Origin of the sequence: Brevundimonas sp. SPF441, from assembly GCF_009661015.1 — a bacterium.
GTDB lineage: Bacteria > Pseudomonadota > Alphaproteobacteria > Caulobacterales > Caulobacteraceae > Brevundimonas > Brevundimonas vesicularis.
The window spans coordinates 1-56,235 of the sequence record NZ_WJWX01000020.1; the positions used below are offsets into that span (position 1 = coordinate 1).

Below are 56,235 nucleotides of genomic sequence, written 5' to 3' on the forward strand. Positions count from 1 at the left end.
CGGGTTCGGCGGCGGAGGCGGCAGTTTCGGTGGCGGCGGCGCCTCGGGGGGATGGTGATGCAGATCACGGACAACGACCGCACCCGCATCGCCGAAGCCATAGCGGCGGCCGAGCGTCAGACATCGGGTGAAATCTTCTGCGTCGTCGCACGTCGGGTCTCGACCTATGTGGACGTCAGCCTAGCCTGGGCGGCGGCGATGGCGCTTTTGGCCCCGATCGTCTTCGTGCCGTTTGTGCTGGATCTTCGCTGGCCCAGCGATGGCTGGGAGGCGGCGCACCAGGCCGCGCAGGACGCCACGACGGCGCAGGCTCTGGGCCTTTACGCGCTATCGCAGGCCGTCGTCTTCGTCGGCGCCTTTCTGATGACCCGTATCCCCGCCGTGCGCCGTTTCGTTACGCCCGCCGGCGTCAGGCGCGGCCGCGTCAGGGAGGCGGCCTTGCAGCAGTTCCTGGCCCAAGGCGTCCACGTCACGCAGGAGCGCACGGGCGTCCTGATCTTCGCAGCCCTGGACGAACATCAGGTCGAACTGATCGCCGATGAGGGCATCTACGAAAAGGTCGATGAGGACGCTTGGGCTCAGGCCGTCGCCGTCCTGACCCGCGAACTGCGCGCCGACCGCCCCGTCGATGGCTTCGCCGCCGCCGTCGGTCTGTGCGGCGAGGTTCTGGCCCGCCACTTTCCGCCGCGCGCCGACAATCGCAACGAGTTGCCCGATCATCTGATCCTGCTCTGATCGTCGCATCGGGGTCGCATTCGCGCGCCAGAAGGCCTAGCCCACGGTCAACGTTCAACCAGTCGCCAGTTCATGCCTCGCCTTCTCACCTACAACGTCCACCGCTGCGTCGGCACGGATCGTCGCCTGGATGTCGGCCGGATCGTCGCCGTCATCGCCGAGTTCGAGCCGGACATCGTCTGCCTGCAGGAACTGGACGTGGGCCGCGCCCGCACGGGCGGGGTCGATCAGGCCGAGGCGATCGCCGACGGTCTGGCCATGACCTCGCGTTTCCATCCAGCGATGCGGGTCGAGGCGGAACAGTACGGCGACGCCATCCTGACCCCGCATCCCGAACGGCTGATCCGCGCCGGCGCCCTGCCGACGGTAAGCGGCATCCCGGGCCTGGAACCGCGCGGGGCGATCTGGTCGGAAATCGAGATCGACGGCACGGGCGTGAACGTCATGAACACCCACCTGGGCCTGGTCCCACGCGAACAGCGGCTTCAGGCCGCCGCTCTGGCCGGGTCCGGCTGGGTCGGCGCATGCGAGGGACCGATCCTGCTGGCGGGCGATTTCAACGCCACTTCGATCACCCGCCCCTATCAGACCCTGTGCCGCAGCCTACAGGACTGCCAGCGTCAATTGGGCCAGAAGCCGAGCGTAAAGACCTTCCCATCGGCCTTCCCCGCCATTCGCATCGACCACTGTTTCGTCAGCCCGCATATCCGCATCCGCGCGGTGCGGTCCGCCTTCTCGCCCCTGGCCCGCGTCGCTTCGGATCACCTGCCGCTGATCGTCGATTTCGAGGTCGTTCAACCCGGCGCGTGACCGCCCTCGGACGCCGGTCGCGTGCGTTGCGAACGGTTCAGACGCTTCCAAGGCCGCCAGGCGTCGCTGGACGACGTCGGATCGCCCAACTGCCATTCCGCAAACATCCGCTGGATACGCGTCGGGGGCTCTGAACCCAGCGGCTTCAGTCGATCGGTTTCGAAGTTGCAGATCGCCTGCCCCACCGAGCCGAAGACGCCCTCGACCGCCGCATAGTCTTCCGTCGCAACGCCCAGCCAGTGAGCGATCGTCCGGTGACGGTGCGCCGTGATGAAGGCCCGACCGGCCGCATCGACAGGCTCGGCGGCGATGTCGCATTCTGTATCCAGGCCCATCGACCGGTTGTTGAGATTTGTGGACCCGATCCTCAGCAGCCGATCATCGATAATCGTCACCTTGGCGTGGACGATGATCCGGTCGCCGTCGGCGGTCAGCGGGGCGAAGGCGAAGAAGCGGTTGTATTTGTCCGCCTGCTCCAGCCGGTGCAGCACCTCGGCCCGGGCCGTGTCCATAGTCATGCTGTCGAACCAGCTCGGGCTCTTGGCGGTCGAGATGACGATGACTTGCGGTCCATCCACTTCGGCCAGTCGTTCGGCCAATGCGGCGGCGATGACCGGCGAGGTGAAATACTGGTTCTCGATATAGATCAGCCGTTTGGCGCGCCGAATTGATTCCAGGTGCAAGGCTTCGCTCTCGCGCACCTCCTGCCGCCCCGACCATTTCGGCTCTGTACGGGCGATGCCGACGGGCACGTCGGTCATCTGCACCGGCACGCCGTCGGGCCAGGGATCGTCCTCGACCTCGTCCGCGATGGTGCGCTCCCACGTCGCCTTGAACCAACGCTCGCGCGCCAGATCGCCCAGCGCACGCGCCGCAGGTCCGTCCATCACGCTCATCACCTCGTGACGCGCCTTGCAGATCAGACCGCTGGGCAGGGCGCGGCGCGGGTCGCCGTCCAGATGTTCGTCGGAATCCCAGCGATCAGTCGAGATGTCGCCGCCGCCGCAGAAGGCGACCTTGTCGTCGATGACAACCACCTTCTGGTGATGACAGGCGCCCATAGGACCGGGAGAATCAAGCCGGAACTCCACCATCCGCTTACGGAACCAGCGCTGCGCCTTGTGCGGATAGAAGCCCTGCGACGCGGCGATCAGTAGCGGCGACTTCCAGATGAGCAGTCGCACATCCAGGTCCGGCTTTTTCTTGACCAGCATCCGCAGCTGGCGACCGATTTCCGCCGATTTGTCGCCGGGCCGCGTCTCTGGATCCAGATGGGTGCGCGGATCGAATTGCCATCCCAGCAGCACGATGGAGCGTTGCGCCTTGTGGATCGCAGACGACAGGGCGTCGAAATAGGCTTCGTTTTCCATCAGCACGGAAAAGCGGTGCGCGACGGCGGACGTCCACAGGGCGGGCCCCGGCTCCAGCAGACTGCCTTCGTAACTGTCGCCGGCTAAAGTCATGCGACCTATCTGTCTGATTCGCGTGACATGGTGTCGAAGCGCCTGCATCCTCCGTTCCACGCGCGTGTCCTTCGGTCAATCTTTCAGGGCGGGATTGTGACGTTCGCCGATTTGGCGCATAAGGAGCGTAGCCATACAGGCTGCGAGGGAGGGTAGAATGCAGGCGCTTGTCGAACTGATCGCTGGCTTCATCGCCCTGCTGGCCGCCGCCGTCCTGACGCAGTTCGGCGTCGACACCCACAACCCCAACCACGGCGACCGCGAAGTGCGTCGTGTGGTGGAGTGTCATGACACCGGCTCCAACGCCACGCTGCTTTCCGAATCCAAGCGCGACTGCTGAACGCTGCGGCGCTTTGCGCTGCATGACGCGCTTCATCGACAGGTTGCGGGCTTGAGTCGGTTTCGTCCGCATCGATCATGCTCTAGGGTTTCCTCGGCGCTGTCGGACGCCCGCGTAGAGATCGAGTTTTTGAGCTTATGAAGTCTCCCAAACGGCCGCCCCTGAAGCTGACCGACGACGAGGCCGTCGCGCCGGTTGAGCTTTCGACCTCAGATGAAATGCCGGTCCAAGAGGCGACACCGCCGCTCGACCCGATCCCCGAGCCCGATTTCGAAATCGTGCAGCCGACGTTCGAGCCGCCAATGTCGGAACGGCGTCGCCGTCGCCTGCTGGAAGAGCAGCGGCAGGCCGAAGAACGCGCCCTTGCCGCCGAACGCGGCGCCGCCCCCGTCAATGCGAAACCGACGCCAGAGACTCCTGTCGACATGGCCGTCGCCGCCGGTCAGCCGCCCGCGCCGTTCGAGCTGTCCAAACCGCCCGCTGTGAAAACCGTTCAAGCCAAGGCCCAGGCCGAGACGTCCGGGCGCCACGCCTATGTGATCGCAGGCGTCGCCTCCGCCCTGTGGATCGGCGGCGTCGCCTCTTGGGCCGCTTACGAGTTCGGCGCCGTCGGGGCGGAACTGGATCCGCTGCGGATCGCCATCTACGCGCTGATCGCCCTTGCCCCTGCGGGCCTGGCCATCATACTGGCCCACGCCGTCCGACAGGGCGCCGGTCTGGCCGCAGAGACGCGTCGCGCCCGCCAACTGGCCGAGGCCCTGGTCGCCCCGACCGCCCTGGCCGCCCAGCAGACCGGCGAGGTGCTTCAGTCGCTGCGTTCCGACATCGATCACGCCACCCTGGCGGCGGAACGTGCGCGCAACGACATGGCCCTGCTTCGAGAGGCGCTGGCCCAGGAGACAACGCGGCTGAACGAGGCGGCCGAGAACGCCGGCCGCACTGCGCGTCGTCTCACGGAAAACCTAGGCCGCGAGCGCGACCAGATGCAGACCCTGGGCATCCATCTGGATACGCAGGCGTCGGGCGTCATCGACGCCGTCGAGCGTCAGTCGCGCATGGTCGCCGACGCCTCGGACCTGGCTCAGGCGCAGCTTCGGGAAGCGGAGGCCGCCCTCGCCGCCCGCGCCGCCGACCTCGCCGCCGCCGCAGGCGAAGCCCAGGACGCCGCCCGCGTGGCGTCCGACGATCTGGCGCGCCAGACCATTCGACTTGAGAACGCCGGTTCGGGCGTCGCCGAGCAGATTCAGTCCGTCGAGGAAGGCCTCAGCCAGCAGCGCGCCGCCCTGGTCACCGCCGCCTACGCCCTGCGCACCGATCAGGAGGACTTCTCCGCCCAGGTCGAAAGCCAGCGCGCTCAACTGATCGAACATCTTTCCGCCACGCGCAGCGCCGCGGGCGATCTGGATCGCACCACCCAGACCTCGGTCGAGTCCATGCGCGATCTGGTCGAGGCGGCCACCGACCAGTTCCGTGCCTTGGTGGATATGTCGCAACGCGAGGCCGACGGCTTCGATTCCGCCACCAAGCTCGCCCTGGATCGTTTCGAAGCCTTGGCGGCCGAGGCGCGCGACGCCCTGATGGAAGAGACGCGCCGCGCCCTGGAGCAGATGCGCGCCACGGCCGAGGATTCACGCGCCGCCGCCGCCGACGCCGCCGAACAGGCGCGTCTGCGCACTGACCGCCTGGGCGAATCCTTGTTCGACGCGGCCCAAAAGGCCGACACAGCCGCCGACGCCCGCATCGCCGACGCCCGCCGCATCGTCACCGAAACGTCCGGCCTGGTCGAAGAGACCGGCGAGCGGATGGTCAGCCGCCTGGAAACCCTGGTGGCACGTCTCAACAGCGCCTTGTCGGAAATCGACACCGCCGTCGCCGACATCGACGAGCGCGCCGCGCGCCTGCCTCAGGAAGCTCGCGCCCGCGCCGACGCCGTGCGCGCCACTGTCGAGGAAGGCCTGGCCTCCCTTTCCGCCGCCTCGCGAAAAGCGGCCGAGGACACCGAGGCGCTGGATGTCGGCTTCCAGGATCGTGTGCGCCGAAACTACGACATGCTGACCGAGGCCGTGCGTCTGATGGGCGTGGTGTCGGGCGATACGACGCCGGCGCGTCGTCGCGAGCCGGCCGCAGAGATCGAGGCCCGGCCCGAACCTCGTCCCGAGCGCCGGACCGATCGCCCAACGCCTCCCGCCTCGCCGCCCGCCGAGGAGCGCCGGTTTGGTCTGCGCAGTCGCCTGCGGCTCGAGCCCGCAGAGACGCCCCCGCCGGCGACGGACAAGGGCCTGGATTGGAGCGATCTGATCGACGGCGACGACGACAACGAGGCGCCGCTGGAGTTGGACACGCCCTCCCCTTCGCCTGCCGAGGCTGAAGCCCTGTCCGACCGTGTCGCCGCCGCCATTCGGCGCATGGGGGTCGATCCCAACGCCCTTCTGCCTCGTTCTCGAGTCGAAGAGGCCGCCCGCGCCTTCAGCAATGGCGACCCCGACGCCGCGCGTCAGATCGTGCGTCGCGTCGCGCCCGCCGCTGTCCGCAGCGTGTCTCGCCGTGTCCTCAGCGACGCCGAACTGCGCGCCGACGCCGAACGCTATGTCCGCAACTTCGCAGTGATGCTGAACGCTTCCGCCCGCGCTGGAGACAGCGCAGCGGTTCAGTCCAGCCTGGCGTCGGACAGCGGTCGCGCCTTCATGTTGCTGGATGCGGCGGTCGGCGACCTGGGCTAAGACTCTTGCGGACTTGACGGCGTCGGGAAGTTACAGCCTCTTGCACGTCACCGAACTGTCATGGATGGGGCTATGGCTGGCACGATGAACCAAATCGACAGTCGTGCCAGTGGTGATCGCCGCCCTGGCATCATCATCTGCGCCTATGACGGCGACGATGACGGGTGGGATCTGGTCGAGGATCTGTCGGGCGAAATCTGGAGCCCCAGCGGGGCCCGCGCCGTGCCCATCGCCGCAGCCGATCCCGACGAGCTCGCCTCGACCCTGGCCGCCCGTCTCGGCAGCGGGGAATGCCGGGCCGTCCTACTCGTCGGACGCACGCAAAAGGGCGCAGGCTTCCGGGTCCAGATGCGCGCGGAAAACCGCACCCTCGACTACAAACACCGCCTGTCCAGCACCGGGCCGGGCGTGGCCCGCACCACGGCGCCCGTCGCCGACATGGTTCGCGCCCTGACCGCTGCCGGGCTGCAGGCCGACGCGTCGTCCGACATCGAAGAGGACGCCGGCTCCTACCTTCTTTACCGCGTGCTCTCGGACCTGCCGGATGGGCCGCTGACGCCATCGATCGGCCTGCTGCGCGCGCCCGCCCCCGCCAATGAGGCGGCGGTGCGCAAGGGCGTCAAGGCCGCCGCCTCGGCCATGGCCAGCCACCTGACGCCGCTGCCGCGTGTCGGTTAACCCTCCTGGGTCGCAGACATCGACGAACTGGCGGTCTAGGGTTTTCGAATGACAGTGAGTCGCAACCTGATCGTCTTCGCCGCCCTGAACGGCGCCTTGGCCGTGGCGCTTGGCGCCTTCGCCGCGCATGGCGCCGGGCCGCAGATCAAGACCCTGCTGACCACAGGCGCCCAGTACCAGATCGTCCACGCCGTCTTCGCCTTCGCCTGCGCCCAATGGACAGGGGGCGGCGGGCTGGCGCGGCTTGCGGGCTGGCTCGGATCAATCGGCGGCCTCATCTTCTGCCTCGCCCTGGCGGCGATCGCCTTTCTCGGCGTGCCGGCGTTCGGCGCCGTAGCCCCGATCGGCGGCCTTCTGATGATCGCCGGTTGGCTCTGCCTGGCCTTCTCGGCCTTGCGTTCTCGCCCCTGATTCCCTCGTAGAAAGACCAAGCATCCATGGCCTTCCCCACGCCCGCCGAGCCGCGTCGTGTGCTCCACCCTGAGATCGAGGCCTATGCCTCGGGTTGGATGCCGACCGAAGGCGTGCATGAAATCTATTACGAGGAGTCCGGCAATCCGCACGGCCTGCCGGTTCTGGTCCTTCACGGCGGACCAGGCGGTGCAGTCAATCCGGGCATGCGCCGCTTCTTCGACCCCGCCGTTTATCGCATCATCATGTTCGACCAGCGCGGCTGTGGTCAGTCGCGGCCGCATGCCTCGCTGGAAGACAACACGACCTGGACCTTGATCAACGACATCGAGCGCCTGCGCGCCCTGTGCGGCGTCGACAGATGGGTGGTGTTCGGCGGGTCCTGGGGTTCGACCCTGTCGATGGCCTACGCCATCACCCATCCCGAGCGGGTCATCGCGCTGCTGCTGCGCGGCATCTTCCTGCTGACGAAGAAGGAGTTGCACTGGTTCTATCAGGACGGCGCCTCGATGATCTTCCCCGACGCCTGGGAGCGCTTCATCGCACCCATCCCCGAGGCCGAGCGCGGCGACCTGATGGCCGCCTATTACAAGCGGCTGATCGGCGATGACGTCGCCGAGCGCGAACGCTGCGCCGTCGCCTGGTCCAGTTGGGAGGGCGAAACTGTTAGCGTCGAGGGCCCCAACGCCCGCCCGGACAAGTTCGCCGAGCCCGACTTCGCCGTCGCCTTCGCTCGGATCGAGAACTGGTTCTTCACCAACGCCGGCTTCTTCGAGGAGGACGGCTGGCTGCTGAAGAATGTGGACCGGATGCGGCATATCCCGTGCTGGATCGCGCAGGGCCGGTTCGACGTGGTGACGCCGATCTCAGGCGCCTGGGCGCTGCACCGCGCCTGGCCCGAGGCGCATCTGGACATCGTCGGCGACGCCGGCCACGCCTCGTCGGAACCCGGGATCGTCGACAGCCTGGTGCGCGCCGCTGACTGGGCCGCGAGCCTCAAGGCATGAAAAAGCCGCCGCGCAGGACAGCGCGGCGGCTATTCTCATTCTGAAAAATCAGAACCGCTTTGCGGTTCGATTGTCGATGCTCCACGCGCCCGGACCGGCGGTGAAGATATACAGGAAGATGAAGCAGTACAGGATGGCCGCGTCGCCGCCATTCACCGCCGGATAGGGGCTGCTGGGGAAGTGGAACATCCAGTAGGCCACGGCCATCTGGCCCGAGGCGATGAAGGCGGCCGGACGCGTGAACAGGCCCAGGATCAGCAGTAGGCCCGTGATCAGCTCGATCACCCCGCCGATGCCGAACAGCGACAGCAGCTCCTGCTGACCGGGCTCGGCCCCGGCCGGAAAGCCGAAGACCTTGATGACGCCATGCGCCAGGAACAACAGACCGGCGACGATCCTGAGCGCCGCCAGGGCGCGGGAAGACCAGCCATTCACTTGATTGAACATTCTCTTTCCTCGCCTTTTTGATGCGGTTGTTCACGGTCGGATCGCGTCCGACCGTGAAGCTTGATCCGAAAATCAGGCGGCGTCCACCAGCACGATCTCGGCGTCGGACAGCGCCTTGACCGTCACGACATCCTCCTGAGCGATGGCCGCGCCGTCACGGGCGTTCAGCCGGACGCCATTGACCTCGACCTCGCCCTTTGCCGGCACCAGATAGGCCCGCCGCGCAACGCCCAGCGGATAGTCGGCGCTGTCGCCCGCCTTCAGCGTCGCCGCCACAATCCGCGCATCGGTGCGGATCGGCAGGGCGTCCCCACCGCTTTCAAGAGTATCGCCCTCAAAGCCCGACGCCAGGACCACGAACTGGCCTGACCGCTCGCCCTTGGGGAAGGGCTTGGTGCCCCAACTCGGCGCGTCGCCGCGGCGGGTCGGCTCGATCCATATCTGGAAGATCCGGGTCAGGTCCGGCTCGGCGTTGTATTCGGCGTGCCGTATGCCGGTTCCGGCGCTCATCACCTGGACATCGCCCGCGACGGTGCGGCCCTTATTGCCCAGACTGTCCTCATGGGTGATGGCCCCGTCGCGGACATAGGTGATGATTTCCATGTCGGCGTGGGGATGCGGCGGGAAGCCGGTGCCGGCGGCGATCTCGTCGTCGTTCCACACCCGCAGATTGCCCCAGCTCATCCGCTTGGGATCATAGTAGTTGGCGAAGGAGAAATGGTGTTTGGCGTTCAGCCAGCCATGGTTGGCGCCGCCGAGGGATTCAAATGGTCTGCGCTCGATCATCGCACTCGTCCTTTCGCGTCGGAACCGTCCGACGCCTTTGCTTGACGCCAAGATAGAGATCGGCGACCGATCAGAAATAGAAACACCCGAAACTCATCGTTTCAGGACGCAAAGCCGCCCATGTCCCGCCTGCCCGATCTGGAAGCCCTGGCCATCTTCGCCAAGGTCGCCGACAGCCAGTCCTTCTCAGGCGCTGCCGAGACGCTGGGCCTATCCAAAGCCACGGTGTCCAAGGCGGTGACGCGCCTGGAACAGCAGCTGAAGACCACCCTGCTTCACCGCACCTCGCGCCGCTTCGCCCTCACCGATGCAGGTCGAACCCTGGCCGCCCGCGCCGCCCACATGCTGGCCGAGGCCGAGGGCGCGGTGTCGGAGGCGTTGGACATGTCCGTCACCCCGCGCGGCCTGGTGCGACTGGCGGCGCCGATGTCGTTCGGCATGGCCTATGTGGCCCCGGCCCTGCCCGAGTTCCTCGCCACTCACCCGGACGTGTCGGTCGATCTGCACCTGTCGGACGAGGTCATCGATCTGGTCGGCGGCGGCTTCGATTGCGCGCTGAGGATCGCCGCCCTGGCCGATTCCTCGCTGACGGCGCGCAAACTGCGGCCTGTGGCCCGCGCCCTGGTGGCCTCGCCGTCCTATCTCGATCAGCGGGGTCGCCCCACTCATCCCGACGATCTGGCCCGTCACGCCTGCCTCGGCTACGCCTACATGCCCAGCCCGGACACCTGGCGGTTCAGCAATGAGGCGGGTGAAGAAGTGGTCGTGCATCCGCGCGGCCCGCTGCGCGCCAACAACTCCGACGCCCTGACGGCGTCGTTGTGCGCGGGTCTGGGGCTCTTTCCCCAGCCGGACTTCATCTATTGGAAGGACGTCGCCAACGGCCATCTTGAGACGGTGATGACCGACTGGCGCCTGCCGCCCATCGCCCTGCATCTTGTGGCGCCCAGCGGCGGACCGCGCCCGGCCAGGGTCACGGCCTTCATGGACTATCTGGCGGCGAAGTTCAGCGGACCGCTGTGGCCGGGCGATACGGTGGGGCGCTAACGCTCAGCCGCACTTCACTTCGCGCACGATGTTCGTCGCCTCGTCATAAACGAAGTTCACCCGGTTCTCGCGATAGTCCATGGTCGCGGCGCAGGTGGTGCAAAGCACACGGAAGGTCTGGCCGGCGGGCGCGGTCGGGATGGCCGAACGGTTGCGGCCAACGTAGCTCTGATAATCCGAAACCTTGCACGCCTTGAAGGCGGTGTCCGATCCGGGCGCAGGCTCGGCGGTCTTGACCGGCGCGCAGGCCGACACGGCCAAGGCGCCGGCGGCCATCAGGGTGCTCACGATGATCTTCATGGTCGTCTCCTTGCGTCGGGCTCAGCCGCAGCGGACCTGTTCGATGATGCCGGTCTGTTCGTTGTAGAAGATGTTCAGACGATAGGCGGAGAAGTCCTGCGTCACCGGACAGGTGGTGCAGGTCACGCGCCGATTGACGACGTCCACCGGCACCGGGATTTCGGTCCGGGACTTGCCGACCAGATACTGCATCTCGCCGGCCTTGCAGACGTCCTCGGTCTGGGCGGTCGGCATTCGGCTGCCGACGGGCGGGTTGAGCTGAGCCTGCTCGACCGCACGCGGCGCAGGCGCCTCGGAAACCGGCGTCGAACAACCGGCCAGCAGAACCAGTCCGATCAGGCCGCCTTTTCCCAGCGCCCTTCGTCCGTTTGACGCCAATAGGCCAGGTTCGCGCCCTGCCCCTTCAGCGCCTTCCAACGTCCCCGCGCGTGTTGCAAAGCCGGCTCGTCGCGACCGTCGAAAATAATGAAGCATCGTTCGAACCCTTCCGTCCCGCCCAGTTCTGCGTCGTCGACTATGAACAGCGCCTGAGCGCCGTTCAGGTTCTCGCCCGTCTCGCTCAACAGCACAGGCTGGCGCTCGGCGTGGGGCTGGTCGGCCCGGCCGTGCGGCAGGAAGCTGTCATCGCGAAACGTCCACAGCGTCTCGTCGACCTCATCCAGTCGATGCGAATGCGATGACTTGATCATGGCCCGCCAGCCCCGCTCGATCGTCTTTTCGAGCAGGGTTGGCAGCACCTGATCCAGCGATGAACGCTCCAGGTGATAGAACCAGATTTCGGGCTTGTCGCTCACCCGGCTCTACCTCCCGCCCGATCAGCCTTCGTAGGAATCGGCGACCATGCGATCCAAGGTCCGCACGGCGAAGCCCACGCCGCCTTCCGGCACGGTGGGGCTGGGGCTCTTGTTGGCCCAGGCCGTCGGGGCGATGTCCAGGTGCGCCCACGGCACGCCGTTGGTGAAGCGTTGCAGGAACAGGGCGGCGGTGATCGAGCCACCGGCGCGACCGTTGCCGGTGTTCTTCACATCGGCGATCTTGGAATCGATGTGCTGCTCGTAGATGGCCGGGATCGGCATGCGCCAGAAGTTCTCGCCGACCTTCCTGGCCGCTGCCAGGATCGGATCGGCGACATCGTCGGAGTTCGAGAAGACGCCGGCGTAATCCAGACCCAGGGCCACGATCATGGCGCCCGTCAAGGTGGCCAGATCGATCATGAACTTCGGCTTGAAGCGCTCCTGCGTATACCAAAGGGCGTCGGCCAGAACGAGGCGACCTTCGGCGTCGGTGTTGATGACCTCCACCGTCTGACCCGACATGGACACGACCACATCGCCCGGACGCTGGGCGTTGCCGTCCGGCATGTTCTCGACCAGGCCCAGGACGCCGATGACATTGGCCTTGGCCTTGCGGCTGGCCAGGGCGATCATGGCGCCGGTCACGGCGGCCGCGCCGCCCATGTCCCACTTCATGTCTTCCATGCCGTCCGCCGGCTTGATCGAGATGCCGCCGGTGTCGAAGCAGACGCCCTTGCCGACGAAGGCCAGGGGCTGAGCGCCGGCTTCGCCGCCGTTCCACTTCATGATCGCCAGCTGGCTTTCGCGACGGCTGCCCTGGCCCACGCCCAACAGGGTGCGCATGCCCAGCTTCTCCATCTCGGCCTCGCCGAGGATTTCGACTTCAAGGCCCAGGCTCTCCAGCGCCTTCACCCGCTTGGCGAACTCGGCCGGATACAGGACGTTGGCGGGCTCGGACACCAGATCGCGCGCGAAGATCACGCCGTCGGCCACCGCCGACAGCGGCTCCAGCGCGGCTTCGGCGCCCCGCAGGTCGGTCGTGACCACGCGGATGGTGATGATCGACGGAATCTTGTCGGCCTTTTGCGTCGTGCGATACTTGTCGAAGCGATAGGCGGCCAGACGCGCGGCGAAACCGACGCGGGCGGCCTGCTCAGGCGACAGATCCGAGGCGTCGATCGTCAGCACCTCGGCGCCCGACAGCTTGACCGACGCATAGGCGTTGCCGCCGAAGGCCTCGACCGCCAGGTCATCCAGCTTGTCCTTGGCGCCTGCGCCGACCAGCAGCACGGCGTCCGCCTCGATGCCCGCTGGCGCGGCGATGCTCAGGCTCTGGCCGGCCTTGCCGGTGAAACGGCCCTTGCCCGCCGCCTTGGTCAGGGCGCCGTTGGCCTTGCCGTCCAGCGCGGTCCCGGCGGCGGTGAAGCTGCGATCTTCAAAAACCGGAACGGCCAGAATCTCGGCGGCGTCCACGGCGGCGACGAATTCGATCTTCATTCAATCAACTCCAGCCAGGCCCCACCCGGCGTCTGCAAACAGCAAAATGACAACGGCGCGTCTGCTTGTCGCGGACGCGCCCTGATGTGCTACTAGATGCGCCTCAATGTCGGCGCCTGCAACCGGGCGAAGTCCATCCGCCCATGACCCTGATTCAAAGATACCTTTTTCGCCAGATCTTGTTCCCTGTGATCGCCGCGTGCGCAGCGCTGGCGGGAATCGGGATTCTGAGCCAGAGCCTCGACCAACTCCAGGTCATTGTGGAGCGGGGTCAGAGCGTGTGGATCATGGTCAAGCTGACCCTGCTCGCCCTGCCGCAACTGCTGTCGGTGATTCTGCCCATCGGTCTTTTCGTCGGCGCACTGATCGCCCTGACCCGTCTGCAGCGCGAGCAGGAACTGACGGCGGCCTTCGCGGGCGGCATGACCCGATGGCAGGTCATATCCCCCGCCGCCCGTATCGCCGTGCTGGTCGCCTTGGTCACGCTGCTGGTCAATGTTTTCATTCTGCCCTGGGCGCAGCAGGAGGCGCGGCGTCAGGCGTTCGACATCCGCACCGACCTCGCCGCCCTGCTGGTCGAGGAAGGCCAGTTCGTTCAGGGGCCTGACGGCCTGACCGTCTATGTGCAGCAGATTGAACAGAATGGTCTGTTGAAGAACCTGTTTGTCTATCTGGACGACAAGGACAAGGTCACGACCTGGAACGCATCGGAGGCGCGCTTCAGTCGGGACGCCGGCGGCATTCCGATCCTGACCATGATCGACGGCTCGGCTCAGCGCTACTCGTCGGGCGGCGTGCTGGAGACGCTGTCGTTCGGGCGATACGATTTTTCTCTCGCGCCCTTCGTGGGGGTGACCGACACCATTCGCTACAAGCCGACCGACCTCTATCTGCGCCAATTGCTGAACCCGACGGCCAAGGTGCTCGAGGTCGCCGGATCGCGTGGCGAACTGCTGGCCGAGGCCCATTCGCGGCTGGCCTCGCCGCTCTACGCCATGGTCGCCATGGCCCTGGCGCTTTCGGCCATTCTGGGCGGCGCCTTCAGCCGCACCGGCTATACCTTGCGCATCGCCAAGGCGGCGGGTCTGTTCCTGGTCCTGCGCGTCATCGGCTACGGCCTTGTCGCCGCCAGCGCCTGGAACGGCTGGATGAATGTGTTGCAGTACGTCGTGCCGATCGTGGCCATCGTCGTCGCCCTGCGGGCTCTGTTCCGCGCGCTGAAGCCGCGTCGCAGCCGGACAACCGCCGCCCTGCGCGATTTGAAGGCCAAGTTCGCATGACCGCCGTCGTGGCCTCCGCCCGTCGTTCGCCGCATATCCCCCGTCTGGGTGGGATCGAACGCTATGTGCTGGTCCAGCAGTTGAAGTCGCTGGGCGTGGCCCTGGCCGTAATCTCGGCCCTCGTCATGCTAATCGACTTTGTCGAGGTCTCGCGCGGCGTCGGCTCGGCGCAGGATTTGTCGGCCGTCCGCATTTTCGGCCTGGTGCTGCTGAAGTCGCCCTCGGTCATCGTGCAGTTGATGCCGTTCGTCTTCCTGTTCGGCACCCTGTCAGCCTTCATCAGCCTGAACCGACGCAGCGAACTGATCGCCATGCGTGCGGCGGGCGTCTCCGCCTGGCGGTTCGTCCTGCCGGCGGCCGGCATGGCCTTCGTTCTGGGAGTGCTGACCGTCACGGTATTGGGTCCGATGGCCTCGGCCGGCGACGGCCTGTGGCAACGCGAGCGCGCGCGGATTTCCGGTACGGCGCCCGGCGGCGACCCCAAGGAAGCGATCTGGCTGCGCGAGGGCGACGATCAGCGCCAGATGATCATTCGCGCCGGCCAGCAGGACCGTGCCAACGCGCGACTGCTGAACGTCAGCTTCTTCATCTACACGACCGCGCCCGGCGGCGGTCGCACCTTCTCCGAACGGATCGACGCCAAGTCGGCCTCGCTGAACGCCGGCAGCTGGCGCCTGACCGACGCCGTGGGCGCCCAGATCGGCCAGCGCGCCGTCACCTATTCCAGCCTGACCCTGGTTTCCAGCCTGGCGGACGACGAGGCCTTTGATCGTTTCGCTCGACCGCAGGCCACGCCCTTCTGGTCGCTGCCCAACCAGATCAGCCGAATCGAGAACGCCGGCTTCACTTCGACCGCCTATCGCCTGCGCTTCCAGCAACTTCTGGCCACGCCGCTCGTGTTCGCCGCCATGTCGATCTTGGCCGCCGCCTTCTCGCTGCGGCTGATGCGATTGGGCGACTTGGCGCGCATGAGCGTGGCGGCTGTCGTACTGGGCTTCGCCTTCTTCTTCCTGAACCAGTTCTCGTCGGCGATGGGATCGGCCGAGGTCGTAGCGCCGTTCGTCGCCGCCTGGCTACCGCCTGTTCTTACCGCGCTCGCAGCCTTGACCTTGCTGTTCTATACCGAAGACGGCTAATCGGGCGCTCGCTTCTCAGACTACGGATGGCCTATGCAGGGTGATCGGCGCTTCGACGCTTTCAAAGCAAGGCTTCTCGCCGGTGCGGCTCTGGTCGCCTGCGCGCCCTTGGCGAATCCCGCATGGGCGCAAACCAACCCACCAGCCGCGGCCGTACCTTCCGACGGCCTGCCGCCCGAAGCGGTCTATGTCGATGCCGACAATGCGCGTCGCGAAGGCGACAACATCATCGTCAGCGGCACGCCCGAGAACCGCGCCTATGTCCGCACGCGCGGCCATGTGCTGCGCGGCGAGAACCTGTCCTATGATCTGAACGCCGGTTCGGCGACAGCCGAAGGCCGCGTCGAAGCCATCGCGCCCGATGGCACCGTGGTCTACGCGAGCCGTCTCGAGCTGGATGAAAATCTGGAGACCGGCGTCGCCGTGGATTTCGCCACGCGTCTGGCCAACGGCGCCAGTCTGATGGCCGCAACGGCTGTGCGTCGCAGCGAGACCGTCAGCGAACTGAACTACGCCCGCTTCACCCCCTGCCCGATCTGCGACGATGGCGGTCCCAAGACGCCGACCATCTCGATCCAGGCGGAAAAGGTGACGCAGGACGAGCAACTTCGCGCGATCCTGTATCGCAACGCCGTCTTCTACATCGGGCCGGTGCCCGTCTTCTACACGCCCTTCTTCGCCCACCCCGATCCCTCGGTGGAGCGGGCCTCGGGCTTCCTGGTGCCCATCGTCAACTATGACGAGGGTCGCGGCGTCTCCGTCGAGGTTCCCTATCTGCACGTCGTATCGCCGTCCGAGGACTGGCTGATCAGCCCGCAGATCAACACCAGGGTCGCGCCGCTGCTGAACCTGCAATGGCGGCGACGGTTCGCCAACGGCATGGTCGTGGCGCGCGGCGGCTATACCTACGAGCGCGAGTTCGGCGACTTTGATCGGGACGGCGACGGCAACTTCGAAAGCAACGTCAAGTTCGGCGATCGCGAACACCGCAGCTATCTGTTGTCGCACGGCGAGTTCGATCCGGATGGCCCATGGCGGTTCGGCTTCACGGCCGAGCGCACCTCGGACAAGACGCTGTTTGACCGCTATGACGTGCGCTCTCCCTATCAGGACAACGGCCTCTATTACGGCGACCGCCGTCGTCTGATCAGCCAGATCTACGCCGAACATCAGACCGATCGGTCCTATGTTTCGGTCGCGGCCTTCTCGATCCAGAGCCTGCGCCTGAACCCGGCCTTCGCCGCGACGGATTTCCGCGACGCCAACGGCTTCAAGGTGTTCGAGGACGACGACACCCTGCCCTTGGTCGCCCCGTTGATTGATGCCCGCTGGGAACCGCGCGAGCTCGTCTTCGGCGGCCGGCTGCGCTTGAAGGGTTCGGCCGTTTCGCTCTACCGCGACGCCTTCGTCGGCGCGCCGATCCTGAATCCGGAGATCGTTCCGCCCGTCACGACAGGTCTGGCTGGCGTGGACAGCCGCCGCATCACGGGCCAGGTGGAATGGCGACGGGCGATCATCCTTCCTGTCGGCATGCGGGTGGAGCCGTTCGTCGATACGCGCGTCGATCTCTATTCCATGTCCGACCTGCCGCCGATGATGGGCGTCGACAGCGACGAGACGGTCAGTCGATCCAGGTTCAGCGCGGGCGTGGACGTCACCTATCCCCTGATCAAACGCATCGCCGACGCCGACATCATCCTGGAGCCGGTGGGTCAGTTCTCTGTCTCCAACAAGGTCAGCCTGGACCGCCGTATTCCCATCGAGGACTCCCAGGTTCTGGAACTAGACGAGTCGTCCTTGTTCCGCATGGATCGCTTCTCCGGCTACGATCTGCTGGAAGGCGGCGCGCGCGTGACGGCGGGCGGTCGCGCCACCATCCGCTGGGCCGAAGGTCGCAAGGCCAGCCTGTTTGTGGGACGCAGCTATCGCTTCGACCAGCAGGACGACTTCCGTACGTCAATTCCCGACGATCCCGCGCGTCTCTATGACCCGACGGGTCTGGCCTCCGAGACCTCGGATTGGGTGGTCCAGGGCGACTTCTCGCCGTCGGATCGCATCCGCAGCTGGTTCCACGCCACGGTCGACGGTTCGGGCGAGTTGCGCCGCGCCGAAGCGGCGCTGGACGGTCGTTGGGGCCGCCGCAACCTGGCGACCGTCAGCTACATTCTGGATCAGTCGAACCCCGTCGACGGGCCGCTGAACCGCAACTACGAATTTGTCCAGCTGGCTGGGCAGCAGTTCGTCTTCCAGAACTGGGGCTTCACCGTCGCCGGCATCGCCGATCTGGACCAGAACGAGATCACGCGATCCGAAGTCGGCGTGCTGTTCGACGACGACTGCCTGCGGTTCGAACTGGGCTATCGGCGCGACAACACCCGCGCACGACCCGGCGGCCCGTCGGAAGGCATCTATGTGCGCCTAAACCTCGCCACTTTCGGAGGTTCAGGTTATGGACAGGGCGATATGCGTTGAGCATGACGCTTTACGGGGCGCGACCGCCTGCCGGCCTGGCTGGCGGACCGCTGTGAGGAATCAGGACGACCAATGGGTTTGATGCGTTATTCGACGGGGGCTGCGCTCGCGGCAGTCCTCCTCGCCGGTTCGGCCTATGCCCAGACGGCGCCCGCTCCGGCACAGACCCCCACGCCTGCGCAAGGCCCTGCGGCCGGCGCGCCGAATCCTGCGGCTGAAGAGGCGCCGACGACGGCGCGCGCCGAGCCTCAGTTTGAAATGGCCGACGGCATCGTCGCCACGGTCAATGACAAGATCATCACCGGCTTTGATCTGCGTCAGCGCATGTTGATGCTGATCGCCTCGTCTCAGGTTCAGCCGACCGAGCAGAACCTGCCCGCCATTCAGCAGGCCGCCCTGAACGCCCTGATCGAGGATCGCCTCAAGGATCAGGAGATGGCCAAGTTCGAGAGCCTGAAGGTCACGGACGAGGAAATCGACGGCGAGATCGCCGAAATGGCCCGCGCCGCAGGCACGACGCCGCAGGCCTATCTGCAGTTCCTGCAACAGGGCGGCATCCAGCCCGCCGCCTTCCGTGACAACCTGAGCACCCAGATCGGCTGGAGCCAGCTGATTCCGGGCCGCTTCAACAGCCGCGCCCGCGCCAGCACCCTTCAGGTCGATCAGGAAGTCCGTCGTCTGAACGAGGCGGCCTCCAAGCCCCAGTTCCTGCTCGGCGAAATCTATATCGACGCCGCGCGCGTCGGCGGCGCGCAGGCAGCCTTGAACGGCGCCCGCCAGCTGGTGCAGCAGATCATCCAGGGCGCGCCTTTCCAGGCCGTCGCCCAGCAGTTTTCCGCCGCCCCCTCGGCCAGCGCCCGCGTCCCAGGCGATGCAGGCTGGGTGGTCAAGGATTCGCTCCAGCCGGCTGTGCAGTCAGTGCTGGAACAGCTCCAGCCGGGCCAGCTGTCGAACCCCATCGTCGTCGATGGCGGCGTCTATATCCTCTACCTGCGCGACAAGCGTGACGGCGCCTCGACGAGCCTGGTTTCGCTGAAACAGGTCATGGTCGAACTGCCTGAAACCGCGTCGGAGGCCGATGTCGCGGCCGCGACCGCCAAGCTGGAAGGTCTGCGCAACGGTCTGACCTGCGACAACATCATCTCCCAGGCCCGTGCGACGCAGGGCGTCTTGGGCGCAGACCTCGGCGAATCGGATGTCGCCAACCTGGCGCCCCAGTTCCAGCAGTTCGCCCGCACGGGCGAAATCGGTTCGGTCTCGACGCCGATCCGCACCCCGCTGGGCCTGCATTTGGTCGCCGTCTGCGGTCGTCGCGTCGGCGGTCCGGAAGCGCCGAACCGTCAGCAGGTCGAAAACCGTCTGCGCGCCCAGAACCTGGCCGTGCTGGAGCGCCGCTATCTGCGCGACCTGCGCAGCGACGCCCTGATCGAGTTCAAATGAACCCAGCGGTCGCGCCTCTGGTTCTGACGCTGGGCGAACCCGCCGGCGTCGGGCCGGAGATCGTGGCCGCCGCCTGGAAAGCGTTGCGCGCCGACCAGACGGCCTTTGCTGTGATCGGCGACGCGGCGCTGATGCGGACGCAGGGTGTTCCCGTGGCCGAGATCGGGGTTCCCGGCGACGCCGGCGGCCTGTTCGGATCCGCCCTTCCCGTCATCCATCGCCCCCTGCCCGCCCCGGTCGTGGTCGGGTCGCCCGATCCGGCCAATGCCTCGGCCGTCGCGGACGGCATCGAGGAGGCGGTCAGCTTCGCCCTATCCGGCGAGGCGTCCGGCGTCGTCACCGCCCCGATCGCCAAGGCGCCGATGTACGCCTCGGGCTTTCGCTTTCCCGGCCATACCGAGTTCATTGCCGAACTGACGGCCGATGCGCCATACGCCGGTACGCGCGGCCCGGTGATGATGCTGACGGCTCAGAACCTGCGCGCCTGTCTCGTCACCATTCACGTCGCCTTGGACCAGGTGCCGGAACTGGTCACAGCCGAGCGTGTCGCCCGCATCGCCCGCGTTGTCCACGAAAGCCTGAAACGCGACTTCGCCATCGCCCGCCCGCGCCTGGCCATGGCGGCGCTGAATCCCCACGCGGGCGAAGGCGGCGCCTTGGGCCTGCAGGAACGCGACATCCTGACCCCCGTCGCCGAACAGCTTCGCGCCGAGGGGATCGACATCACCGACCCGCGACCAGCCGACACCCTGTTCCATGACGAGGCGCGCGCGACCTATGACGCCGCCATCTGCATGTATCACGATCAGGCCCTGATTCCGGTCAAGACGCTGGACTTCTGGGGCGGGGTCAACGTCTCCCTCGGCCTGCCGATCATCCGCACCTCGCCCGATCACGGGACGGGCTTCGACATCGCCGGCAAGGGCGTCGCACGTCCCGACAGCCTGATCGCCGCCATTCGCCTGGCATCGGAGATGGCGGCGGCCCGCGCCGCGCGCTAACAGGGCGTGTGACCGACCTTCCCTCCCTCCGCGAAACCCTCGACGCCCACGGCCTTTCGGCCAAGAAGAGCTTCGGCCAGCATTTCCTGCTGGACCTCAATGTGACGCGCAAGATCGTCCGCATGGCCGGCCCGTTCGACGGCCGGGCCGTGATCGAGGTCGGCCCCGGCCCCGGCGGCCTGACCCGCGCCCTGCTGGAATCCGACGCCGGCCCCGTGGTCCTGGTGGAAAAGGATCCGCGCTTCATTCCCTTGCTGACCGAATTGGACGACGGCTCCGGCCGCCTGACCATCGTGGAAGCCGATGCGCTGAAGGTGAAGGAAGCTGATCTGGTCTCCGGCCCCACCCATCTGGTGTCCAACCTGCCCTACAACGTCGGCACCCCCCTGCTGATCAAATGGCTGACCGGCTCGTGGCTGCCGCACAGCCTGACCCTGATGTTCCAGAAGGAGGTCGCCGAACGCGTCGCCGCCGGGCCGGGCGAGGACGCCTACGGCCGCCTGGCGGTCATCTCCCAGGCCGTCTGCACCGCCCGCATCGTCATGCACCTGCCCGCCGCCGCCTTCACCCCGCCGCCCAAGGTGGCCTCGGCCGTGGTCCATCTGGTCCCGCTGGACGAGCGCCCGTCGCCCGAACGCCTGAAGAAGCTGGAACGCGTTACCGCCACCGCCTTCGGCCAGCGCCGCAAGATGCTGCGCTCCAGCCTGAAGCAACTGGGCGGCGCCGCCCTGTGCGAGGCCGCCGGAATCGAGCCGGACGCGCGCGCCGAGACCATCGACGTGGCGGGCTTCCTGCGTCTGGCGGATGCCCTTCAATGACTGTCGAACCGTTCCGCGCCATCTCCGTCAGCCGCCTGGCTCATCAGCTCAAGAGCGAAGGCCGCTCGATCATCCATATGGAGTTTGGCCAGCCCTCGACCGGGGCGCCCGCCGCCGCCATCGCAAGGGCGCATCAGGTGCTGGACGTCGACGCGATGGGCTATTGGGAAAGTCCCGATCTGCGCGCCCGCATCGCGCGCCTGTACGACGAGCGGTACGGCGTCGCCGTCGATCCCAACCGCATTCTGCTGACCTGCGGCGCCTCCCCGGCCCTGGTTCTGGCGCTCAGCACCCTGTTCAAGCGCGGCGACCGGATCGCCCTGGCCCGGCCGGGCTATGTCGCCTATCGCAACACCCTGCGCGCCCTGCATCTCGAGCCGGTCGAAATCGCCTGTGGTCCCGACACCCGCTTCCAGCTCACCGCCGCCCAGCTCCAGGCGCTGGATCCCGCCCCCGCCGGCGTCATCATCGCCAGCCCCGCCAATCCGACCGGAACCATCATCCCGGACGCCGAGCTGGCCGCCATCGCCGAGGTCTGCCGCGCGCGAAACATCGCCATCGTGTCGGACGAGATCTACCACGGTCTCAGCTACGTCGGCCCGACGCCTTCGATGCTGCAGTTTGCGCCAGACGCCGTAGTCATCAACAGCTTCTCCAAATACTGGAGCATGGCGGGCTGGCGCCTTGGCTGGCTCTTAGTCCCGGAGGATCGGATCGATGCCGCCCGCGCCTATATCGGCAACATGTTCCTGACGCCGCCCAGCCTCAGCCAGCATGCCGGTCTGGTCGCCATGGACGCGATCGATGAGTTGGAGGGCCATATCCAGACCTACACCCGCAACCGCCAGCTGATGCTGGACGCTCTGCCCGCGCTGGGTCTGCGCAAGATCGCGCCCCCCGACGGCGCCTTCTACATCTGGGCAGACATCGGCCATCTGACGAACGACAGCGTGGCCTTCTGCGAGCAATTGCTGCGCGACACCGGCGTCGCCACCGCGCCCGGCGTCGACTTCGACCCTGTCGAAGGCCACCATTTCATCCGTTTCAGCTTCGCCGTCTCGACCCCCGAGATCGAGGACGCCTTGACCCGCCTGCGGCCCTGGTTTGCAGCCTTGGCTTAGGCCGCCTTGGGCTGAACTGCAGCCGATGTCGCCCGGTGCAAGGCGTCGTAGAGCTTCTTCGGCTCCAGCGGCTTGGCCAACCAGTCCGTCATACCGGCCGCATAGCAGGCCTGCACCTGTTCGGCCTCCGTGCCCGCGCTGAATCCGATCACCGGGGCGTCCGCATTGGGGCCGTCAGACGCGCGCAAGCGCCGTGTCGTTTCGTTGCCGTCAATGCCCGGCATATTCACATCCATCAGCACGACGTCGAACGCCTTCTCCGACAACAGCGCCAGCGCCAGATGGCCGTCCGAGGCCGTGGTCAGATCGACATCCAGAGGTTGAAGCACGAGCGAGATCGTGCGGCGGTTGATCTCGTGATCGTCCACGGCCAAGACGCGAAGCCGCCGGGCCAGAACGGGCGCCGCCGTCTCTTGCCCATCTAAAGCCTGCGTCGGCTGACCCGCTGGCAGATCGACACATAGGGTGAAGGCCGCGCCCTGCCCCGGCGTGCTCTCGACCGTCAGGTCGCCGCCCATCAACCGCGCCAGTTCTCGACTGACGGTCAGGCCCAGGCCCGTCCCGCCATAGGTGCGCGCCACCTCGGCGGATCCCTGCGCGAAGGGTGTGAAAAGCCGGCTCATCGCCTCGGGCGCGATACCGGCGCCCTGGTCGATCACGGTCAGGGTCAGACAATGCTTGCCGTCCCCGCCAGGCGCCGACGCCTCGAGACGGATCGCGCCCGACGGTGTGAACTTGATCGCGTTGGACACCAGGTTGTTGATGATCTGGCGCAGACGATAGGGATCCCCGCGCAGCCACACCGCCTCGCCGTCCACCCCCGACATCTCCAGCGTCAGCCCCTTGTCCGCCGCCGGCGCCGCCCAGAATCGCACCGTATCGCGCATCAAATCGCCCAGTTCGAAGTCGCGGCTTTCCATCGCCATGGCGCCGGCCTCCATCTTGGAGTGGTCCAGAAGGTCGTTGAGCATGCCGGTCATCAATCGTCCGGCGTCGATGATCAGATCTGCCGTCTCTACGCGGTGTTCCTTCAACTTGCCGTCGCGAATAACATGGGCGCCGGCCAGGATCGCGCTGACGGGCGTGCGCAGTTCGTGGCTGACGATCGCCGCCATCGCCGCGCGATCGGCCATGGCCGCCTGCGCCTGCTCCAGCCGCGTTTCCGCCTCCGCCCGAGATTTCACCTCGGCTTCACGTGATGCGTGCACCCGCCAATAGATGTTCAGCACCATGCCGACGAACAGGATGGCGGACAGGGTCATGACCACGACCCCGCGTGTATCGCCCTGCATCACCTTGATCACAGGCATCAAGGCCAGCGCCGCCAGATAGGGACTGCCGCCGATGAAGAAAATTCGACGCGAGGCGATGCCGGACGCAACATTGGTCAACAGTCCGCCTGCCATCGTCAAGGCGGCGAGCGTGACCAGCGCCGGATGGTTGGTGGACCAGATGATCAAACCCATCGCGGCATAGGTGGTCGCCATCACTGTGGTGGACGCCAGGGCGACAAACACGGCAAGCGGGCTCTGTGACGCCTCGGCGCGTCTGAACGGCGCCATGGCCCAGAGTTCGAATGCTTGCGCCAGGACCGCGACGGCCAGCCACAGCGGGACCCATCGCAGCATTCCGGCTTCATTCATGGCCCAACCGACCAAGGCGGCGAGCAGAAGCCTGACCGGAACCTGCTTGACCCTCTCCTTGGCGCTGGTGGCCAAAAGTGGCGCGATCGAATGAAGAAAACCCATGACACCCCCGTTCACCACCTGACGTTAGGTCAAGAGGAAGAACAGGACGTAAACCTGAGCAGTGGATAGCTAGGGAATAGTCCCTATCGCTGTGTTTACCGTCCGAAATCTCCTTCCCGGCAAAACAGCATCAGTAGCGTAGCGTTGAGTACCCACAGCGCCGCAGGTCCCCATGGCCTGTGGCGCTGTTTCTATTCAGACGGCTTCGTACAGCAGGGCGGCCTTGTAGTCGCCGACCCACAGGTTCCTGAACCGGCGCGAACGCTCGGCGTGATAGATGTGGGCCAGTTCAGCGTAGGACCGGTCGAAGTCCTCGTTTACCAGCACATAGTCGAAGGCGTCGCAGTGTTCGATCTCGCCCTTGGCGTTGGCCACACGGCGCTCGATCACGTCGTCGGCATCCTGTGAGCGGGTGACGAGACGGCGACGCAGCTCTTCCAGGCTGGGCGGCAGGATGAAAACGCGCACGGCGTCTTCCGGGCATTTCTCGGCGACGTCGCGCGCGCCCTGCCAGTCGATGTCGAACAGCACGTCCCGTCCCTCGGCCAGCGCCTTGTCCACCGGCGCGCGCGGGCTGCCGTAGCGATTGCCGTGAACGTCCGCCCATTCCAGGAAGGCGTCCTCGTCGATCAGGCGCTGAAACTCGTCATGGCCGACGAAGTTGTAGTCGCGCCCATCCACCTCGCCCGGCCGGATGCCGCGCGTGGTCATGGAGACGGACAGCTCCAGACCGCCATGATCGGCCATCAACCGCCGGCAAAGCGAGGTCTTGCCGGCGCCCGAAGGACTGGCGACGATCAGGAGGACGCCCCGGCGGGGGCTGCGTTCATTCGACATTCTGGACCTGCTCACGCAACTGTTCGATGACGGCCTTGAGCTCCAGGCCGATTCCGGTGAGCGCGGTCGTAGCGGATTTCGAGCACAGCGTGTTGGCCTCACGCATGAATTCTTGCATCAGAAAGTCGAGTTTCCGCCCGGCGGGCGCCGAGGCCACAAGCTGACGCGCCGAGGCGACATGGGCGGTCAGCCGATCCAGCTCCTCGCGCACGTCGGCCTTGGTCGCCAAAGCGGCTGCTTCCAGGAAGATCCGGTCCTCAAGCCCCGGCGCATCGGGCGCCAGTTCGGAAATTCGGCGGGTGAAGCGATCGCGAATAGCCTCGACCTGCGCGGTCGCCTCGCCTTCCGCCTGGGCGACCAGTGCCTGGATCCGAGCGATGAATTCGCCCAGCACCGGCGTAAGTTGCGCGCCCTCGTTCTGGCGTGACGCCTTCAGCGCATCCAGCGCCTCTTCGACCGTGCGGGTCATGGCCGCCTCGACCGCCGCGCGCGCCTCCGGATCGTCCGCCTCTTCGGGCACCTCGATCACACCGCGCAGGGCCAGCAGGCCGTCGGCGGACGGCGGCGTTGCTCCGTCCTCGGCCAGTTCGTTCGCCAGCGTCAAATAGCGCGCCAGCACGGCGGCGTTGATCGTGACCGCCGCCTCGCCGGCTTCGGTTCGCTTGGCCTGAACGCCGATGGTGACCTGACCCCGCGCGAACCGCGCCTGGCCGGCCGCCTTGGCTGCGCGCTCCAGCCCGTCGAAACCGTTCGGTCCCCGGAAGCGGACCTCCAGATTGCGCCCGTTGACGGAGCGCGCCTCGACCGACCAGGTCCAGCCTTCGCCGGCCCCGTCGGCCCGGCCGAGGCCGGTCATGCCAGAAAGCGTGCTCATCGGGGCCCCTGCGTCGCGCCGGCCGGAAGGGTGATCGTCGCCTGACCATTCTCGATCGACGCGGCGGCCGGCTCGGTCGTCATCGGCGCCGCACTGGTTCCCGGCGTTGCGGGCGGCGTGGCCTCCGGCGGCAAGCCCGCCTTTTGGCGCTCGATCTGACGCCACCGCGCGACGTTCTGCAGGTGCTCGTCATAGGTCAGGGCGAAGGCGTGTCCGCCGGAGCCATCCGCCACGAAGAACAGTGCCGGATCGGCCGGCGGGTTCAAGACGGCCTTGACGGCTTCCTTACCCGGATTGGCGATCGGCGTCGGCGGCAGCCCGTTGATCTGGTAGGTGTTCCATGGCGTCTGAGCCAGCAACTCCGAACGCCGGATGCCACGCCCCAAAGGCCTGCCCTTGGTCACGCCATAGACGATGGTCGGATCGCTCTCCAACCGCATCCCCGCCCGCAGACGGTTCGTGAACACCGCCGCGACACGCGGCCGTTCCGCCGCCAGCGCGGTTTCCTTCTCCACGATGGAGGCCAGAATCACAGCCTCCTCCGGCGTGCGCGCCACGGTCGCGGGCGACCTCTGGCTCCACAGCAGACGCAGGTTCTCGGTCGCCGCGCGCTGCATCCGGTCGATCACCGACTGGCGGGTGTCGCCGCGCGAAACTTCATAGGTGTCGGGCCACAGGCTGCCTTCCTCGGGCGTCTCGGCGACCGTCCCGGTCAGCACCGCCTCCTTGTTCAGGATGTCCACCGCCTGCAACGACGACCAGCCCTCAGGCAGGGTCACGAAATGGCGCACCACCCGCCCCTCGACCAACAGGTTCAGCACCCCGGCCAGCGACGTGCCGGACGGCACCTCGTATTCGCCGGCCCTCAGCCGACGATCCGCGCCGGTCAGGGTCGCCGCCGCACGGAACAGGTCTGTCGAACGGATCACACCCGCGGCCTTCATCCGCGCGGCGATGGCGGAGACGCCGGACCCGCTGGGCAGGGTGACCACCGTCGTCTGCCCCTGCCGCGCGGACGGTCCCGGAGCATAATAGACCGCCCAGACGGCGATCAGCGCCACCAGCAGGAACAGGCCGAAGGTCGCGGACGCGGTCAGCAGCGAGACCGTAAAACCCGACCGCCCGCTGGATTTCTCGACCCGCCCGCGCCCGAACATCTCAGTCGACCTTCTTGAAGATCACCGAGGCGTTTGTGCCTCCGAAGCCGAAACTGTTCGACATGGCCACATCGATCTTCATCGGCTTGGCCTTGTTTGGGACCAGGTCGATGGGCGTCTCCATCTCGGGGTCGTCCAGATTGATCGTCGGCGGCGCGATTTGATCGCGGATCGCCAGCACGCAGAAGGCCGCCTCGATGGCGCCCGCCGCGCCCAGCAGGTGGCCGGTCATGGACTTGGTCGAAGAGACGGTCAGATTCTGCGCATGATCGCCGACCAACCCCTCGATCCCCTTCAGCTCGATCCAGTCGGCCATGGTTGAGGTGCCGTGGGCGTTGACGTAGTCCAGGTCTGACGGTTGAAGACCGGCCCGCTTCAGCGCCGCCTTCATGGCCCGCACCCCGCCTTCGCCGTCCTCGGACGGGGCGGTGATGTGATAGGCGTCGCCGCTCATGCCGTAGCCTACGACCTCGGCATAGATTTTGGCCCCGCGCGCCTTGGCGTGTTCGTATTCTTCCAGCACCAGGATGCCGGCGCCTTCGCCCATGACGAAGCCCGCATGGCCCCGGTCATAGGGACGCGACGCCTTCTCCGGCGTATCGTTATAGGCGGTGCACAGCGCCTTGCAGGCCAAAAAGCCCGCGATGCCGATCGGCACGACCGAGCTTTCGGCTCCGCCCGCCACCATCACGTCCGCGTCGTCCAACGCGATCATCCGCGCCGCGTCGCCGATGGCGTGGGCGCCCGTGGCGCAGGCGGTCACCGCCGCATGGTTCGGCCCCTTCAGGCCATGACGGATCGAGATTTGGCCACCGGCCAGATTGATCAGAGCGCTGGGAATGAAGAAGGGGCTGACGCGACGCACGCCTTGCTCCTTCAGCACGATGGCCGTGTCGGCGATGGGGCCCAGGCCGCCGATGCCGGAGCCGACCATCACGCCGGTGCGCTCTTGGTCTTCGTCCGTCTCGGGCTTCCAGTTCGCATCCGCTAAAGCCTCATCCGCCGCCGCGATGGCGTAAAGGATGAAGTCGTCGACACGCTTCCTGTCCTTGGCGGACATGATCTTCTCGGGGTCGAAGTCGCCTTCGCCGCCGCCGCCGCGTCCATCCACGCTCGGAACTTCGCCGGCGATGGTGCAGCCATAACCCGTAGTGTCGAACGACGTGATCGGGCCGATGCCCGAGCGTCCCTCGACGATGCCTTTCCAGCTCTTTTCGACGCCCCAACCCAGGGGTGTCAGCAGACCGATGCCCGTAACGACGACGCGGCGCATGGTGCGTGCTCCCTTATCTCCAGCCCGACCCTTCGGAATCATTGCGGATTCGCGCGGGTCAGAAACAGTAAAGGCCGCCGGGCGTCTCCGCTAGGAGCGCCGGGCGGCCCTGTGAACCGTCAGCCTGTTCGGCCGAGATCGGCGACTGAGATCAGCCGGCCGACTTTTCGTCGATGAACTTGACCGCATCGCCGACCGTCTGGATGTGCTCGGCGGCGTCATCCGGGATCTCGATGTCGAATTCTTCTTCGAAGGCCATCACCAGCTCGACGTTGTCGAGCGAGTCAGCGCCCAGGTCGTCGATGAAGCTGGCCTTTTCGGTGACCTTGTCCGGATCGGCGTCCAGATGGTCGATGACGATCTTGCGAACGCGCTCGAGGGTGTCGGACATGAGTGTCTCTCTGCCTGTTTGAAATCGCCGTAGAGGCGGGGGTAGCTCAGAAATCGCCGTCTCACGGCAGCGATGGCGACGCAAGCCCGAAAGCCCGAACCGCCGACGCATTCAACCCTTTAGCACAGGCTTTCGGGCTGGAAATAGTCTGTTGCGCGACGTGATAAGGGCCGCAGCCCTTAAATCATCGCCATGCCGCCGTTCACATGCAGGGTCTGGCCCGTCACATAGGCGGCTTCGTCGGACGACAGATAGACGGCGGCGGCGGCGATCTCGTCGCCCGAACCCAGTCGGCCCGCCGGAATCCGGCCCAGAATGGTCTCGCGCTGCTGATCGTTCAGCACGTCGGTCATCGGCGAGGCGATAAAGCCCGGCGCGATGCAGTTGACCGTAATGCCGCGCGAGCCGACCTCCTGCGCCAGCGACTTGGAAAAGCCGATCATCCCGGCCTTGGACGCCGAATAGTTGGTCTGGCCCGGATTGCCGGTCACGCCGACGACAGAGGTGATGCCGATGATTCGCCCTGAACGGCGCTTCATCATCCCCTTCACCGCCGCGCGGGTCAGGCGGAAATAGCTCTCCAGGTTGACGGTCAGGACCGACTGGAAATCCTCGTCCTTCATCCGCATCAGCAGGCCGTCCTTGGTGATGCCCGCATTGGCCACCAGGATGTCCAGCGGCGCGCCCGCCGCCGTTTCGGCTGCGTTGACCAGATTATCGACCGATTCCGGGTCCGACAGGTTCGCCGTGGCGAAATGCGCCCGCTCCCCCAGCTCCTTGGCCAGATCGGCCAGCACGGCCTCGCGTGTGCCCGACAGCACGACGGTCGCGCCCTGGGCGTGCAGCGCCCGCGCCACCGCCCCGCCGATCCCGCCCGTCGCGCCGGTCACCAGCGCGGTCTTGCCTGCAAGATTGAACATCTGTTCCCTCTATTCCTTCCGTCATCCTCGGGCTTGACCCGAGGATCAGGCGCTGTGCGGCGCCGATGTCGATAATGGCGCTCAGACGCCGAAGTGCGGACCGTCCGATCCTCGGGTCAAGCCCGAGGATGACGACCTGGGGGCTTCACACCGATTTCGCGAACGCTTCCAGCTCTTCCGGCGTATTCAGCGGCAGGGCCTCGGCGTCCGGTGCGATCCGCTTGGCCATGCCGGTCAGCACCTTGCCTGAGCCGATCTCGACAAAGCGCGTCACGCCGCCTTCGGTCGCCATCCATTCCATGCTCTCGCGCCAGCGCACCCGGCCGGTGACCTGTTCGACCAGCAGCCGACGGATGACTTCCGGATCGCTCTCGGGCCGCGCCAGGACGTTGGCGACGACAGGCACGACCGGCGCGACAATCTTCGCCTCGGCCAGGGCGGCGGCCATCTCGTCGGCCGCCGGCTGCATCAGCGGGCAGTGGAAGGGCGCCGAGACGTTCAGAGGAATGGCCCGCGCGCCCAATTCTTTGGCCTTCTCGATCGCGCGATCCACGGCGGCCTTCTCGCCTGAGATGACGATATTGCCGTTGTTGTTGTCATTGGCGACCACGCAGACGCCGATTTCCGAACCGGCCGCCGCCGCTGCTTCCGCCAGCGCCAGATCGGTCTTGGGTCCAATCAGCGAGGCCATCGCCCCCTGCCCCACCGGAACCGCGCGCTGCATGGCCTGGCCACGCAGTTTCAGCAGCCGCGCCGTGTCCCACAGCGAGATCGCGCCCGCCGCCGCCAGGGCCGAATATTCGCCCAGCGAGTGACCGGCCACATAGGCCGCGCTCGCCACGTCAAAGCCGAACTCGGCCTTCAACGCCCGGATCGCCGCCACGGAAACCGCCATCAGGGCGGGCTGGGCGTTCTCGGTCAGGGTCAGTTGATCCTCGGGGCCTTCGCGCATCAGCACCGACAGCTTCTGGCCCAGCGCCTCGTCCACCTCGGCGAAGACGTCGCGAGCGGATTGGAAAGCGTCCGCCAACTGCGCGCCCATGCCGACGGCCTGGCTGCCCTGTCCCGGAAACAGAAGTGCGAGGGTCATCGACCCCTCCCTGAATCGTTCATCAAGGCGCGGACCCGTAAGCCGAGACTTCCGCGAGGGCAAGCCGGGCGCTCCAGGGCCTACTACAGAAGGTTGCTGGCTCCGCCCGACCCTCGCCTCATTTGCCCTTCGCGCGCAGGATCGCTACATCCGGCGCAACTCCCCATTCAGACGAACCCGAAGGGCGCACCGCACCTCATGGCGCAGCAATATATTTTCCAGATGCAGGGTCTGACCAAGACCTTCCCCGGCGGCCGCAAGATCTTCGAGAACATCTGGCTCAGCTTCTACAACGACGCCAAGATCGGCGTCGTCGGCGTCAACGGCTCGGGTAAGTCCACCCTGCTGAAGATTATGGCCGGCCTGGACAACGAGTTCAACGGCGAGGCACGCGCCGCCGATGGCATCAAGCGCGGCTATCTGGAACAGGAACCCCAGCTCGATCCGGCCCTGAATGTGCGCCAGAACGTCGAGGCTTGGTGCGAAGAGAAGCAATGGGTCAACCGCTTCAACGAAGTCGCCGCTGAACTTGGCGAAAATTACACCGACGAACTGATGGAGGAGATGACCTCCCTTCAGGAAAAGATCGACGCCGGCGACGTCTGGGACATCGACAGCCGCATCGACCAGGCCATGGGCGCCCTGCGCTGCCCGCCAGACGACTGGGAAGTCCCCAACCTGTCCGGCGGTGAAAAGCGCCGCGTGGCCCTGGCCCGCCTGCTGCTGTCCAAGCCCGACATGCTGCTGCTCGACGAACCGACCAACCACTTGGACGCCGAATCCGTCGCCTGGCTGCAGCACCACCTGGAAAACTTCCCCGGCTGTGTCATCCTGGTGACCCACGACCGCTACTTCCTGGACCTCGTCACCAAGTGGACGCTGGAGCTGGATCGCGGCAAGGGCCACCCGCACGAGGGCAACTATTCCTCGTGGCTGGAAGCCAAGACCAAGCGCGTCGTGCAGGAGCAGTCGGAATCCGAAGCCCGCCAGCGCGCCCTCACCCGCGAACTGGAATGGGTTCGATCGGGCGCCAAGGCCCGTCAGGCCAAGTCGAAGGCCCGTCTGGCCGCCTACGAGCGGATGGTCGAGGAACAGGAATCGATGCGCGGCGCCCAGACGCACGCCCACATCCAGATCCCGCCTGGCCCGCGCCTCGGCAACGTCGTTCTGGAAGTCGAGGGTCTGCAAAAGACCTACGGCGACAAGACGCTGTTCGACAACCTGACCTTCAAACTGCCGCCCAACGGCATCGTCGGCGTCATCGGCCCGAACGGCGCCGGCAAGTCGACCATGTTCAAGCTGATCACCGGCCAGGAACAGCCCGACGGCGGCACGATCAAGGTCGGTGAAACCGTCAAACTGGCCTATGTCGATCAGTCGCGAGACGACCTGAAGCCGGACGAAACCATCTGGCAGGCCATTTCGGGCGGCACCGATGTGATGATGGTCGGCAAGCGCGAGATCAACACCCGCGCCTATGTCGGCAGCTTCAACTTCAAGGGCGGCGACCAGCAGAAGAAGGTCGGCCAGCTTTCCGGCGGTGAGCGCAACCGCGTTCACCTGGCCAAGACCCTGGCCTCGGGCGGCAATCTGATCCTGCTCGACGAACCGACCAACGACCTGGACATCGAAACCCTTCAGAACCTCGAAGAGGCGCTGGAAGAGTTCGCCGGCTGCGCCGTGGTCATCTCCCACGACCGCTGGTTCCTTGACCGTCTGGCCACCCACATCCTCGCCTTCGAGGGCGACGGCCATGTGGAATGGTTCGAGGGCAACTTCGAAGCCTACGAACAGGACAAGATGCGTCGCCTGGGCGCCGACAGCATCATCCCCAAGCGCATCCAGCACCAGAAGTTCGGCCGCTGATCGCCTGATCTGACAAGAGGAGCCGCTGCATGACCCAACGCCCCGCCGTTCTCATCATGCAGCGGCATCTTGCGCCGCTCTCGGGATTTCTGGAGAGCGCCTATGACGTCTATCGCTTCTGGGAAGGTCCGCCGATCGAGGCCGCCCACGACATCCGCGTCATGGTCGTCGCCGGCGAGGCGGCCCTGGACAAGGCGCTGATCGAACGCCTGCCGAACCTCGACCTCGTGGCCTGTTTCACCTCCGGCTATGACGGGATCGACATCGACTGGTGCCGCCAGCGCGGTCTGCCCGTCACCCACGCCCCCGGCGTCAATCACGAGGATGTCGCGGATCACGCCTTGGGCTTGATCCTGGCAGCACGCCGCCAGATCGCCTCGGGCGACCGTCAGGTCCGCGCCGGCGGCTGGACCTTCGAGACGCGGACCATCACGACGTCGCTCGCCGGCCAGAAGCTGGGCATCGTCGGCTTGGGCCACATCGGCAAGGCCGTCGCCGACCGCGCCGAGGCCTTCCGAATGGCGGTCAGTTGGTGGGGGCCGCGGCCGCACGACGCCGAATGGCCACGCGCCGACAGCCTGCTGGCGCTCGCCAAGGCCAGCGACATCCTCGTCGTCGCCTGCAAGGCGGACGAGACCAATCGCGGCCTGATCTCGCAGGACATCCTCGAGGCGCTTGGCCCCGGCGGCCTGCTGGTCAACGTCTCGCGTGGTCAGGTCGTGGACGAGGACGCCCTGATCGCCGTCTTGAAGTCAGGGACATTGGGTCAGGCGGCCCTGGATGTCTTCATCGAAGAGCCGACAGATCCAGCCCGCTGGGCCGACGTGCCCAATGTCATTCTGACGCCCCACACCGCCGGGGCCACGACTGCCGGGGTGCAGGGCATGCTGATGCTGCTGATCGAAAATCTGCAGGCGCATTTCGCGGGCGAGCCGCTGAAGACGCCCGTCGTCTGACTTCAGCGGGGACGCTGCGGCCGCTCGTCCGCCGTCACCACGCCGTCGCCGTTCTTGTCCATCGCCTTGAAGGCGGCGGCGAGGCCCACGTCGAACTCCTCGCGAGTAATGCGCCCGTCCGCATCGGCGTCGAAGCGCGCCAGCATACGACCGCCGCGTGCATTGGCCAGTTCGCTGGCGTCGACCACGCCGTCTTCATTGGCGTCTAGGCGGTTGAACATCTGGGTCATGCGCGCCTGCATCTGGGCCAAGTTTTCGCGCTCCGGCGGCCGCATCTGTCCGCCCATAGGCCGCCCTGACATTTCAGGTCCAGACATTTGAGGCATGGGCGTCTCGGGAAAGTCGCTCTGGGCCAACGCCGGACTGGCGGCGGCGACAGCAAGAGTGGCGATGAACAGGCTACGCATAAGATCACTCCAAGACGGGTCTGTGGGCTTTAACGCGCGCGCGAACCATTCCCGTCGGCCCGTTCCAAGAAAGCGATTTCACTTGCCAAATCATATAAGGATATCTTTATATGAGCATATGAGTTTGTCCGCCGATCAGACTGTCGAAGCCCTCCGCGCCGCCGGCGAACCCACCCGTTTGCGCGTCCTGTCGCTGCTGGCCGGCGAAGAGCTGTCTGTCATGGAGATGTCGCGCATTCTGGACCAAAGCCAGCCGCGCGTATCACGCCATCTGAAGCTGATGACCGACGCCGGTCTGATCGAACGCTTTCCCGACGGCGCCCGCGTCTATTACCGCCTGTCGCATGACGCCCAGGCGCGCCGGTTGATCGACACGGTGCTGGACATCCTGGCCGAAGACGCCGGCGAGGCCGATCATCGCCGTCTGGACGAGGTCCGCAAGGACCGAGAGGAAGCCGCCGCCAGCTATTTTGAACAGGTCGCGCCTCAGTGGGACCGCCTGCGTTCGCTCTACGTCAGCGAAAGCGCCGTCGAGGCGGCGCTGGAAAAGGCTGTGGGGCCCGGCCCCTTCGAACGCGTCGTCGATCTGGGCACGGGTTCTGGTCGGATGCTGACCCTTTTCGGCAAGAAGGCGAAGATGTCGGTCGGGCTGGACCTCAGCCAGAACATGCTGAACATCGCCCGCACCAACGTCACCAAGGCGGGTGTGGAGCAGGTCGAACTGCGCCACGGCGATATCTTCGCCACCCGCCTGCCCGCCGCCAGCGCCGATCTGGTGATCGTGCATCAGGTGCTGCACTACCTGTCCGATCCGTCCGCCGCCGTCGCCGAGGCCGCCCGCCTGGTCAGCCCGAACGGCCGTCTGGTCATCATCGACTTCGCCCCCCACGACTTCGAACACATGCGCGAGGCGCACCAGCATCGCCGTCTGGGTTTCGCCGACAGCGAGATCAACGGCTGGCTGCAGGACGGCGGCCTGACGCCATCGGCCCCCATCGCCCTTCCCCACGACGCCGAGGGCCTGACCGTGACCATCTGGACGGCGGAACGCCGCGTCCAGGACAGAAAGACCGCCTGATGGCCTCCTCCGCCTCCCTCAATTTGGCCGATGCTCGCGCCCTGCTGCTGTCGCCGCTTGGCCCCGTAGCCCGCGCCGGATCGAACCGCGACGCCGTGCGCGTCTCGTTCGAATTCTTTCCGCCCAAGACCGATGAGGCCGAGGCCAATCTGTGGAAAGCGATCCGGCGTCTGGAGCCGCTGAACCCCGCCTTCGTCTCCGTCACCTACGGCGCCGGCGGTTCGACCCGCGAGCGGACCCACCGCACAGTCCAGCGCATCATCACGGAAACTTCGCTCCGCCCCGCCGCCCACCTGACCTGCGTCGAGGCCAGCCGTGACGAGGTCGACGAGGTCATCGAAGGCTACAAGGCGATCGGAGTCGATCACATCGTGGCTCTGCGCGGCGATCCGCCCGGTGGTGCCGGGATCGGCGGCGTCTATCAGCCGCGCGCCGACGGCTATGCCAACGCCACCGAACTGACCGCCGCCATCAACCGCATCGGCGGATTTGATGTCACGGTCGGCGCCTATCCCGAACGCCATCCCGAAAGCCCCTCCATCGGTCACGACATCGAAGTGCTGAAGGCCAAGGTCGACGCTGGAGCCACCCGCGCCGTCAGCCAGTTCTTCTTCGACATCGACGCCTTCCTGCGGTTCCGCGACCGGGTGCGGGCGGCGGGCGTCACCATTCCCCTGATCCCAGGCGTCATGCCCGTGTCCAACTTCGCTGGTCTTCAGCGGATGTGCGGCGCGTGCGGCGCCAGCATTCCCGACTGGCTGAAGGCGCATTTCGACGGCCTGGACGACGATCCCGAAACCCGCAAACTGCTGGCCGCCTCGGTCGCCGCCGAGACCTGCGCGCGCCTGCAGGAAGAGGGTTTCTCGGACTTCCACTTCTACACCCTGAACCGCGCCGACCTGGTCTATGCGATCTGTCGCGTTCTGGGCGTGCGCGAGACGGCGGCAGCGCAATGACCCGCTCAGAACGCATCGCCGCCCTGCATCAGGCGGCCAAGGAACGCATCCTGGTCCTCGATGGCAGTTGGGGTGTCATGATCCAGCGTCGCGGGCTGGACGAAGCCGACTTCCGCGCCGACCGCTTCGTCGCCGCCAATGGCTATGACGAGAAACATCAGATGAAGGGGAACAACGACATCCTCTGCATCACGCGGCCCGATGTCATCGCCGATTTGCACGACCAATATTTCGCCGCCGGCGCCGATATCTCAGAGACCAACACCTTCTCGGGGACCACCATCGCCCAGGAGGACTACGCCCTGGACGCCCAGGCGGTGTGGGACATCAATCTGGAGGGCGCGAAACTGGCCCGCGCCTCGGCCGACCGCTGGACCGCTAAGGACCCGCACAAGCCCCGCTTCGCCGCCGGCTCCATCGGCCCGCTGAACAAGATGCTGTCGATGTCGTCCGACGTGAACGACCCCGGCGCCCGCAGCGTGACCTTCGACCAGGTCTATGAGGCCTATCGTCATCAGGTGAAGGCGCTGAACGAGGGCGGGGTCGATCTCTATCTGATCGAAACCATCACCGACACGCTGAACTGCAAGGCTGCGATCAAGGCGATCAAGGATCTGGAAGACGAGGGCATGGACGCCCTGCCCATCTGGATCAGCGGCACCATCACCGATCGTTCTGGCCGCACCCTGTCGGGTCAGACCGCCGAGGCCTTCTGGAACAGCGTGCGCCATGCCAAACCCTTCGCCGTCGGCTTCAACTGCGCCCTGGGCGCCGACCTGATGCGACCCTTCATCGCCGAGCTGAGCCGCGTCGCCGACACCCTGGTCGCCGCCTATCCCAACGCCGGCCTTCCCAACGCCATGGGCCAATACGACGAAGAACCGCACGAGACCGCCCACTTCATCGAGGAATGGGCCGCCTCCGGCCTGGTCAACATCGTCGGCGGCTGTTGCGGCACGACGCCGGATCACATTCGTCACGTCGCCGAAGAGGTCGCGCCGCTGAAGCCGCGCGCCATCCCGGAACGGCCGGTGGCCCTGCGTCTGTCCGGCCTCGAACCTTTTGAATTGGTAGCGTAAGTGCGTCCTGTCTTCATCAACGTCGGCGAACGGACCAACGTCACCGGCTCGGCCAAATTCCGCAAGCTGGTGGTCGAGGGCGACTATTCGGCCGCGCTGGACGTCGCCCGCCAGCAGGTCGAGGCCGGCGCCCAGATCATCGACGTCAATATGGACGAAGGCCTGCTGGACGGCGTCGTCGCCATGCGGACCTTCCTGAATCTGATCGCGGCCGAGCCCGACATCGCCCGCGTGCCGGTGATGATCGACAGCTCCAAATGGGAGGTGATCGAGGCGGGCCTGAAGTGCGTTCAGGGCAAGCCCATCGTCAATTCGATCAGCATGAAGGAGGGCGAACAGGCCTTCCGCGACCATGCGATCAAATGCCTGCGCTACGGCGCCGCCGTCGTGGTCATGGCTTTCGACGAGGTCGGTCAGGCCGACACCGCCGCGCGCAAGATCGAGATTTGCACCCGCGCCTATGACATCTTGGTCAACGAGGTCGGCTTCCCGCCTGAAGACATCATCTTCGACCCCAACATCTTCGCCGTGGCGACAGGGATCGAGGAGCACGACAACTACGCCGTCGATTTCGTCGAGGCGACGCGAGAGATCAAACGCACCCTGCCCTACGCCCGCATCTCGGGCGGGGTGTCGAACGTCTCGTTCAGCTTCCGCGGCAACGAGCCGGTGCGCCGCGCGATTCACAGCGTCTTCCTGTACCACGCCATCGCGGCGGGCATGGACATGGGCATCGTCAACGCCGGCGACCTGCCGGTCTATGACGACATCGACGCCGAACTGCGCGAGGCGGTCGAGGATGTGATCCTGAACCGGCCGCAGCGGACCAATGTGTCGAACACCGAGCGGCTGGTCGACATGGCGCCCCGCTACAAGGGCGAGAAGGGTCAGGCCCGCGTCGTCGATCTGAAATGGCGCGAACAGCCGGTCGGCAAGCGGATCGAACACGCCCTGGTCAACGGCATCACCGAGTTCATCGAGGCCGACACCGAAGAGGCGCGCCTGGCGTCAGAGCGCCCGCTGCACGTCATCGAAGGCCCGCTGATGGACGGGATGAACGTGGTCGGCGACCTGTTCGGCTCGGGCAAGATGTTCTTGCCGCAGGTGGTGAAATCCGCCCGCGTGATGAAACAGGCCGTCGCCTGGTTGGAGCCCTTCATGGAGGCCGAGAAGGCAGGCAAGCCGCGCGAGCAGGCGGGCCGCATTCTGATGGCGACGGTCAAGGGCGACGTCCACGACATCGGCAAGAACATCGTCGGCGTCGTGCTGCAATGTAACAACTACGAGGTCATCGACCTCGGCGTCATGGTCCCGGCCGACCGCATCTTAGACGAGGCTAAGGCCCACAATGTCGACATCATCGGCCTGTCGGGCCTGATCACCCCGTCGCTGGACGAAATGGTCTTCGTCGGCGCCGAGATGGAGCGGCGCGGCTTCGACATACCCCTGCTGATCGGGGGCGCCACCACCAGCCGCACACATACGGCGGTCAAGATCGAGCCCGCCTACCGCCGGGGTTCGACCACCTATGTCGTCGACGCTTCGCGCGCCGTCAGCGTCGTTTCGGGCCTGCTGTCCAAGACCGAGCGCGCGAAGAACGAAGCCGCCACCCGCGACGAATACATCCGCATCCGCGAGCAATATGCCCGCGGCCAAGAGGTGAAGGCCCGCGCGACCCTGGCTCAGGCGCGCGAGAACCGCTTCCGCATCGATCCCGCCCAGCCCCTGCCCGGCAAGCCGTCCTTCCTCGGCGTGAAGGCGTTCGACGCCTGGGACCTGCAGGATCTGGCCGACCACATCGACTGGACGCCCTTCTTCGCCAGCTGGGAGCTGATCGGTCGCTATCCGCTGATCCTGGACGACGAGATCGTCGGCGAGGCCGCGCGCGACCTGTTCGCCGATGCACAAGTCATGCTGAAGCGGATCATCGACGAGAAGTGGTTCACGGCCAAAGGGGTCGTCGGCTTCTGGCCGGCCCGCGCCGACGGCGACGATGTCATCGTCTTCGCCGACGAAGGCCGCGACGCGGAGATCGCCCGCTTCCACACCCTGCGCCAGCAGATCAAGAAGTCGAACGGCAAGCCGAACCTGGCTCTATCGGACTTCATCGCCGATGAGAGCGACGACTATATCGGCGCCTTCGCCGTCACCGCCGGTCACGGCGAGTTGGAGATCGCCAAACGCTTCAAGAACGTCGGCGACGACTATTCCGCCATCCTCGCCACGGCCCTGGCCGACCGCCTGGCCGAGGCTTTCGCCGAACGGCTGCACAAGGAAGTTCGCACCACCCTGTGGGGCTATGCCTCCGACGAAACGGCCGACATCGATGCGCTGATCGCCGAACATTACCAGGGCATCCGCCCTGCCCCCGGTTATCCAGCCCAGCCCGATCACACGGAAAAAGCCACCCTCTTCCGCCTGCTGCAGGCCGAAGACCACGCCGGCATGGCCCTGACCGAAAGCTTCGCCATGACGCCGCCGGCCTCGGTCTCGGGCCTCTATTTCGGCCACCCAGGCAGCCACTATTTCGGTGTCGGCAAGATCGATCTGGACCAGGTCGAAGACTACGCCCGCCGCAAAGGCTGGGACGTCGCCACGGCTGAGCGCTGGCTGGCGCCCATCCTCAACTACGATCCCTACGCCGCCAAACGCGAAACGGCGGCTTGAGCCGGGCTCAAGCCGCCGTCTGTCATCCGGTAACCGCCGAACCGATCAGTTGATGCCGACGCTCTCCAGTGTGGCGGGCGGCGTGGTGATGTTGTCGCGCAAGCGGCGCGCGGCGTGCTCGCACCGACCCGGAAGGCCGAAGAACAGGCCGAACGACTGGCTGCGCGCCTCGGCGTCGGGATTGGCCATCAGCGGCGCCCACTGCGCCTTGACGGCAGCGACCGCCTGCTCGGCCTCGGCCTTCGAAGCCGCCGACTGACGCGGCGCAGCCGCCGCCAGGGCGCTGCGGAAATCCTGAGCTTCGAGACGGCCCAGACGCACCAGCTCGACATCCTCCGGCGCACGCGACGTCAGCGTCTCGCCCAAATCGGCATGGCCCGTCACCAGCGCATCGCACCACGCCACCAGCGGATAGTCGGCGCTCGGCGCGCCCCGCGGCAGCGGCCGTGCATAGGCGATCGCCTCGCGCGTCTTCAACGCATCGGCGGTTTCCGTCGGCCGGCTTCCGGTGACGATCGGACCATCTTGAGCTTGCGCAAGGTCTTGATTCGAAAGACTTGTGGTCACGACGGTGGCAGCCAGTACGGCAGCGATTTTTAGCATAGTCATCCTTGGGCGGGAGTCTCCCCGGCTTGGTTTTGCGTTCAGCCAAATTGTCACCGAATGAAACGGTTTTTCTGTGACAACAAAAAAAGAAGGGCGGCAAACCCTTAAGTTTGCCGCCCCGGCTCTTTGTTAATTTTAGACTCAGAAATCAGCCGTGATGCCGATGAACATAAAGCGGCCCATAGCGTCGTACGTCTGCGGGTAGGTATTATTGTTACCCGTGGTGCCGACCGAATACGACAGCGGCGGATCGCGGTCCAAGATGTTGTTGATACCTGCACGAAGCTTCAGATTGTCACGCAGCTGAATGCTGCCTGCCAGGTCGAAGTAGTTCTGAGCATCGAACTTGCTGTCCAAGCGGCCTTCACCGGCGACGTTATCGACTTCGCCGTAGTAGCGCCAAGTCGCGGACAGATCGGCATTCCAAGGCATCTGCCACGTCACGCGAGCGCGATGACGCCATTCGTTTTTGGGCGTGCCGCATTCACCAGCAAACTTGCCGACACAATCGTAAGCCGCAGCGCCGGCGCCCGGATCGGTTTCAAGCTTGTCGAGCCACGACCCGACCATGTTGAAGGCCAGGCTGCCGTAAGCCTCCAAGCCGACACGATCCAAGTCCATGCTGTAGTTGGCGTTGATATCGATGCCAGATGTCTTCAGGCCACCAATATTGGTGTTGAAGGCTTCAATATAGCCGCCCGTCGTCCAAAGCGTACCGATATCGCTGCGAACGATACGCGAGCAGGCAGCCGCTTCGTTGTTGACGTAGCAGTTGTCCAGCGTGACGAGCGGATCAATGATGTCGATCCGATCCTTAAGATCGATGTCATAATAATCGATCGAAACGTTCAGACCTGGAATGAACGACGGTGTGATAACGGCTCCGACCGTAAAGGTATCGGCCGTCTCAGGTGCGAGGTTCGGGTTGCCACTTTGAAGGAAATTATACTGGCCAGCAGGGCTTTCGAGCAAGCCGCCGCTATCAGTAGCGAGACCGTACTGTCCAGCCGGAACGCCCGTCGCCACACACTGGGCCAGCGTTGCGGTTGGGTTCGGACCGCAAGGATCGCCATCAGCATCATAGAGGTTCAAGCCTTCTGGTCGGAACAGCTCGATCACGTTAGGCGCGCGGGTGGTGCGTGCCAAGCTGGCGCGGAACCGGACGGCGTTGATTGGAGCCCAATCCACGCCAAAGCCATAAGCATCGGAGTCGAAGTTGTCATAAGTCGAATGGCGATACGAACCGTTGATCGAGACCTGCTCCGCAAACGGGCGGCCTTCGATCAGCGGCATGCGGAATTCCCCGAACAGGTCGTAGACTTGAACGGAGCCGGCGACGCTTTGGGTAGGCCCGCCTTGCCCGGCCAAGTCTCCGGTTTCAAAAGCTTGGTCCGAGGTAGCGACCAACTTGTCACGACGATATTCGGCACCGAAGGCAACCTGAAGACCACCTTCCGCCAGCGGGCTGCGCACATATTGCGTCAGATCGCCCGTGGTCGCCAAGGTGATTACTTGCTGCTCGGTGATGCCGCGCTGCAGACCAGGTACCTGAATATAGTTCAGAGCCGCTTGGGTGACTCCACCCGGAGCGTATAGGTTGTACGGCACGCAAGCCGCGTCAACGGGCGCCAGCGGTCCGGTCGGACCATCTGGATCGATCGCAGACACGCACGCCGCCTGACCCGTCGCGGGATCGATAGCGACATCGAGCGCACGACCGATGCGGGTGTTCGAAAACTCGTTGCGATAGATTCGGCTAAGGCTGACCTTCGAGTAGGAGGCAGCCAGATCATAGCTCCAAACGTCGTTCAGATCGCCTCGAATACCGACCACGCCGCGATAGTTCTGAGAGCTGATGTCATCTTGGCGCCCTCCCCCCTCGACATTGCGACGACCGATCAACACTTCGACAGAGCCGACGCCAGGGGCGCATCCCAGCTGCGCAGCCTGCGCTGGCGTCAGGAGTGGATTGGAGCAGCTGATATTATAGCCGCCGTTTGCCGAAGTGCCGCCGCCGAAGAAAATGCCTGACGGCGCGATCTGTGCAACCGTGCTGTAGTCGCTGAAATTTAGTGACGCAAAAGCTTCGATCTTGTCGTTGACTTGATAGCGGCCGAAAGCTCCCAGAGTGTAACGCTCGTCGGGTCGTTGGAAGTAGTTAAGCGGTCCAAAATTATAGGCATCGTTTGCAGTGTAGTTCCGGAAACCTCCCCCATCAGCGACAGTGAGGTTGGCGCCACTGTCTAGCGAGAGGAAACGACCCGTAGCATTTGTCGATGATCCGCCGCAAGTAAAGCTGCCAGCAGCTTCGCCTCCCAAGGAACAAGACGAAAAATCACGGTCACGGCCGAGAATCTTGTTGTTCTTCCTGTAACCAGCGAACGCCGTCACATTGCCGCGCCCATCAGGCGCGTTTACGCCCATCGCGATTGTGACTTCGCGGCTGAAACCGTTCATCACATCGTCATCAGGAAGTTGGAACTGCGCGGGATTTCCAGCAGCGCGACTTTGAATCACATCACGCAGGTTTCCAGGGCCGTCATAGTCATTGTGGTGCTGGAAGAAGCCGTACTGAGCATCGACCTGAAGCCCTTCGAAGTCCTTCTTCATGATGAAGTTGACAACGCCGGCGATCGCGTCGGAACCATAAACGGCCGCAGCGCCGCCGGTCAGCACCTCGACACGCTCAACAAGCTGGCCCGGGATTTGGTTCAGGTCAGCTGCGGTATCATTGGGCGAACCATACCCCATACGACGGCCATCGATTAGAACCAGCGTCCGGTCTGGACCAAGCGCGCGCAAGTCCACGGTTGCGGTGCCTGATGCGCCGTTAGCGACAGTGGAGTTCTGGGCGGCGAACGCTTGGGGCAGCTGGTTGACCAAATCCTCGACCCGCGTGACACCCTGAACGCGGATGTCCTCGCCGGTGACCTGCGTCACAGGGCTGGTGGTGCGCAGATTGGCTTGAGGAATGCGCGAGCCAGTAACAACGATCTCGCCCACATTGACTGCTTCATCAGTTGATTGCGCGATAGCAGGAGTGCCTAATCCGATGATGGCGAACCCCGCAATCATGGTGGATTCCAGCAAACGCCTGCGCTGATTCTGAGATCTCACGTTATTTACCCTTCCGAGGTTTTGTCCGACATTCGGCGACTCCCATCGCCGAAAGATTGCTTTCTAACGCCACGCATTTGCAGCATGGTGCAGACTCAATGAGAATGACGTGGCTTCTTTCGCGCCGCCATGACAATTACACCAGCGCAACACCATTGCGCCACAACTGTCGCAAAATCGCCACGCCATTTACAGGCATCAACTCACAATGACATTGGCTCACTACTACGGCCGCTTTATTCAATACATTCCACTGACAGTCCCTTTAAGGGGTGGAAAAATGCGCGTTGGAGGGTTCGCCGTAGTTGCTGCGACCGCTAGCTTCATGGCTTTCAGCCCTTCACCTGCAGCCCATGCACAAACTCAAACAGATCGAGCATCGGCGTTTACGGACGTCGCGGCTTGTCGGGCAATCCCTAACGACACGGCTCGATTGAGCTGTTACGACCGGGCCGTGGCGCTCTTGGATTCTGCGGAACAGACTGGTGACATCGTGGTGATGGATCGCGCGCAGGTGCGAGACGCAAATCGACAGCTATTTGGCTTCCAACTTACAAACCCATTCGCAGGCAGACTAAGCGGCGATCCCGAACCTGAAGTGGAAGCAATCGAAACATCTTTGATTTCCGCGACCGCAATGGTCGATGGAAAGTGGGTTTTTCGGCTCGCAGATGGTTCAGAATGGCGTCAGGTCGATTCTGGCCCAGTAAGATTTTCCAATCGTGCAGGCGTCGATGTGCGTGTACGACGGGCCGCGCTCGGCAGTTACATGATGACATTGGACCGCAGCCGTGCAGTCCGCGTCCGTCGTCAGTAAACGCTCATCGTTGGATCCCCACCCGCGCCGCGTAGGGCGCGGGCTCTGGCGTGCAGGAGGCGGCGATCAGTTGCACCGCGGCGAGACACAGGATCGCCGCCGCGACGAACGGGAGCCGATTTGATACAGCATTGGCGATCGAACGGGCCATTGGGGCGCTCCAGGCATGATTACCGAGACGTTAACGCAAGCTCTGCGCCAAACGCGGCCGTGCCGATGATTCCGTTCGTAAGGGCGTTCGACTTCGCCTATGGGCGGCGCGATCAGGTGTCGCCATTGATCCAGCGGGTGATCGCCGACAATCCGGGGCCGTTCACCTTCACCGGGACGGGGACCTATATCGTCGGCCGACCGGATCTAGGGGCCGAGGTCGCGGTGATTGATCCGGGGCCGCTGGATCAGGCGCACCTGGCGGCGCTGATGGCGGCGGTCGAGGGGCGGCGGGTCAGCCATGTGCTGGTGACGCATACGCATCGGGATCATGCGCCGCTGGCCAGGCCGTTCGCCGAGGCGACCGGGGCGCGGATTTGGGCGGCCCGGCCTCCGGTGCGGGAAACGCATGCGTCGGGTACGCTCGATGAAGATGACGATGCCGACTTCGCGCCCGATGTCGTGCTGACGGGCGGCGAAGTCATCGAAGGCGACGACTGGACGATCGAGGCGATGTTCACGCCCGGTCACGCGTCCAATCACATAGCCTTCGCCTTGCGCGAGGAGAACGCGCTGTTTTGCGGCGACCATGTCATGGGCTGGTCGACTACGGTCGTGGCGCCGCCGGATGGGAACATGCGTCAGTATATGGCCAGCCTGGAGGCGGTGATCGCGCGTGATTTCGACGTGTTGTGGCCGACGCACGGGGCGCCGGTGACGCAGGTGCGGCCGTTTCTTGAGGCCTATCGGGCGCATCGGCTGGAGCGGGAGGCGCAAGTGCTCCAGCGGCTTGCGGCGGGGGATCGCACGATCGCGCAGATGGTCCCGGTTCTGTACGCCGCCGTCGATCAGCGGCTGTGGCCGGCGGCGTCGCTGTCAGTGCTGGCGCATCTGATCAAGCTGGTCGAGGACGGCGCGGCGACCAGCGATGAGGCGCCCGGCCTGTCGGCGCAGTTCCGGCTGGCTTAGCGTCCCGCTTCCAGGTTTCGAGTGATTTTCGCGGCGAGGCGGCAGGTGGCGCCGCCGTCGGGACGGCTGCCGCGTGCGGCGACGCGGATGTCGGTGCGGCCAGGGCGGATGCGAACGACGGCGTCGGTGGCGAAGCCGAACCAGGCGCCGGCATGCACGGCTTCGACCTGGAAGGTTGTGGCGCGGGTGACTACGAAGCCGGCGTCGACCAGCGCCGAGGTCGCCTGCTGGGCCAGGACCTGGGTCGGGATGGCGTCCACACCGTCACAGGTCTGCGGCGCGCCGCTGCGCACGCCGGCGGCGCGCGGCAGGCCAGGCGGCTCGTCCAGGTTGGTGCTGACGTCACGTGGATGGGGCGTCGCATCCTGGCCCTGACGCAGCACGAAGCCGGCGACGGTCGCGCCCGAGAGAACCAGCGCCGCCAGCGCATAAATCCCCCTGCCCTTCAGGTCGCGCAGCGCCAGCACCGCCGCCACCAGAGCCGCCGCCAGACCGACCCAGGCCAGGAGGCGCGCCACGGTCCAGGTCAGCAGGTCGTAACCGATCGCCAGATCGAGCCCGCCGAACCGCGTCGCCGTGACGGCCGCCACGATCAGCACGAAGGGTGCCGCCGCAAGCGCCGTCAGCCAGGGCAGAATGGCGGGTACGGGCTTTCTGGTCGGCATTCAGGCTCCTGTTCTAACTTAGGCAGCGGTCGGCAGACGATAGTCCTTCATCCGGTCGCGCAGAAGCTTCTTGTCGATCTTGCCGGTCGCGCCCAGCGGGATGTCGTCCACGGCGACCACGTCGTCGGGCATCCACCATTTTGCGATCTTGCCGGTCAGGAAGTCCAGATGCTCCTGCTTGTCCAGCGTCTCGTCTGGCTTGAGCTTCAGGATCAACACGGGCCGTTCGTCCCATTTGGGGTGGGCCGCGCCGATGACGGCTGCGATCTCGACCTTGGGGTGGCCCACGGCGATGTTCTCGATCTCGATGGAGCTGATCCACTCGCCGCCGGACTTGATCACGTCCTTGGCGCGGTCGGTGATCTGCATGAAGCCCAGGTCGTCGACCGTGGCCACATCGCCGGTGTCGAAGAAGCCTTCTTCGTCCAGGATCGAGCCGTCTTCCTTGAAGTAGGCGCGGCTGATCGTCGGCCCCTTGACCATCAGACGACCGAAGGTGGCGCCGTCGTGAGGCAGTTCGGCGCCCGCCTCGTCCTTCAGCTTCAGCTCGACGCCCAGCGGCGGCACGCCCTGCTTCAGGCGGTACTTCATCTGCTCGTCGTACGAGAGCTTCAGGATTTCGGGCGGCAGGTTGGCGATGGTGCCGATGGGCGAGGTCTCGGTCATGCCCCAGGCATGGGTCACCTCGACGCCGAAATCGTCCTGGAAGCCGCGGATCAGGCTTTCGGGGCAAGCCGAACCGCCGATCAGCACGCGCTTCAGGGTCGAGAAGCCCAGGCCGTTGTGTTTCATGTGGGCGAACAGGCCCTGCCAGACGGTCGGCACGGCGGCCGAGAAGGTGACGCCCTCCTGTTCGATCAGCTCATAGATCGACTGACCGTCCATCTTGGCGCCCGGCATCACCAGCTTGGTGCCGGCGGCGGGACCGGCGAAAGCGATGCCCCAGGCGTTGGCGTGGAACATCGGCACGACCGGCAGGATCACCTCCTTGGGCGTGGCGCCCATCACCGTGGCCTGAAGGCCCATGAAGGTGTGCAGGAAGTTGGAGCGGTGCGAATACAGCACCCCCTTCGGATTGCCCGTGGTGCCGGAGGTGTAGCAGAGGCCGCAGGCCGTCTGTTCGTCGAAGTCGCCCCAAACCACGTCGGTCGATTGACCGGCGATCGCGTCCTCATAGGCGACGGCCTTGGGCAGCTTCGTCTGCGGCATGTGGGCGGCGTCGGTCATGATGACGACGCGCTCGACCTTGGGGATATGCGGCAGGATGGCTTCCAGCAGCGGCACGAAGGTCAGGTCGACGAAGATGATCCGGTCTTCGGCGTGATTGATGATGTAGACGAGCTGTTCGGGGAACAGACGCGGGTTCAGGGTATGGCACACCCCGCCGATGCCCATGATGCCGTACCAGGCCTCGATGTGGTTGGCGGTGTTCCAGGCCAGGGTGGCGACGCGGTCGCCAGGCTGGACGCCCCAGTCCTTCAGCGCGCTGGACACGCGTTTGGCCCGCTCGTGGATTTGGGCGTAGGTCGTGCGGACGATGGGCCCCTCGACCGAGCGCGTCACCACTTCGCGCTCGCCATGCCAGTTTTTGGCGTGGTCGATGATCTTGTCGACCGTCAGCGGCCAGTCCTGCATCAAGCCCAGCATGTCGTATCCTTGTCCCTTGGATGCGTCTGCTTTGATGCGACGCTTGAGCCGACGCTAACATCGGTGATCGGCGATAAGCAACGTGACGTAGCGTCAGCCACGGCGCGGCGGATCGTCCCCCGTGGCGTCGGCCGGATCGTCCGGCTAGAAGGCGCGCCATGACCATATTGATCGCGATCACGGGGGGCTCCGGCTCCGGCAAAAGCACCTTGGCGGAGGCGTTGGTGTCGGCCCTGCCGGAAGGTTCGGCCGTGCTGGTGCGCGAGGACAGCTATTATAAGGACGCAGCCTCCCTGCCCGGCTTCGACGCCGCGACCTTCGACTTCGACGATGTGTCGGCGCGCGATCACGACCTGATGATCGCAGACCTGAAGGCACTGAAGGCCGGGCGCGCGGTGACGGCGCCGGTCTATTCCTTCATCCATCACGGCCGCGAGCCGGGCGGCGAGCCGATCCCGGCGGCCGAGGTGGTGATCGTCGAGGGCACGCATGTTCTGTGCACCCCCGATCTGACCGCCCTGTTCGACATCCGGGTCTTCGTGGACACCCCCGCCGACATCCGCTTCATCCGCCGCCTGCTGCGCGACCAGGCCGAGCGGGGCCGATCGGCGGATTCGGTCGTGGCGCAATATCTGGCGACGGTGCGTCCGGGTCACGAGCGCCTGACCGAACCGTCGCGCACACACGCCGACTTCATCGTCGCCGACGCAACGGCGGCCGTCCGCCTGGAAGACCCCCAGGCCGTGGTGCGCCTGGCGGCCCCGGTCCTGGCCCATCCGTTGCTGCAGGCGCTGCTGGACGACTAGCGAAGACATCTCCGACCCGAAATTCGGCGGGGCGAAGCGCGACCGGCTCGACGGGCGGATGACCATTGAGCGCCCTGATGCGCGCCCGTTCGGCGGCCTCGGCCTGTTTCTCGACCAGGATGGCGTCCAGCCGGATGTATTCGAGTTCCAGCAGGGCGCGAAGACGGTCATCCTCCGCCTCTTCCTCGGGCGTCTGTCTGTAGGGCGGCGGCAGGCCGCGACCGGGTTTTGGACGACGGGGTTTGGGGCGAGCCATGCGGGTCTCCGGACACGGGTTATCGGCTTCGCGCGGTCGCAGCGAAGTCTGGAGGGCTGGGCGGAGCGCCGGGCCTTCGCCCGGAGTTCTGCGATGTGAAGTACCGTTTCGACGAAGGGTATGACGCTCCGCGCGGAAAGTTGGCCTGCAAGCTCGGGGCGCCGAGCGGTGGCGGTCTTATCGCCTAACCCCATAAGCCTGCGACGGGTCGGCGGTCCCTGCGAGGACCGGCCCGAGTGCGATCGAGTATCCCCCTCGACCCTCCGGCGGCGCACCGTGTGTCGCCGTCAGCGCAGGCCGTTTCAGACCCGCTCCCGTTCCATCCGCTCTCGCCGCCGCAAGGTCGCAGGCCAGGCGAGCCCTCCATGCGACGAGACAGGGCTATTATGGACCCGTTTTACCCCGTGGATGGGAGAAGGGCGGAAGTATTAGGCAAGCGATTGAAATCGCTGGGAGGGACCAGCGGCATTGCGATGGCTGAGCATCGTCTCCTCCCCATCCATGGGGAGGTGGCGCGGCGCGCCTTCGCGCCGTGACGGAGGGGCTCTTCACCGCATCGGTGGCCCGCGAGACTTGAAGAACCCCTCCACCGCTTCGCGGTCCCCCTCCCCACGCTGTGGGGAGGAAACGGTTGGGTCAGATCAGTCCCGCCAGCGGCGACGACGGGTCCGCATACATCCGCTTGGCCATCCGTCCAGCCAGATAGGCGTCGCGGCCGGCGATGACGGCGTGCTTCATCGCCCGCGCCATGCGGATCGGATCCTTGGCCCCGGCGATGGCGGTGTTCATCAGCACGGCGTCGCAGCCCAGTTCCATCGCCCGTGTCGCGTCCGAGGCCGTGCCGACGCCCGCATCGACCAGGACCGGCACCTTGGCCTGTTCGACGATGAGGCGGACATTGACCTCGTTCTGGATACCAAGGCCCGAGCCGATCGGGGCGGCGGCAGGCATGATGGCGGCGGCGCCGGCGTCTTCGAGCCGCTTGGCCATCACCACGTCGTCGGTGCAATAGACCATGACGTCGAAGCCGTCCTTGATCAGCAAATCCAGGGCCCGCAGCGTCTCGATCATGTCGGGATACAGGTGGGCGGTGTTGGACAGCACCTCCAGCTTGACCAGGCTCCAGCCGCCGGCTTCGCGCGCCAGACGCAAGGTGCGCACCGCATCCTCGCCCATGAAACAGCCGGCGGTGTTGGGTAGAAAGGTGAAGCGATCCGGCTTCACATAGTCGACCAGCATCGGCTGGGTCGGGTCGGACAGGTTCACCCGGCGCACGGCCACGGTGACGATCTCGGCCCCGGCCGCCTCGGCGGCGGCGGCGTTCTGGGCGTAATCGGCGTATTTGCCGGTGCCCACGATCAGGCGCGAGTTGAAGGTGCGGCCGGCGACGGACCAGGTTTCGTTGGCTGTATCGGTCATGGATGCTGACCTAGGCCTCTCAGGCGCGCGGGGGAACCCGTCGTAGCCGGATTTGATCTGATCACCCGCCGCCGACGAACTGGACCAGTTCGATACGGTCGCCTGCGGCCACCGGCGTGGCTGCATGAAGGGACTTGGGCACGATCTCGAGATTGCGTTCGACGGCGACCTTGCGCGGGTCCAGCGACAGCTCCTCGACCAGGGCCAGGATGGTGGCGGCCTGGACTTGGCGCGGCTCGCCGTTGAGATGGATCTGGTGCACGCGCATTCTCCCTGACCTTCGCCTCTCCGACCGTCGCGCGTCAGATAGACGGTGACAGGCCGCTTCGCCAGACTGTGCGCTCAGCCCGCCTCGAACAGGAAGGCGCCGACCGCAACGGCCAGGGCCGCAAAGGTCGCCACCACGGTTCTCAGGATCAGTTTGCCGTCCTGGCGCATCCTCGGCGCTCCCACAGGCCGTCCCGACCAGGGACGATGGCAGCCGACGCTGCGAAATCCACGCCATCGCACGTAACGTCGGGTAAGGTTCGACGCCGCGAGCGTTTGACCCACGCCCTGCGTCCGCTAAAAGGCCCCTCTTGCGCCGCGCTGCGCCGGATCGATTCTGGAACCATGGCCGAAACGCCCGTCATTCATGTGCTGAACGGCCCCAATCTGAACCTGCTCGGGGTTCGGGAGCCGGACATCTATGGCCGCGACACCCTGGCGGACATCGAGCAGCGCTGCGTCCGGGCGGCCGGCAAGGCGCAGATCGTGTTTCGCCAGACCAACCATGAAGGGGTGCTGGTCGACTGGATCCAGGAGGCGCGCGAGGGCGCCCACGCCCTGATCCTCAATCCGGCGGCCTATGGGCATACGTCGGTGGCGCTGCACGATGCGCTGAAGACGCTGTCGATCCCGGTGATCGAGCTGCATCTGTCCAATCCGGCGGCGCGCGAGGCGTTTCGCCATCACTCCTATGTGTCCTCCGCGGCGACCGGCGTCATCGCCGGCTTCGGCGCGGCGGGCTATGAACTGGCCGTCCAGGCGGCCCTCACCCAGGTTCGGGAACGCGGCTGAGCCCCGTCCCGTTTATCAAAGACCACGAAAGACAAGGCGCAACTCCAATGGCCGATGACAAGAAACACGCCGAAATCGACGCCGCCCTGGTTCGCCAGCTGGCCGAGATCCTGAACGAGACCGATCTGACGGAAGTCGAGGTCGAGCGCGGCGAACTGCGCATCCGCGTGGCGCGCGAAGTCACCGTCAACGCCGCCCCGGTTCAGTACGCCGCCGCCCCCGCTCCGGTCGCCGCTGCGCCCGCTGCCGCTGCTGCGCCGGCCGCCATGCCATCGGATCCCGCCACCATCGTCGCCCGCGCCGGCGAAGAGGTGAAGTCGCCGATGGTCGGCACCGCCTATCTGCAGGCCTCGCCGGAGGCCCCGGCCTTCGTCCAGCCCGGCGACAAGGTCAAGAAGGGCCAGACCCTGCTGATCGTCGAAGCCATGAAGACGATGAACCCGATCCAAGCCCCGCGCGACGGCGTTGTGGCCGAAATCCTGGTCGGCGACGCCCAGCCGGTCGAGTTCGGCGAACCCCTCGTCCTGCTGGAAGCCTAAGGCGCCGCGATGTTCACCAAGGTCCTGATCGCCAACCGCGGCGAGATCGCGCTGCGCATTCACCGGGCGTGCAAGGAGATGGGCATCTCCACCGTCGCCGTGCACTCCGAAGCCGACCGCGGCGCCATGTGGGTGCGGCTGGCCGACGAGAGCGTCTGCATCGGCCCCGCCTCGGCCGCAAAGTCGTATCTGAACATCCCCTCGATCATCGCGGCGGCTGAGATCACCGGCGCCCAGGCGATCCACCCTGGCTATGGCTTCCTGTCCGAAAACGCCCGCTTCGCCGAGATCGTCGAGGCCCATGGCATGACCTTCATCGGTCCCAAACCCGAGCATATCCGGGTGATGGGCGACAAGATCAGCGCCAAACAGACGGTCAAGGACGCCGGCATCCCCGTCGTCCCCGGCTCGGATGGCGAAGTCGAGACCGTCGAGGCCGCGATTGAGGCGTCCAAATCCATCGGCTTCCCCTTGATCGTCAAGGCGGCGGCGGGCGGCGGCGGACGCGGCATGAAGGTCGCCTTGACGCCTGATGATCTGGTCGAGGCTGTCCAGACCGCCCAGTCCGAGGCCAAGGCCGCCTTCGGCAATGGCGCCGTTTATATGGAGCGCTACCTCCAGAAGCCGCGCCACATCGAGATCCAGGTCATCGCCGACAGCCACGGCAATGTCGTCCACCTGGGCGAACGCGACTGCTCGCTGCAACGCCGTCACCAGAAGGTGCTGGAAGAGGCCCCCTCGCCCGCCCTGTCGGCCGAGGGTCGCAAGCAGATCGGCGAGACGGTCAACAAGGCCATCGCCGCCATCGGCTATCTGGGCGTCGGCACCATCGAGTTCCTGTGGGAGGACGGCGAGTTCTTCTTCATCGAGATGAACACCCGCCTGCAGGTCGAACACCCGGTCACCGAAATGATCACGGGCGTGGATCTGGTTCGCGAACAGGTGCGCATCGCCGCCGGTCTGCCGCTGTCGTTCACCCAGGATGATATCGAGTTCAAGGGCCACGCCATTGAGGTGCGGATCAACGCCGAGAACCCGGAGACCTTCACCCCGTCGCCGGGCAAGATCACCGACTTTCACGCACCGGGCGGCTTGGGCGTGCGCCTGGATAGCGCGATCTACGCCGGCTATTCGATCCCGCCCTATTACGACAGCCTGATCGGCAAGCTGATCGTCCACGGTCGCGACCGCGAGGAGGCCATTGCCCGACTGAAGCGTTCGCTGAACGAGGTCGTCATCGGCGGCGTCGATACGACCATCCCCCTGTTCCAGAAGCTGCTGGCTGAGCCTGACATCCTGTCGGGCGACTACGACATCCACTGGCTGGAAAAATGGGCGGCCCGTCAGAAGGGCGACGCCTGACCGACCCCGATTTCAGCGCCAGCGGGCCTTTCGGCGGTTTCGGCCCCGAGGACCTGCTGGCCTGTTACGCCCGGGGCGTGTTTCCGATGGCCGAGGCGCGCGATGATCCTCGCGTCTTCATTATCGAGCCGGAACAGCGGGGCGTCATTCCGCTGGACGCCTTCCACATCCCCAGCCGACTGCGCCGCACCGTGCGGGGCGAACCGTTCGAGGTGCGGGTCGATACAGCATTCGAAGCGGTGCTGGACGGCTGTGCGGCGGCGCAAGGGCCGGATCGCGAAGACACCTGGATCAACGGCCCGATCCGGCGGCTGTACGCCGCCCTGTTCGCCATGGGCTTCGTCCATTCCATCGAGTGCTGGCGCGACGAGCGGCTGGTCGGCGGACTTTACGGCGTGTCGCTGGGCGGGGCTTTCTTTGGCGAAAGCATGTTCAGCCGCGAGCGGGACGCCTCCAAGGTCGCTCTGGTGCATCTGGTCGCGCGCCTGCGAAAGGGCGGCTGGACCCTGCTGGACGCCCAGTTTCTGACCGACCATCTCAGCCAGTTCGGTGCGGTTGAAACGCCGCAAGCGACCTATCTTGAGCGACTTCAGCCCGCGCTGTCGGTTAGACCGGACCAAGGCGCGTTGCGCGCACCCCTGACCGGCGCAGAAGCGGTCGCCTTGGCCAGCGCCTAGTCTGTCCGGACACGATTTGGGGCCCGTCCCGACAGCTTAGGATTCGCGTCTTCGGCCGGCCTGACGATCAATGGCGGCATGACCCAGACCCCGCTCAAAGCCCCGCCCCGTCCGTCCCTTCTTCGCGAGGTGCGAGAGATCGCCCTGACGTTGCTCTTCGCCATCATCCTGGCGCTCGCGATCCGCATCGTCCTGTTCCAGCCCTTCACCATCCCCTCGTCGTCGATGGAGCCGGGGCTGGTGACCGGCGACTATATCGTCGTGTCGAAATATCCCTATGGCTGGAGCACGGCGTCTCTGCCGTTCAATCCGGCGATGTCGCCGGGACGGCTGTTCGGGGGCGAGCCGAGACGCGGCGACGTGGTGGTGTTCCGCCTGCCGCGCGATCCCAGCGAGGCCTGGATCAAGCGCGTCGTCGGCCTGCCGGGCGACACGGTTCAGGTGCGGGGCGGCGTAGTGCTCGTCAATGGCGACCCGGTGCGACAGACCCGGCTGGATGTCGTCGCCGATCACGATGCGCCTCAGCGACGGGTCCAGCAGGTGCGCGAGACCCTGGCCGATGGACGATCCTACGTTACCTACGACGGCGGATCGGGCCTGCCGGGCGACGACACGCCTGCGCGCCGGGTGCCGGCGGGCTGCTATCTGATGATGGGCGACAATCGCGACAACTCGCTGGACAGCCGCTGGCCGCCCGAGATCGGCGTCGGCCTGCTGCCGGCCGAGAACATCATCGGCCGGGCTGAGATGGTGCTGGCCTCCTGGAAGCCGGGCGCCGGCCTGTTCAAGCCCTGGACGTGGCTGAACCTTCAGTGGGACCGGTTACTGGTCCGCATCCGCTAACGCGCCCGGTACTCATCGAAGCTGACCACGCCGTCGTGATTGCGGTCCAGCCGGTCGAAATCGGCGCGGGTGGGCGACGATTGGGCCAGGGAGGGCGCGGACACGGCGCCGAGCGCCAAGCCCGCGACGGCGGCGGCCAGCAGGGGCCGCCAGCCCAGGCGGGACTGAGGACGCGTGGACGACGTCGCGTTCAACTCGGCGTCTATGAAACGGCGAATGGCGTCGCTGGCTGTCCGGCCCTCGTCACGGCATTGGGCCATGAAGGCGGTCTTGGTCGCGTGGGGCAGTCGGATTTCGACCGTTTCGGTCTTCTTGGGCGGCTTGTTGCGATGCATGGCGCGCCTCCTCGCGGCGTCAAAGCTCAGTTCTTACAGCCGACGACCCAAGCGTCGTAATAAGGGTTCTGGACCCCGCTGACGGCAGGCGACGAGGCGAACATCCAGCCGCGGAAGATCTGGCGGCCTTCCTGCCGGCCGCGCGGCTGAAGCGAGACGTCCATATAGGCGATGGCGTCCTCGGTCAGTTCGTCCGGCGTCGTCACCTCGCAGGCGCGGGCCGCGAAGATCAGATTCTGGTTGAAGCGCACGGGACGACCGCCGACCTCGACCTCGAACTTCATCGTCTCGGCGGTGACCTTGTCGATGGCCTGGATGATCGCGAATTTGCGACGCTGGCGGCGCGCGGGCGTGGCGGGCTGCTCGATGGCCTTGGTGGCGACGGGCTTCTCAGCCGCGACCTCCTCCTCGGCCTTTTCCTCGACGGCGGCGTCCTCGGCGATGACGACGTTGGGCGGCGGCGCCACGGCGACCGGAGAGCGCGGAGCCGGCGCGCCCGCAGGCGGCGTCTCGGTCGGGACCGAGGGCTGGGCCGGGGTGGTGCGCAGAATGTCGCCGATCGGATCCTGGACCGGACGTGCATCACGCGGCGCGTCCTGAAGCACGCTGGCGGTCACCGCGCCGGCGCTCAGCACAGCCGCGACGGACGCCGCGCCCAACAGGATGCGGCGGATTTTCACTCGGGCGTCCACGCCTGATAATCGCCGGTCGCGGCCGGGCGCTTGGCGTCGCCCGCCAGCGAGCCGGGCGGACGCCAGGCCAAAGGCGTGCCGGTCATATTGGGCAGATGTTCTTTCTCCCATGCGCGACGCGGCAGCGGCTGCTCGGTCGGCGGCAGGTCGAACGTGTAGTGCAGCCAGCCGTGCCAGTCGGGCGTCACCTTGGACGCCTCGGCGTAACCGTCATAGATGACCCACCGACGCTTGCGGCCGTCGTAGCTGACGTTGTCGCGGCTCTCGTAATAGCGATTGCCGTTCTCGTCCTGGCCGACGAAGCGACCGCGCTTGGCGATGGTGAACCGGGTGCCGATCGTGGCGCCCTCCCACCAGCCGAAAATCTTGCTCAACACGTCGTAGAATCCAACCGTAAGGGGTCGCCGGAAAGGGAGGCGGCGTCTGGTGCGGATCATAGAAACCCGCGCCCTCTTCGTCCAGCGTTCAGGTGCCTGGTGGTGAATCGATATCTTGTGGGCAAACCTGCCCAGCGACACCAGATGTATTGGCTAAGCCGCGTGTGCATCCTAGGCTTCCTCGAACCTTTCGGAGAGACGCCGCCATGCGCTTTCAATCCGGCTTCGCCGCTCGCGCCGAACGAGTCGCGATGGAGACCCGCGCCATCGAGCGCCCATCCGGTGTGCAACAGGTCC

At 65.8% G+C, this 56,235-nt stretch carries 56 protein-coding genes (1 of these 56 only partly in view); 30 read left to right on the top strand and 26 right to left on the bottom strand.

What is annotated here, in order from left to right; genetic code table 11:
* Positions 1-57: 57 nt before the first annotated feature.
* Entirely contained in the window at positions 58-735 is a 678-nt protein-coding gene (locus GGC30_RS11665; RefSeq protein WP_228763720.1) for a TPM domain-containing protein, read from the top strand.
* A gap of 72 nt (positions 736-807) precedes the next feature.
* The gene (locus GGC30_RS11670) at positions 808-1,545 is read left to right on the top strand and encodes an endonuclease/exonuclease/phosphatase family protein (RefSeq protein WP_153924270.1); all 738 of its coding nucleotides are present in this window, start codon (positions 808-810) and stop codon (positions 1,543-1,545) included.
* On the opposite strand, the gene GGC30_RS11675 is transcribed toward GGC30_RS11670, so the two are convergent.
* Positions 1,530-3,008, bottom strand: a complete 1,479-nt coding sequence (locus GGC30_RS11675; protein WP_153924272.1) for a phospholipase D-like domain-containing protein — start codon at positions 3,006-3,008, stop codon at positions 1,530-1,532. The two genes, GGC30_RS11670 and GGC30_RS11675, sit on opposite strands and share 16 nt — an antisense overlap.
* Before the next feature lie 157 nt (positions 3,009-3,165).
* Between GGC30_RS11675 and GGC30_RS11680 the strand changes: the two genes are divergently transcribed.
* The 5 genes from GGC30_RS11680 (at position 3,166) to pip (ending at position 8,164) form a co-directional block, all read left to right on the top strand.
* Positions 3,166-3,348 (top strand): hypothetical protein, encoded by a 183-nt coding sequence (locus tag GGC30_RS11680; RefSeq protein ID WP_153924274.1) that lies wholly within the window; start codon positions 3,166-3,168, stop codon positions 3,346-3,348.
* A 137-nt stretch (positions 3,349-3,485) separates the two neighbouring features.
* On the top strand, positions 3,486-6,068 hold the full coding sequence (locus GGC30_RS11685) for a tipN (protein ID WP_153924276.1): 2,583 nt from the start codon (positions 3,486-3,488) through the stop codon (positions 6,066-6,068).
* Between the two features lie 72 nt (positions 6,069-6,140).
* Complete coding sequence (locus tag GGC30_RS11690; protein WP_066551667.1) at positions 6,141-6,746, top strand: hypothetical protein; 606 nt, start codon at positions 6,141-6,143, stop codon at positions 6,744-6,746.
* A gap of 48 nt (positions 6,747-6,794) precedes the next feature.
* A complete protein-coding gene (locus GGC30_RS11695; RefSeq protein WP_153924279.1) occupies positions 6,795-7,157 on the top strand; it encodes a DUF423 domain-containing protein in 363 nt (120 codons plus the stop codon).
* A gap of 26 nt (positions 7,158-7,183) precedes the next feature.
* Positions 7,184-8,164 (top strand): prolyl aminopeptidase, encoded by a 981-nt coding sequence (gene pip, locus GGC30_RS11700; RefSeq protein ID WP_153924283.1) that lies wholly within the window; start codon positions 7,184-7,186, stop codon positions 8,162-8,164.
* Between the two features lie 48 nt (positions 8,165-8,212).
* Here the strand turns inward: pip and GGC30_RS11705 are convergent, their stop codons facing one another.
* Entirely contained in the window at positions 8,213-8,611 is a 399-nt protein-coding gene (locus GGC30_RS11705) for a DoxX family protein (protein ID WP_055755196.1), read from the bottom strand.
* 72 nt (positions 8,612-8,683) lie between these two features.
* Entirely contained in the window at positions 8,684-9,397 is a 714-nt protein-coding gene (locus GGC30_RS11710; RefSeq protein WP_153924286.1) for a pirin family protein, read from the bottom strand.
* A 120-nt stretch (positions 9,398-9,517) separates the two neighbouring features.
* Here GGC30_RS11710 and GGC30_RS11715 point away from each other — a divergent pair, with 120 nt between their 5' ends.
* Complete coding sequence (locus GGC30_RS11715; RefSeq protein WP_153924289.1) at positions 9,518-10,444, top strand: LysR family transcriptional regulator; 927 nt, start codon at positions 9,518-9,520, stop codon at positions 10,442-10,444.
* Between the two features lie 3 nt (positions 10,445-10,447).
* On the opposite strand, the gene GGC30_RS11720 is transcribed toward GGC30_RS11715, so the two are convergent.
* From GGC30_RS11720 to GGC30_RS11735, 4 genes are read right to left on the bottom strand one after another with little or no spacing between them, the layout of a single operon-like run.
* Positions 10,448-10,744, bottom strand: a complete 297-nt coding sequence (locus GGC30_RS11720) for a hemolysin (protein ID WP_153924292.1) — start codon at positions 10,742-10,744, stop codon at positions 10,448-10,450.
* A 21-nt stretch (positions 10,745-10,765) separates the two neighbouring features.
* Positions 10,766-11,122 carry a hypothetical protein gene (locus tag GGC30_RS16295; protein ID WP_174085785.1) on the bottom strand — a complete coding sequence of 119 codons (357 nt, stop codon included), beginning with the start codon at positions 11,120-11,122 and terminating at the stop codon, positions 10,766-10,768.
* The gene (locus tag GGC30_RS11730) at positions 11,080-11,538 is read right to left on the bottom strand and encodes a DNA polymerase III subunit chi (RefSeq protein ID WP_055755192.1); all 459 of its coding nucleotides are present in this window, start codon (positions 11,536-11,538) and stop codon (positions 11,080-11,082) included. Before GGC30_RS11730 ends, GGC30_RS16295 begins: the two co-directional genes overlap by 43 nt.
* A gap of 21 nt (positions 11,539-11,559) precedes the next feature.
* A complete protein-coding gene (locus GGC30_RS11735) occupies positions 11,560-13,035 on the bottom strand; it encodes a leucyl aminopeptidase (protein WP_153924295.1) in 1,476 nt (491 codons plus the stop codon).
* A 143-nt stretch (positions 13,036-13,178) separates the two neighbouring features.
* Between GGC30_RS11735 and GGC30_RS11740 the strand changes: the two genes are divergently transcribed.
* The 7 genes from GGC30_RS11740 (at position 13,179) to GGC30_RS11770 (ending at position 22,303) form a co-directional block, all read left to right on the top strand.
* Positions 13,179-14,315, top strand: a complete 1,137-nt coding sequence (locus GGC30_RS11740) for an LptF/LptG family permease (RefSeq protein ID WP_153924298.1) — start codon at positions 13,179-13,181, stop codon at positions 14,313-14,315.
* Positions 14,312-15,451, top strand: a complete 1,140-nt coding sequence (gene lptG / locus GGC30_RS11745; protein ID WP_153924301.1) for an LPS export ABC transporter permease LptG — start codon at positions 14,312-14,314, stop codon at positions 15,449-15,451. Before GGC30_RS11740 ends, lptG begins: the two co-directional genes overlap by 4 nt.
* A 108-nt stretch (positions 15,452-15,559) precedes the next feature.
* Positions 15,560-17,923: an LPS-assembly protein LptD gene (locus tag GGC30_RS11750; RefSeq protein WP_228763721.1), complete on the top strand. Its 2,364-nt coding sequence runs from the start codon at positions 15,560-15,562 to the stop codon at positions 17,921-17,923.
* Positions 17,924-17,995: 72 nt separating this feature from the next.
* Positions 17,996-19,363 (top strand): peptidylprolyl isomerase, encoded by a 1,368-nt coding sequence (locus tag GGC30_RS11755; protein WP_228763722.1) that lies wholly within the window; start codon positions 17,996-17,998, stop codon positions 19,361-19,363.
* A complete protein-coding gene (gene pdxA, locus GGC30_RS11760; protein ID WP_153924308.1) occupies positions 19,360-20,364 on the top strand; it encodes a 4-hydroxythreonine-4-phosphate dehydrogenase PdxA in 1,005 nt (334 codons plus the stop codon). The genes GGC30_RS11755 and pdxA overlap by 4 nt, the downstream gene beginning before the upstream one ends.
* Positions 20,365-20,372: 8 nt before the next feature.
* A complete protein-coding gene (gene rsmA / locus GGC30_RS11765) occupies positions 20,373-21,182 on the top strand; it encodes a 16S rRNA (adenine(1518)-N(6)/adenine(1519)-N(6))-dimethyltransferase RsmA (protein ID WP_370451971.1) in 810 nt (269 codons plus the stop codon).
* Entirely contained in the window at positions 21,179-22,303 is a 1,125-nt protein-coding gene (locus tag GGC30_RS11770) for a pyridoxal phosphate-dependent aminotransferase (protein ID WP_153924311.1), read from the top strand. Before rsmA ends, GGC30_RS11770 begins: the two co-directional genes overlap by 4 nt.
* On the opposite strand, the gene GGC30_RS11775 is transcribed toward GGC30_RS11770, so the two are convergent.
* The 8 genes from GGC30_RS11775 to fabD all read right to left on the bottom strand — a co-directional run bounded on the left by GGC30_RS11775 (position 22,300) and on the right by fabD (position 30,593).
* Positions 22,300-24,051, bottom strand: coding sequence for an ATP-binding protein (locus GGC30_RS11775; protein WP_153924314.1), 1,752 nt, complete (start codon positions 24,049-24,051; stop codon positions 22,300-22,302). The two genes, GGC30_RS11770 and GGC30_RS11775, sit on opposite strands and share 4 nt — an antisense overlap.
* 195 nt (positions 24,052-24,246) lie before the next feature.
* Positions 24,247-24,888 (bottom strand): guanylate kinase, encoded by a 642-nt coding sequence (gene gmk / locus GGC30_RS11780; protein ID WP_153924317.1) that lies wholly within the window; start codon positions 24,886-24,888, stop codon positions 24,247-24,249.
* Positions 24,878-25,762, bottom strand: coding sequence for a YicC/YloC family endoribonuclease (locus GGC30_RS11785; RefSeq protein ID WP_153924319.1), 885 nt, complete (start codon positions 25,760-25,762; stop codon positions 24,878-24,880). The genes gmk and GGC30_RS11785 overlap by 11 nt, the downstream gene beginning before the upstream one ends.
* On the bottom strand, positions 25,759-26,919 hold the full coding sequence (gene mltG / locus GGC30_RS11790; protein WP_153924322.1) for an endolytic transglycosylase MltG: 1,161 nt from the start codon (positions 26,917-26,919) through the stop codon (positions 25,759-25,761). Before mltG ends, GGC30_RS11785 begins: the two co-directional genes overlap by 4 nt.
* A gap of 1 nt (position 26,920) precedes the next feature.
* Positions 26,921-28,192 (bottom strand): beta-ketoacyl-ACP synthase II, encoded by a 1,272-nt coding sequence (gene fabF, locus GGC30_RS11795; protein WP_153924325.1) that lies wholly within the window; start codon positions 28,190-28,192, stop codon positions 26,921-26,923.
* 151 nt (positions 28,193-28,343) lie between these two features.
* On the bottom strand, positions 28,344-28,583 hold the full coding sequence (locus tag GGC30_RS11800) for an acyl carrier protein (RefSeq protein WP_008264317.1): 240 nt from the start codon (positions 28,581-28,583) through the stop codon (positions 28,344-28,346).
* Positions 28,584-28,762: 179 nt separating this feature from the next.
* Positions 28,763-29,503 (bottom strand): 3-oxoacyl-[acyl-carrier-protein] reductase, encoded by a 741-nt coding sequence (gene fabG, locus GGC30_RS11805; protein ID WP_153924328.1) that lies wholly within the window; start codon positions 29,501-29,503, stop codon positions 28,763-28,765.
* Positions 29,504-29,648: 145 nt separating this feature from the next.
* Positions 29,649-30,593, bottom strand: a complete 945-nt coding sequence (fabD, locus tag GGC30_RS11810; protein ID WP_153924331.1) for an ACP S-malonyltransferase — start codon at positions 30,591-30,593, stop codon at positions 29,649-29,651.
* A 198-nt stretch (positions 30,594-30,791) separates the two neighbouring features.
* Here fabD and ettA point away from each other — a divergent pair, with 198 nt between their 5' ends.
* A complete protein-coding gene (gene ettA / locus GGC30_RS11815) occupies positions 30,792-32,459 on the top strand; it encodes an energy-dependent translational throttle protein EttA (protein ID WP_153924334.1) in 1,668 nt (555 codons plus the stop codon).
* A gap of 29 nt (positions 32,460-32,488) precedes the next feature.
* Entirely contained in the window at positions 32,489-33,415 is a 927-nt protein-coding gene (locus GGC30_RS11820) for a 2-hydroxyacid dehydrogenase (protein ID WP_153924336.1), read from the top strand.
* Between the two features lie 2 nt (positions 33,416-33,417).
* Here GGC30_RS11820 and GGC30_RS11825 read toward each other — a convergent pair whose 3' ends face one another.
* The gene (locus GGC30_RS11825; RefSeq protein WP_153924339.1) at positions 33,418-33,822 is read right to left on the bottom strand and encodes an EF-hand domain-containing protein; all 405 of its coding nucleotides are present in this window, start codon (positions 33,820-33,822) and stop codon (positions 33,418-33,420) included.
* A gap of 118 nt (positions 33,823-33,940) precedes the next feature.
* Here GGC30_RS11825 and GGC30_RS11830 point away from each other — a divergent pair, with 118 nt between their 5' ends.
* The 4 genes from GGC30_RS11830 to metH are packed head-to-tail and all read left to right on the top strand — an operon-like array spanning position 33,941 to position 39,602.
* Positions 33,941-34,900: a metalloregulator ArsR/SmtB family transcription factor gene (locus GGC30_RS11830; protein WP_153924353.1), complete on the top strand. Its 960-nt coding sequence runs from the start codon at positions 33,941-33,943 to the stop codon at positions 34,898-34,900.
* Positions 34,900-35,856: a methylenetetrahydrofolate reductase [NAD(P)H] gene (metF, locus tag GGC30_RS11835; protein WP_153924356.1), complete on the top strand. Its 957-nt coding sequence runs from the start codon at positions 34,900-34,902 to the stop codon at positions 35,854-35,856. Before GGC30_RS11830 ends, metF begins: the two co-directional genes overlap by 1 nt.
* Positions 35,853-36,935 (top strand): homocysteine S-methyltransferase family protein, encoded by a 1,083-nt coding sequence (locus tag GGC30_RS11840; protein ID WP_153924359.1) that lies wholly within the window; start codon positions 35,853-35,855, stop codon positions 36,933-36,935. The genes metF and GGC30_RS11840 overlap by 4 nt, the downstream gene beginning before the upstream one ends.
* A complete protein-coding gene (gene metH, locus GGC30_RS11845) occupies positions 36,936-39,602 on the top strand; it encodes a methionine synthase (RefSeq protein ID WP_370451975.1) in 2,667 nt (888 codons plus the stop codon).
* A gap of 45 nt (positions 39,603-39,647) precedes the next feature.
* Here the strand turns inward: metH and GGC30_RS11850 are convergent, their stop codons facing one another.
* The 3 genes from GGC30_RS11850 to GGC30_RS16300 all read right to left on the bottom strand — a co-directional run bounded on the left by GGC30_RS11850 (position 39,648) and on the right by GGC30_RS16300 (position 44,293).
* Positions 39,648-40,079: a hypothetical protein gene (locus GGC30_RS11850; protein WP_228763723.1), complete on the bottom strand. Its 432-nt coding sequence runs from the start codon at positions 40,077-40,079 to the stop codon at positions 39,648-39,650.
* A 270-nt stretch (positions 40,080-40,349) separates the two neighbouring features.
* Positions 40,350-43,298 (bottom strand): TonB-dependent siderophore receptor, encoded by a 2,949-nt coding sequence (locus GGC30_RS11855; protein WP_228763724.1) that lies wholly within the window; start codon positions 43,296-43,298, stop codon positions 40,350-40,352.
* Positions 43,299-44,146: 848 nt separating this feature from the next.
* A complete protein-coding gene (locus tag GGC30_RS16300; RefSeq protein ID WP_194943587.1) occupies positions 44,147-44,293 on the bottom strand; it encodes a hypothetical protein in 147 nt (48 codons plus the stop codon).
* 65 nt (positions 44,294-44,358) lie between these two features.
* Here GGC30_RS16300 and GGC30_RS11860 point away from each other — a divergent pair, with 65 nt between their 5' ends.
* The gene (locus GGC30_RS11860) at positions 44,359-45,261 is read left to right on the top strand and encodes an MBL fold metallo-hydrolase (protein ID WP_153924402.1); all 903 of its coding nucleotides are present in this window, start codon (positions 44,359-44,361) and stop codon (positions 45,259-45,261) included.
* Here GGC30_RS11860 and GGC30_RS11865 read toward each other — a convergent pair.
* Both GGC30_RS11865 and GGC30_RS11870 read right to left on the bottom strand, forming a co-directional pair.
* Positions 45,258-45,926, bottom strand: coding sequence for a DUF1499 domain-containing protein (locus GGC30_RS11865; RefSeq protein WP_066551870.1), 669 nt, complete (start codon positions 45,924-45,926; stop codon positions 45,258-45,260). The genes GGC30_RS11860 and GGC30_RS11865 overlap by 4 nt on opposite strands.
* 18 nt (positions 45,927-45,944) lie before the next feature.
* A complete protein-coding gene (locus GGC30_RS11870; RefSeq protein WP_153924364.1) occupies positions 45,945-47,573 on the bottom strand; it encodes a long-chain-fatty-acid--CoA ligase in 1,629 nt (542 codons plus the stop codon).
* Between the two features lie 158 nt (positions 47,574-47,731).
* Between GGC30_RS11870 and udk the strand changes: the two genes are divergently transcribed.
* Entirely contained in the window at positions 47,732-48,379 is a 648-nt protein-coding gene (udk, locus tag GGC30_RS11875) for a uridine kinase (protein ID WP_153924367.1), read from the top strand.
* Positions 48,380-48,437: 58 nt separating this feature from the next.
* Entirely contained in the window at positions 48,438-48,734 is a 297-nt protein-coding gene (locus GGC30_RS11880) for a hypothetical protein (RefSeq protein ID WP_153924369.1), read from the top strand.
* A 537-nt stretch (positions 48,735-49,271) separates the two neighbouring features.
* On the opposite strand, the gene GGC30_RS11885 is transcribed toward GGC30_RS11880, so the two are convergent.
* Both GGC30_RS11885 and thiS read right to left on the bottom strand, forming a co-directional pair.
* Positions 49,272-50,054, bottom strand: coding sequence for a HisA/HisF-related TIM barrel protein (locus GGC30_RS11885; RefSeq protein WP_153924372.1), 783 nt, complete (start codon positions 50,052-50,054; stop codon positions 49,272-49,274).
* Between the two features lie 61 nt (positions 50,055-50,115).
* Positions 50,116-50,322 carry a sulfur carrier protein ThiS gene (gene thiS / locus GGC30_RS11890; RefSeq protein ID WP_055755162.1) on the bottom strand — a complete coding sequence of 69 codons (207 nt, stop codon included), beginning with the start codon at positions 50,320-50,322 and terminating at the stop codon, positions 50,116-50,118.
* A gap of 344 nt (positions 50,323-50,666) precedes the next feature.
* Between thiS and aroQ the strand changes: the two genes are divergently transcribed.
* The 5 genes from aroQ to lepB all read left to right on the top strand — a co-directional run bounded on the left by aroQ (position 50,667) and on the right by lepB (position 54,534).
* A complete protein-coding gene (gene aroQ, locus GGC30_RS11895; RefSeq protein WP_153924375.1) occupies positions 50,667-51,113 on the top strand; it encodes a type II 3-dehydroquinate dehydratase in 447 nt (148 codons plus the stop codon).
* Positions 51,114-51,160: 47 nt separating this feature from the next.
* Positions 51,161-51,652, top strand: a complete 492-nt coding sequence (gene accB / locus GGC30_RS11900; protein WP_055808514.1) for an acetyl-CoA carboxylase biotin carboxyl carrier protein — start codon at positions 51,161-51,163, stop codon at positions 51,650-51,652.
* A 9-nt stretch (positions 51,653-51,661) separates the two neighbouring features.
* Entirely contained in the window at positions 51,662-53,014 is a 1,353-nt protein-coding gene (gene accC / locus GGC30_RS11905) for an acetyl-CoA carboxylase biotin carboxylase subunit (protein WP_055808513.1), read from the top strand.
* The gene (gene aat, locus GGC30_RS11910; protein ID WP_153924378.1) at positions 52,984-53,691 is read left to right on the top strand and encodes a leucyl/phenylalanyl-tRNA--protein transferase; all 708 of its coding nucleotides are present in this window, start codon (positions 52,984-52,986) and stop codon (positions 53,689-53,691) included. Before accC ends, aat begins: the two co-directional genes overlap by 31 nt.
* A 78-nt stretch (positions 53,692-53,769) precedes the next feature.
* Positions 53,770-54,534, top strand: coding sequence for a signal peptidase I (lepB, locus tag GGC30_RS11915; protein WP_153924381.1), 765 nt, complete (start codon positions 53,770-53,772; stop codon positions 54,532-54,534).
* On the opposite strand, the gene GGC30_RS11920 is transcribed toward lepB, so the two are convergent.
* The 3 genes from GGC30_RS11920 to GGC30_RS11930 are packed head-to-tail and all read right to left on the bottom strand — an operon-like array spanning position 54,531 to position 55,938.
* Entirely contained in the window at positions 54,531-54,869 is a 339-nt protein-coding gene (locus GGC30_RS11920; RefSeq protein ID WP_153924384.1) for an EF-hand domain-containing protein, read from the bottom strand. The two genes, lepB and GGC30_RS11920, sit on opposite strands and share 4 nt — an antisense overlap.
* Positions 54,870-54,895: 26 nt before the next feature.
* Positions 54,896-55,549 (bottom strand): DUF2155 domain-containing protein, encoded by a 654-nt coding sequence (locus GGC30_RS11925; RefSeq protein ID WP_370451979.1) that lies wholly within the window; start codon positions 55,547-55,549, stop codon positions 54,896-54,898.
* A complete protein-coding gene (locus GGC30_RS11930; protein WP_055755156.1) occupies positions 55,546-55,938 on the bottom strand; it encodes an NADH:ubiquinone oxidoreductase subunit NDUFA12 in 393 nt (130 codons plus the stop codon). The genes GGC30_RS11925 and GGC30_RS11930 overlap by 4 nt, the downstream gene beginning before the upstream one ends.
* A 206-nt stretch (positions 55,939-56,144) precedes the next feature.
* Here GGC30_RS11930 and GGC30_RS11935 point away from each other — a divergent pair, with 206 nt between their 5' ends.
* Positions 56,145-56,235: the start of a TSCPD domain-containing protein gene (locus GGC30_RS11935; protein ID WP_153924387.1), read on the top strand. It continues 2,453 nt past the right edge of the window; only the first 91 of its 2,544 coding nucleotides appear in the window; it begins with the start codon at positions 56,145-56,147; its stop codon lies beyond the right edge, outside the window.

Bases quoted from the DNA above. Each gene is read 5' to 3' on its own strand.
- fabD (WP_153924331.1), bottom strand. From the start codon at position 30,593: ATGACCCTCGCACTTCTGTTTCCGGGACAGGGCAGCCAGGCCGTCGGC.
- metF (WP_153924356.1), top strand. From the start codon at position 34,900: ATGGCCTCCTCCGCCTCCCTCAATTTGGCCGATGCTCGCGCCCTGCTG.
- GGC30_RS11685 (WP_153924276.1), top strand. From the start codon at position 3,486: ATGAAGTCTCCCAAACGGCCGCCCCTGAAGCTGACCGACGACGAGGCC.
- fabG (WP_153924328.1), bottom strand. From the start codon at position 29,503: ATGTTCAATCTTGCAGGCAAGACCGCGCTGGTGACCGGCGCGACGGGC.
- GGC30_RS11665 (WP_228763720.1), top strand. From the start codon at position 58: ATGCAGATCACGGACAACGACCGCACCCGCATCGCCGAAGCCATAGCG.
- GGC30_RS11840 (WP_153924359.1), top strand. From the start codon at position 35,853: ATGACCCGCTCAGAACGCATCGCCGCCCTGCATCAGGCGGCCAAGGAA.
- GGC30_RS11770 (WP_153924311.1), top strand. From the start codon at position 21,179: ATGACTGTCGAACCGTTCCGCGCCATCTCCGTCAGCCGCCTGGCTCAT.
- pdxA (WP_153924308.1), top strand. From the start codon at position 19,360: ATGAACCCAGCGGTCGCGCCTCTGGTTCTGACGCTGGGCGAACCCGCC.
- lepB (WP_153924381.1), top strand. From the start codon at position 53,770: ATGACCCAGACCCCGCTCAAAGCCCCGCCCCGTCCGTCCCTTCTTCGC.
- GGC30_RS11830 (WP_153924353.1), top strand. From the start codon at position 33,941: ATGAGTTTGTCCGCCGATCAGACTGTCGAAGCCCTCCGCGCCGCCGGC.
- GGC30_RS11800 (WP_008264317.1), bottom strand. From the start codon at position 28,583: ATGTCCGACACCCTCGAGCGCGTTCGCAAGATCGTCATCGACCATCTG.
- GGC30_RS11690 (WP_066551667.1), top strand. From the start codon at position 6,141: ATGGCTGGCACGATGAACCAAATCGACAGTCGTGCCAGTGGTGATCGC.
- accB (WP_055808514.1), top strand. From the start codon at position 51,161: ATGGCCGATGACAAGAAACACGCCGAAATCGACGCCGCCCTGGTTCGC.
- pip (WP_153924283.1), top strand. From the start codon at position 7,184: ATGGCCTTCCCCACGCCCGCCGAGCCGCGTCGTGTGCTCCACCCTGAG.
- GGC30_RS11870 (WP_153924364.1), bottom strand. From the start codon at position 47,573: ATGCTGGGCTTGATGCAGGACTGGCCGCTGACGGTCGACAAGATCATC.
- GGC30_RS11705 (WP_055755196.1), bottom strand. From the start codon at position 8,611: ATGTTCAATCAAGTGAATGGCTGGTCTTCCCGCGCCCTGGCGGCGCTC.
- ettA (WP_153924334.1), top strand. From the start codon at position 30,792: ATGGCGCAGCAATATATTTTCCAGATGCAGGGTCTGACCAAGACCTTC.
- gmk (WP_153924317.1), bottom strand. From the start codon at position 24,888: ATGTCGAATGAACGCAGCCCCCGCCGGGGCGTCCTCCTGATCGTCGCC.
- GGC30_RS11670 (WP_153924270.1), top strand. From the start codon at position 808: ATGCCTCGCCTTCTCACCTACAACGTCCACCGCTGCGTCGGCACGGAT.
- GGC30_RS11880 (WP_153924369.1), top strand. From the start codon at position 48,438: ATGACCATTGAGCGCCCTGATGCGCGCCCGTTCGGCGGCCTCGGCCTG.
- GGC30_RS11820 (WP_153924336.1), top strand. From the start codon at position 32,489: ATGACCCAACGCCCCGCCGTTCTCATCATGCAGCGGCATCTTGCGCCG.
- GGC30_RS11755 (WP_228763722.1), top strand. From the start codon at position 17,996: ATGGGTTTGATGCGTTATTCGACGGGGGCTGCGCTCGCGGCAGTCCTC.
- GGC30_RS11710 (WP_153924286.1), bottom strand. From the start codon at position 9,397: ATGATCGAGCGCAGACCATTTGAATCCCTCGGCGGCGCCAACCATGGC.
- aat (WP_153924378.1), top strand. From the start codon at position 52,984: ATGGGCGGCCCGTCAGAAGGGCGACGCCTGACCGACCCCGATTTCAGC.
- fabF (WP_153924325.1), bottom strand. From the start codon at position 28,192: ATGCGCCGCGTCGTCGTTACGGGCATCGGTCTGCTGACACCCCTGGGT.
- thiS (WP_055755162.1), bottom strand. From the start codon at position 50,322: ATGCGCGTGCACCAGATCCATCTCAACGGCGAGCCGCGCCAAGTCCAG.
- GGC30_RS11865 (WP_066551870.1), bottom strand. From the start codon at position 45,926: ATGCCGACCAGAAAGCCCGTACCCGCCATTCTGCCCTGGCTGACGGCG.
- GGC30_RS11920 (WP_153924384.1), bottom strand. From the start codon at position 54,869: ATGCATCGCAACAAGCCGCCCAAGAAGACCGAAACGGTCGAAATCCGA.
- lptG (WP_153924301.1), top strand. From the start codon at position 14,312: ATGACCGCCGTCGTGGCCTCCGCCCGTCGTTCGCCGCATATCCCCCGT.
- udk (WP_153924367.1), top strand. From the start codon at position 47,732: ATGACCATATTGATCGCGATCACGGGGGGCTCCGGCTCCGGCAAAAGC.
- GGC30_RS11675 (WP_153924272.1), bottom strand. From the start codon at position 3,008: ATGACTTTAGCCGGCGACAGTTACGAAGGCAGTCTGCTGGAGCCGGGG.
- GGC30_RS11715 (WP_153924289.1), top strand. From the start codon at position 9,518: ATGTCCCGCCTGCCCGATCTGGAAGCCCTGGCCATCTTCGCCAAGGTC.
- GGC30_RS11775 (WP_153924314.1), bottom strand. From the start codon at position 24,051: ATGGGTTTTCTTCATTCGATCGCGCCACTTTTGGCCACCAGCGCCAAG.
- GGC30_RS11825 (WP_153924339.1), bottom strand. From the start codon at position 33,822: ATGCGTAGCCTGTTCATCGCCACTCTTGCTGTCGCCGCCGCCAGTCCG.
- GGC30_RS11720 (WP_153924292.1), bottom strand. From the start codon at position 10,744: ATGAAGATCATCGTGAGCACCCTGATGGCCGCCGGCGCCTTGGCCGTG.
- GGC30_RS11785 (WP_153924319.1), bottom strand. From the start codon at position 25,762: ATGAGCACGCTTTCTGGCATGACCGGCCTCGGCCGGGCCGACGGGGCC.
- GGC30_RS11860 (WP_153924402.1), top strand. From the start codon at position 44,359: ATGATTCCGTTCGTAAGGGCGTTCGACTTCGCCTATGGGCGGCGCGAT.
- aroQ (WP_153924375.1), top strand. From the start codon at position 50,667: ATGGCCGAAACGCCCGTCATTCATGTGCTGAACGGCCCCAATCTGAAC.
- GGC30_RS11680 (WP_153924274.1), top strand. From the start codon at position 3,166: ATGCAGGCGCTTGTCGAACTGATCGCTGGCTTCATCGCCCTGCTGGCC.
- GGC30_RS11695 (WP_153924279.1), top strand. From the start codon at position 6,795: ATGACAGTGAGTCGCAACCTGATCGTCTTCGCCGCCCTGAACGGCGCC.
- GGC30_RS11735 (WP_153924295.1), bottom strand. From the start codon at position 13,035: ATGAAGATCGAATTCGTCGCCGCCGTGGACGCCGCCGAGATTCTGGCC.
- GGC30_RS16300 (WP_194943587.1), bottom strand. From the start codon at position 44,293: ATGGCCCGTTCGATCGCCAATGCTGTATCAAATCGGCTCCCGTTCGTC.
- accC (WP_055808513.1), top strand. From the start codon at position 51,662: ATGTTCACCAAGGTCCTGATCGCCAACCGCGGCGAGATCGCGCTGCGC.
- GGC30_RS11885 (WP_153924372.1), bottom strand. From the start codon at position 50,054: ATGACCGATACAGCCAACGAAACCTGGTCCGTCGCCGGCCGCACCTTC.
- mltG (WP_153924322.1), bottom strand. From the start codon at position 26,919: ATGTTCGGGCGCGGGCGGGTCGAGAAATCCAGCGGGCGGTCGGGTTTT.
- GGC30_RS11740 (WP_153924298.1), top strand. From the start codon at position 13,179: ATGACCCTGATTCAAAGATACCTTTTTCGCCAGATCTTGTTCCCTGTG.